The organism is Achromobacter sp. (genome assembly GCF_049647645.1).
Lineage (GTDB): Bacteria > Pseudomonadota > Gammaproteobacteria > Burkholderiales > Burkholderiaceae_B > Achromobacter.
The window spans coordinates 1-41178 of record NZ_JBARYB010000056.1 but is presented as its reverse complement, the minus strand read 5'-3'; the positions used below and the strand labels follow the sequence as shown (position 1 = coordinate 41178).

The 41178-nt window shown below is 65.5% G+C and carries 40 protein-coding genes; 26 read left to right on the top strand and 14 right to left on the bottom strand.

Annotated elements, in window-relative coordinates; genetic code table 11:
• Together WBB14_RS06825 and WBB14_RS06820 are read left to right on the top strand one after the other, a co-directional pair.
• Positions 1-591, top strand: a 591-nt coding sequence (locus WBB14_RS06825; RefSeq protein WP_424239163.1) for an electron transfer flavoprotein subunit beta/FixA family protein, incomplete at its 5' end; no start/stop codon positions are given.
• A gap of 2 nt (positions 592-593) precedes the next feature.
• Positions 594-1523, top strand: coding sequence for an electron transfer flavoprotein subunit alpha/FixB family protein (locus WBB14_RS06820; protein WP_424239162.1), 930 nt, complete (start codon positions 594-596; stop codon positions 1521-1523).
• An 87-nt stretch (positions 1524-1610) separates the two neighbouring features.
• On the opposite strand, the gene WBB14_RS06815 is transcribed toward WBB14_RS06820, so the two are convergent.
• On the bottom strand, positions 1611-2342 hold the full coding sequence (locus WBB14_RS06815; protein WP_424239161.1) for an enoyl-CoA hydratase/isomerase family protein: 732 nt from the start codon (positions 2340-2342) through the stop codon (positions 1611-1613).
• Positions 2343-2421: 79 nt separating this feature from the next.
• Between WBB14_RS06815 and WBB14_RS06810 the strand changes: the two genes are divergently transcribed.
• Positions 2422-3156 (top strand): IclR family transcriptional regulator, encoded by a 735-nt coding sequence (locus tag WBB14_RS06810; protein WP_424239160.1) that lies wholly within the window; start codon positions 2422-2424, stop codon positions 3154-3156.
• A gap of 8 nt (positions 3157-3164) precedes the next feature.
• On the opposite strand, the gene WBB14_RS06805 is transcribed toward WBB14_RS06810, so the two are convergent.
• The gene (locus WBB14_RS06805; RefSeq protein ID WP_424239159.1) at positions 3165-3968 is read right to left on the bottom strand and encodes an enoyl-CoA hydratase/isomerase family protein; all 804 of its coding nucleotides are present in this window, start codon (positions 3966-3968) and stop codon (positions 3165-3167) included.
• A gap of 20 nt (positions 3969-3988) precedes the next feature.
• Positions 3989-6118 carry an acetate--CoA ligase family protein gene (locus WBB14_RS06800; protein ID WP_424239158.1) on the bottom strand — a complete coding sequence of 710 codons (2130 nt, stop codon included), beginning with the start codon at positions 6116-6118 and terminating at the stop codon, positions 3989-3991.
• Between the two features lie 104 nt (positions 6119-6222).
• Between WBB14_RS06800 and WBB14_RS06795 the strand changes: the two genes are divergently transcribed.
• From WBB14_RS06795 to WBB14_RS06785, 3 genes are read left to right on the top strand one after another with little or no spacing between them, the layout of a single operon-like run.
• Entirely contained in the window at positions 6223-7188 is a 966-nt protein-coding gene (locus WBB14_RS06795; protein WP_207472073.1) for a Bug family tripartite tricarboxylate transporter substrate binding protein, read from the top strand.
• Between the two features lie 12 nt (positions 7189-7200).
• Positions 7201-8358, top strand: coding sequence for an acyl-CoA dehydrogenase family protein (locus WBB14_RS06790; RefSeq protein WP_424239157.1), 1158 nt, complete (start codon positions 7201-7203; stop codon positions 8356-8358).
• Between the two features lie 31 nt (positions 8359-8389).
• Positions 8390-9388: a tripartite tricarboxylate transporter substrate binding protein gene (locus tag WBB14_RS06785; RefSeq protein WP_424239156.1), complete on the top strand. Its 999-nt coding sequence runs from the start codon at positions 8390-8392 to the stop codon at positions 9386-9388.
• Between the two features lie 89 nt (positions 9389-9477).
• On the opposite strand, the gene WBB14_RS06780 is transcribed toward WBB14_RS06785, so the two are convergent.
• The 4 genes from WBB14_RS06780 to WBB14_RS06765 are packed head-to-tail and all read right to left on the bottom strand — an operon-like array spanning position 9478 to position 12568.
• Entirely contained in the window at positions 9478-10632 is a 1155-nt protein-coding gene (locus WBB14_RS06780; RefSeq protein ID WP_424239155.1) for a CaiB/BaiF CoA transferase family protein, read from the bottom strand.
• A 15-nt stretch (positions 10633-10647) separates the two neighbouring features.
• Complete coding sequence (locus WBB14_RS06775; protein WP_424239154.1) at positions 10648-11067, bottom strand: MaoC/PaaZ C-terminal domain-containing protein; 420 nt, start codon at positions 11065-11067, stop codon at positions 10648-10650.
• 10 nt (positions 11068-11077) lie between these two features.
• Positions 11078-11521 carry a MaoC family dehydratase N-terminal domain-containing protein gene (locus tag WBB14_RS06770; protein ID WP_424239153.1) on the bottom strand — a complete coding sequence of 148 codons (444 nt, stop codon included), beginning with the start codon at positions 11519-11521 and terminating at the stop codon, positions 11078-11080.
• Between the two features lie 42 nt (positions 11522-11563).
• Positions 11564-12568 carry a Bug family tripartite tricarboxylate transporter substrate binding protein gene (locus WBB14_RS06765; protein WP_424239152.1) on the bottom strand — a complete coding sequence of 335 codons (1005 nt, stop codon included), beginning with the start codon at positions 12566-12568 and terminating at the stop codon, positions 11564-11566.
• A 226-nt stretch (positions 12569-12794) separates the two neighbouring features.
• On the opposite strand from WBB14_RS06765, the gene fabG reads away from it, so the two are divergent.
• The 6 genes from fabG (at position 12795) to WBB14_RS06735 (ending at position 18906) form a co-directional block, all read left to right on the top strand.
• Positions 12795-13544, top strand: coding sequence for a 3-oxoacyl-ACP reductase FabG (fabG, locus tag WBB14_RS06760; protein WP_424239151.1), 750 nt, complete (start codon positions 12795-12797; stop codon positions 13542-13544).
• A complete protein-coding gene (locus WBB14_RS06755; protein WP_424239150.1) occupies positions 13537-14712 on the top strand; it encodes an acyl-CoA dehydrogenase family protein in 1176 nt (391 codons plus the stop codon). Before fabG ends, WBB14_RS06755 begins: the two co-directional genes overlap by 8 nt.
• Positions 14709-15209, top strand: a complete 501-nt coding sequence (locus WBB14_RS06750) for a MaoC family dehydratase (RefSeq protein WP_424239149.1) — start codon at positions 14709-14711, stop codon at positions 15207-15209. Before WBB14_RS06755 ends, WBB14_RS06750 begins: the two co-directional genes overlap by 4 nt.
• On the top strand, positions 15206-17338 hold the full coding sequence (locus tag WBB14_RS06745) for an acetate--CoA ligase family protein (protein ID WP_424239148.1): 2133 nt from the start codon (positions 15206-15208) through the stop codon (positions 17336-17338). Before WBB14_RS06750 ends, WBB14_RS06745 begins: the two co-directional genes overlap by 4 nt.
• Positions 17332-18102 (top strand): citryl-CoA lyase, encoded by a 771-nt coding sequence (locus WBB14_RS06740; protein WP_424239147.1) that lies wholly within the window; start codon positions 17332-17334, stop codon positions 18100-18102. The genes WBB14_RS06745 and WBB14_RS06740 overlap by 7 nt, the downstream gene beginning before the upstream one ends.
• 213 nt (positions 18103-18315) lie before the next feature.
• Positions 18316-18906 (top strand): Crp/Fnr family transcriptional regulator, encoded by a 591-nt coding sequence (locus WBB14_RS06735; RefSeq protein WP_424239146.1) that lies wholly within the window; start codon positions 18316-18318, stop codon positions 18904-18906.
• A gap of 28 nt (positions 18907-18934) precedes the next feature.
• On the opposite strand, the gene WBB14_RS06730 is transcribed toward WBB14_RS06735, so the two are convergent.
• The 5 genes from WBB14_RS06730 to WBB14_RS06710 are packed head-to-tail and all read right to left on the bottom strand — an operon-like array spanning position 18935 to position 23591.
• Positions 18935-19300: a hypothetical protein gene (locus WBB14_RS06730; protein ID WP_424239145.1), complete on the bottom strand. Its 366-nt coding sequence runs from the start codon at positions 19298-19300 to the stop codon at positions 18935-18937.
• A gap of 5 nt (positions 19301-19305) precedes the next feature.
• Positions 19306-20973, bottom strand: coding sequence for an ATP-dependent acyl-CoA ligase (locus tag WBB14_RS06725; RefSeq protein ID WP_424239144.1), 1668 nt, complete (start codon positions 20971-20973; stop codon positions 19306-19308).
• Between the two features lie 9 nt (positions 20974-20982).
• Positions 20983-21999 carry a tripartite tricarboxylate transporter substrate binding protein gene (locus WBB14_RS06720; protein ID WP_424239143.1) on the bottom strand — a complete coding sequence of 339 codons (1017 nt, stop codon included), beginning with the start codon at positions 21997-21999 and terminating at the stop codon, positions 20983-20985.
• A gap of 12 nt (positions 22000-22011) precedes the next feature.
• Positions 22012-22425 carry a Zn-ribbon domain-containing OB-fold protein gene (locus tag WBB14_RS06715; RefSeq protein ID WP_424239142.1) on the bottom strand — a complete coding sequence of 138 codons (414 nt, stop codon included), beginning with the start codon at positions 22423-22425 and terminating at the stop codon, positions 22012-22014.
• The gene (locus WBB14_RS06710) at positions 22422-23591 is read right to left on the bottom strand and encodes a thiolase domain-containing protein (RefSeq protein ID WP_424239141.1); all 1170 of its coding nucleotides are present in this window, start codon (positions 23589-23591) and stop codon (positions 22422-22424) included. The genes WBB14_RS06715 and WBB14_RS06710 overlap by 4 nt, the downstream gene beginning before the upstream one ends.
• 1055 nt (positions 23592-24646) lie before the next feature.
• Between WBB14_RS06710 and WBB14_RS06705 the strand changes: the two genes are divergently transcribed.
• From WBB14_RS06705 to WBB14_RS06670, 8 genes are all read left to right on the top strand, one after another.
• Complete coding sequence (locus tag WBB14_RS06705; protein ID WP_424239140.1) at positions 24647-26044, top strand: amidase family protein; 1398 nt, start codon at positions 24647-24649, stop codon at positions 26042-26044.
• Between the two features lie 43 nt (positions 26045-26087).
• On the top strand, positions 26088-27074 hold the full coding sequence (locus WBB14_RS06700) for a Bug family tripartite tricarboxylate transporter substrate binding protein (protein ID WP_424239139.1): 987 nt from the start codon (positions 26088-26090) through the stop codon (positions 27072-27074).
• 118 nt (positions 27075-27192) lie between these two features.
• The gene (locus WBB14_RS06695) at positions 27193-28488 is read left to right on the top strand and encodes an aspartate aminotransferase family protein (RefSeq protein WP_424239138.1); all 1296 of its coding nucleotides are present in this window, start codon (positions 27193-27195) and stop codon (positions 28486-28488) included.
• A 7-nt stretch (positions 28489-28495) separates the two neighbouring features.
• Entirely contained in the window at positions 28496-29908 is a 1413-nt protein-coding gene (locus WBB14_RS06690; protein ID WP_424239164.1) for an aldehyde dehydrogenase family protein, read from the top strand.
• A gap of 59 nt (positions 29909-29967) precedes the next feature.
• Positions 29968-31080: an ABC transporter ATP-binding protein gene (locus WBB14_RS06685; RefSeq protein ID WP_424239137.1), complete on the top strand. Its 1113-nt coding sequence runs from the start codon at positions 29968-29970 to the stop codon at positions 31078-31080.
• A gap of 31 nt (positions 31081-31111) precedes the next feature.
• Positions 31112-32149, top strand: coding sequence for an ABC transporter substrate-binding protein (locus tag WBB14_RS06680; protein ID WP_424239136.1), 1038 nt, complete (start codon positions 31112-31114; stop codon positions 32147-32149).
• 22 nt (positions 32150-32171) lie between these two features.
• Positions 32172-33422: an ABC transporter permease gene (locus WBB14_RS06675; protein ID WP_424239135.1), complete on the top strand. Its 1251-nt coding sequence runs from the start codon at positions 32172-32174 to the stop codon at positions 33420-33422.
• Positions 33423-33448: 26 nt separating this feature from the next.
• Positions 33449-34291, top strand: coding sequence for an ABC transporter permease (locus WBB14_RS06670; RefSeq protein ID WP_424239134.1), 843 nt, complete (start codon positions 33449-33451; stop codon positions 34289-34291).
• A gap of 12 nt (positions 34292-34303) precedes the next feature.
• On the opposite strand, the gene WBB14_RS06665 is transcribed toward WBB14_RS06670, so the two are convergent.
• Positions 34304-35257, bottom strand: coding sequence for a LysR family transcriptional regulator (locus tag WBB14_RS06665; RefSeq protein ID WP_424239133.1), 954 nt, complete (start codon positions 35255-35257; stop codon positions 34304-34306).
• Between the two features lie 700 nt (positions 35258-35957).
• Between WBB14_RS06665 and WBB14_RS06660 the strand changes: the two genes are divergently transcribed.
• The 6 genes from WBB14_RS06660 to pdxK all read left to right on the top strand — a co-directional run bounded on the left by WBB14_RS06660 (position 35958) and on the right by pdxK (position 40302).
• The gene (locus WBB14_RS06660; RefSeq protein WP_424239132.1) at positions 35958-36923 is read left to right on the top strand and encodes a Bug family tripartite tricarboxylate transporter substrate binding protein; all 966 of its coding nucleotides are present in this window, start codon (positions 35958-35960) and stop codon (positions 36921-36923) included.
• 2 nt (positions 36924-36925) lie between these two features.
• Positions 36926-37567 (top strand): glutathione S-transferase family protein, encoded by a 642-nt coding sequence (locus WBB14_RS06655; RefSeq protein ID WP_424239131.1) that lies wholly within the window; start codon positions 36926-36928, stop codon positions 37565-37567.
• A gap of 28 nt (positions 37568-37595) precedes the next feature.
• Positions 37596-38378 carry an aldolase gene (locus tag WBB14_RS06650; RefSeq protein WP_013395352.1) on the top strand — a complete coding sequence of 261 codons (783 nt, stop codon included), beginning with the start codon at positions 37596-37598 and terminating at the stop codon, positions 38376-38378.
• Positions 38379-38471: 93 nt separating this feature from the next.
• Positions 38472-39026, top strand: a complete 555-nt coding sequence (locus tag WBB14_RS06645; RefSeq protein ID WP_424239130.1) for a helix-turn-helix domain-containing protein — start codon at positions 38472-38474, stop codon at positions 39024-39026.
• A gap of 44 nt (positions 39027-39070) precedes the next feature.
• A complete protein-coding gene (locus WBB14_RS06640; protein ID WP_424239129.1) occupies positions 39071-39433 on the top strand; it encodes a cupin domain-containing protein in 363 nt (120 codons plus the stop codon).
• A 35-nt stretch (positions 39434-39468) separates the two neighbouring features.
• A complete protein-coding gene (gene pdxK, locus WBB14_RS06635) occupies positions 39469-40302 on the top strand; it encodes a pyridoxine/pyridoxal/pyridoxamine kinase (RefSeq protein WP_424239128.1) in 834 nt (277 codons plus the stop codon).
• Positions 40303-40325: 23 nt separating this feature from the next.
• Here pdxK and WBB14_RS06630 read toward each other — a convergent pair.
• Positions 40326-41178, bottom strand: an 853-nt coding sequence (locus WBB14_RS06630; RefSeq protein WP_424239127.1) for a phospholipase A, incomplete at its 5' end; no start/stop codon positions are given.

The window sequence follows — 41178 nt, the reverse complement described above, 5'->3', positions numbered from 1 at the left end:
GCGGTTGCTGAAGTCGTGGCGGTTTCTTGCGGCGTTGCGCAATGCCAGGAAACGCTGCGCACGGCCATGGCCATTGGCGCCGACCGCGGCGTGCTGGTGCAGACCGATGCCGAGCTTCAGCCGCTGGCCGTGGCCAAGCTGTTGAAGGCGCTGGTCGACAAGGAACAGCCGCAGCTGGTGATCCTGGGCAAGCAAGCCATCGACGACGACGCCAACCAGACCGGCCAGATGCTGGCCGCGCTGCTGGACTGGCCGCAAGCCACGTTCGCCAGCAAGGTCGAGCTGGCTGACGGCAAGGTTACGGTCACGCGCGAAGTCGACGGCGGGCTGGAAACGCTGACGCTCAAGCTGCCGGCCATCGTCACCACCGACCTGCGCCTGAACGAGCCGCGCTACGTCACGCTGCCCAACATCATGAAGGCCAAGAAGAAGCAACTGGACACCGTCACGCCTGAAGAGTTGGGCGTGGACGCCGCGCCGCGCCTGAAGACGCTGAAGGTCAGCGAGCCGCCCGCGCGCAAGGCCGGCATCAAGGTGGCCGATGTCGCGGCCCTGGTGGACAAACTCAAGAACGAAGCGAAGGTGGTCTGAACATGACGACGCTGGTTATTGCCGAACACGATAACGCCCAGCTCAAGGGCGCAACCCTGAACGCCGTCGCCGCCGCCGCCAAGATCGGAGGCGACGTGCACGTGCTGGTCGCCGGCGCCAATGCGCGCGCCGTGGCCGACCAGGCCGCCGCCGCCGCGGGCGTGGCCAAGGTCCTGCTGGCCGACGCGCCGCAACTGGCCGATGGCCTGGCCGAGAACGTTGCCGCCCAGGTGCTGGCGGTGGCCTCGGGCTACAGCCACATCCTGTTCCCGGCGACCGCCTCGGGCAAGAACGTGGCCCCGCGCGTGGCCGCCAAGCTGGACGTGGCGCAGATCTCCGACATCATCGGCGTGGAATCCGCCGACACCTTCCTGCGCCCGATCTATGCCGGCAACGCGATTGCCACGGTGCAGTCGGCCGATGCGGTCAAGGTCATCACCGTGCGCACCACCGGCTTTGACGCCGTGGCCGCGCAGGGCGGTTCCGCCGCGGTGGAAGACATCGCCGCCGTCGCCGATTCGGGCTTGTCCACCTTCGTGGGCCGCGAAGTCGCCAAGAGCGACCGTCCGGAACTGGCCGGCGCGCGCGTCGTCGTCTCCGGCGGCCGCGGCCTGGGCAGCGCCGAGAACTTCAAGATCCTGGATCCGCTGGCCGACAAGCTGGGCGCAGCGCTCGGCGCTTCGCGCGCCGCGGTGGACGCGGGCTACGCGCCTAACGACTGGCAAGTCGGTCAGACCGGCAAGATCGTGGCGCCGCAGTTGTACGTGGCGGTTGGTATCTCGGGTGCCATCCAGCACTTGGCCGGCATGAAGGATTCGAAGGTCATCGTGGCCATCAACAAGGATCCGGAAGCGCCGATCTTCGGCGTGGCCGATTATGGCCTGGTGGGCGATCTGTTCCAGGTTGTGCCTGAACTGGCCGGCGCACTGTAACCGCCGGAATCCCGGCGCATCCTGGTCCCGGTCGTTGATGGCGCCGCGGCGGCGGGGAGCCTTTCCCCGCGCCGCCCGGCCTCGCGTTCACTGCGTGCGGGCATCGCCGCCTTTGGCCAGGATGGCCGTCATGTCCTGTTCGTAGCGATAGCCGTCGCGCAGGCTCATGTCCTCTATCGTGTTGAGCGTGTGCTTGGCCAGCCGCGTCGCGGCCGGACGCTTCGAGGCGATGCTGGCTGCCAGCGCGCGCGCCGCGGGCAGCAGGTCTTCGGCCGCCACGCAGGCTTCCACGATGCCCAGGCGGTGCAACTCGGCGCCCGGGATGCGCTCGCCGGTAAGCATCATGCGCCGCGTGCGCGAATGCCCGAACAGCCGCATCGCGTGCCGTCCGCCGCCCATGGCGCCGACGTCGATCTCGGGCAGGCCCAGGAGCGCCTTTTCCGAGGCGACCAGGATGTCGCACGATGCGGCGATGGCCAGGCCGGCGCCCAGTGCGGGGCCGTTGATCGCGGCGATGACCGGCTTGGCGCATTCCCGTATGGAGTGGAAGCACTCGCGCGTGCGCCGCGAATGCATGGTCAGGCCGCCCAGGCCGGCCGTGTTCTCGGCGCGCTGCTTGAGGTCGGCGCCCGCGCAGAAGATCTTGCCCGCGCCGGTCAGCACCACGACATGCACCTCGTCGAGGTCCGAGAGCTGGTCCATGGCCGTGGTCAGCTCGTCATTGAGCTTGCGGCTGAGCGCGTTGACCGGAGGATTGTCCAGGGACAGCGTCGCAATGTGGTCCTGGATATGCAGCTGCAATTGGGAGAATTGGTCCATCGGGAATGATCCTGATTGGTTGCGCATTATGATATGAGGCGCCCGCGACTTCCCCGCAGGCAGGTTTAGGAAACTTCAAATGGCTACCCTGATTCCGGCAACGAGCCGTACGTTGGCCGCTTTCGAGATATTTGCGCGCGAACGGCGCGAGTTGTCCAACTCGGAGATGGCACGCCTGCTTTCCTTGCCCGACAGCAGTTGCTCGGATTTGCTGGGAACGATGCACGCGCTGGGCTATCTGATGCGCACGCCCCGCACGCGCCGCTTCTATCCCACTGCGCGACTGTATGAAATCGCGCGCCAGATCGCGGAAAACGATCCCTTGGCCAAGTCGGCCAAGGAAGCCGTGCAGCAGTTGGTGGAGAAAACCAACGAAAGCGCTTTTGTCGGCATGCTGGACCGCTCCGCCGTCAAGGTGGTGGCGGTGCTGCCCTGCCGGCGGCCGTTGCGCTACATCATGGAAGTCGGCGACCGCGCCGCGCTGCACGCCTCGGCCATAGGCAAGGCGCTGCTGGGCCAACTCGACACGGACGAATTGCAGGCCCAGGTCAAGCAGCTCAAGCTGGAGGCCGTGACGCCGCATACGATCACCAGCGCGAAGAAGTTGATGACCGAGGTAGCGCAGGGGCGCAAGCAGGGCTGGTATGCCTCCGAGGGAGAGGGGGTCGAGGGCGTGACGGCCCTGGCCGTCGCGGGCGTCCTGGGCGAACTGCCGGTGGGGCTGTCGCTGGCAGGCCCCTCCGACCGCGTCCATAAGCACCGCAAGGCCTACCTGCAGGCGCTGTTCGAGATACGCGACACCCTGTCGGGCTGAAGGCGTATTCATTGCTGCACGGGCCACTGGAAGGGCGGGCCCTTCTTGTCGAAGAAGCGTTGCAGGGCCATGGCATGGAAGTCGGCGCTCATCGCCACCCCCTGGCCGTCGCTTTCAAGCATGAGCATGGTTTGCAGGTCGCTGCGCAGGGATACGTTCAACGCGCGCTTGGTGATGCTCAGGGCGACCGGCGAAGCCTGGGCAAGGCAGCGCGCGATGGCGCGCGCACGCTCGGGCAGGGCCTCGGCTGGCATCGTTTCCAGCACCAGTCCCAGCTCCCTGGCTTCCGCGGCGCCGAACTCGCGCGCCGAAAACAGCAGCTCTTTTGCGCGCTGCACCCCGACCAGCCGCGGCAAGGTATAGAAGGTGCCGAAGTCGGCTACGGCGCCGAGGCGTCCGAACGCCATGCAGAAGCGAGCGTCGTCGGCCGCCAGCACCAGGTCGCCAGTCAGCGCCAGGCCCAGGCCCGCGCCATAGGCCACGCCCTGCACCGCGGAAATCACGGGCCGGTCGAAATCCAGCAGCGCCGAGACCAGATCGTGCAGGTCGACCAGCCTCTGGCGGCGGCCTTGCGCGGTCGCTTCACCGTCGGCGGCGCTGCTGCGCAGGGCCTTGAGGTCGCCGCCGGAGCAGAAGTTGCCGCCCGCGCCGGTCAGGATCAGGACCTTCAGATCGCGGTCATGGCGCAGTTCGTGCATCAGCCTGCGCAGCGAGGTGCGCATGGCAATGTCGATGGCGTTCTTGGATTCCGGCCGGTTCAGCGTGATGGTGCCCACGCCGTCCTCGATTTCATATAGCAGGCCTTCGTACATGATGGTTGGTCCTTGTAGGGCTAGAGTCGTTCAGGGGTAGGGGAGGTCAAGAGCAGGGCGTCAAGCACCCAGGCGCCTTCGCCGGCGGGGCCGACCCAGACGGGGTTGAATTCGGCTTCCAGGATGTCGGGGCGGCCCGACACGAAATCGGCAAGCTGGATGACCAGGCGCACCAATGCATCGGTGTCCATCGGCGGGAGATTGCGGAATTGGCCCAGGTAGGCGCCATGCCGCAGGTCCGCCAGCATGTCATGCACGTCGGCTGGCTGTATCGGCAAGACGCGGTGTGCGACGTCCTTGAGCAGCTCCACGAATATGCCGCCCAGCCCGATGGTGAGGACTCGGCCGTACATGGGATCGGTGCGCACCGCGATCAGCATTTCGCGCCCGGTGTCGTGCAGCATCTTCTCGACCAGCACGCCGTCGATGCGAGCGTCGGGACGCCGTGCCTGAACCTGATTCACCATCCGCGTGTGGGCCTCGGCCGCTTGTCCTGGCGTGCGCACGTCCAGCCATACGCCGCCCACTTCGGTCTTGTGCAGGATCTGGGCGCTGACGATCTTCAGCGCCACCGGAAATCCCAACGCCTGCGCGGCGGCGGTAGTTTCTTCCGGGGAGCGGCACAGGCTGCCTTGTGGCACAGCAATGCCTGCTTCGCGCAGCATGGCTTTGGCGGCTGCCTCGGTGCAGGCCACGGCCGCGCCTGATTCCTCTCCCGAGGCCGCGGACATGGCGGGCGCAGCGACCATCGCGCCAGGCAGCATGCGGCGTGGCGTCACTTTTCGTACCGCCGCCAATGCCGAACCTAGCGAAAGGAATGGCGCCAGCCCGTGTTCTTCAAGCCGCAGAAAGCCGCTGCCCAGGCGACGGCTCATCCACACCGCAATGATGGGCCGGGACGCGCCGGCGGCGGCATCGATGATGGCCTGCGCGATGCCGTCGGTGAGTTCCCCATAGTCGGCCGGAATCGGCACGATGACCGCGCCCACATTGGGGTCCTGAGCCACCGTGCGCAAGCACGACGACAACCCTTCGATGCTGTTGAGCGCTTCGGCGGTCACGTCCACCGGATTGGCGATGGCCGCATAACCGGGCAGGCTCGCGCGCAGATGTTCGGTTGTTTCAGGCGCAAATTGCGCCAGGCGCAATCCCTGGAGTCCGATCTGGTCGGCGGCCATGGCGGCCGCGCCGCCCGAGAAGGTCACCACGGCCAGTTCGTCGGAAGTCGGAACGCTGCCGCTTGCGGCAAGGCGCGCCAGCGCGACCAGCTCGTCCATGTCGTGGGCCTCGATCGCGCCGAACTGCGCGAACATGGCGCTATTGACCTCAGCCGTGCCGGCAATCGAGCCGGTATGGGACTGCGCGGCGCGCACGCCATACTCGGAGCGGCCGATCTTGAGAATGATGACGGGCTTGCCGTGCGAGCGCGCCAGATCGAGAGCGGCGGCCAGGCGCTTGCCGTCCTTGATGCCCTCGAGCAGTACGGCGATGACGCCGATCTCGGGGTCGCGGGCCAAGTGAGCGATGAAATCCGGCGCGCCCAGGTCGACTTCGTTGCCCGCGGACAGCCACAAGGCGGCGCCCGGACCGTACGACAATCCCTGGACGATATTGCGTCCGGCCCCGCCGCCTTGAGTGACGATGCCGATGGTCCCCACGTTCTTGTCGGTCTTGAAGGCAGGGGAGATCGTCATGCCCATGCGGTCGCGGAAGTTCGACAGGCCCGGGCAATTCGGTCCGTAGACGCGCAACCCGGTCGACTCGCACAACGCCGCGATTTGTTGCTCCAGCGCCCGTCCTTCAGGGCCGGCCTCGCCGAAGCCGGAGGACATGACGATGGCATAGGGAATTCCGCGTGCGGCGCAATCGCGCAGCGCATCCATCACATAGGCGGCGCGCAGGATGATCAGCGCCACGTCGATGTCGGCTTCCGGCAGGTCGGCAATCGATGGCCAGCAGCGGAACGGCCCGTCGCCGCGCATGGGCGGGTTCACGACGAAAAGTTCGCCCTCCATGCGCGAGTGCAAGGAGAGGTTCTCCAGCAGCCGGGCGCCTTCGCTGTTTGGCCTCTGCGATCCGAGCACCACGACCGCGTTGCGCGGTCGCACCAGCCTGGATAGATCGGGAAATCCACAATGCGACGCATGCATATTTACTCCGTAATTTCGTGGTAGTGTACGATCAGTCGTAATTAATTCTACAGCCTATCGAGGAAAATTACGATAATTCGTACTGATGAGGAGGGAGACCCGCCATGAAGCGATTTGCTGCCGCCGTATCCGTCTTGCTGTGCCTGGGCAGTGTGGCCACGCACGCGCAAAGTCCATCCACCTATCCCGCCAAGCCGGTGGCCCTGCTGGTCGGGTTCGGCGCCGGAGGCGGGACCGACCTGCTGGCCCGTTACTACGCCAAGTCCCTGGCCGACAAGCTGGGCCAACCCTTTGTGGTCGAGAACAAGACCGGGGCGGGAGGGGCGCTGGCGATCAATGCGGCCGTCAAGGCCCCTGCCGACGGCTACACCCTGTTGATGGGCACCACCGGCATCGCGGTGGACACCGCGCTGGGCAAGGCCAGCTACTCCTGGCAGCGCGATCTGGCGCCGGTCGCGATGCTGGGATATGCCAGCAATGTGCTGGTGGTGTCGCAAAAGTCCTCCATACACAGCGTGCAGGATCTGATCGCCGAGGCAGGGCGCCGCCACGTGACTTTCGGTTCGCCGGGCATCACCTCGTCGATGCACATGACGGGGGAATTGTTCAAGCAGATGGCCAAGGTGCGGATGACGCATGTGCCGTATCGTGCCGCGCCGCCCGCGGAACAGGCTTTGCTGGCGGGTGACGTCGACGTGCTGTTCGACAACATGGCGGGCGCCATGGCCTTTATCGAGGCGGGAAAGTTCCGTCCCATCGCCGTCAGCAGCGCGACGCGCAACGCCAGCCTGCCGGACGTTCCCACCATCGATGAGGCGGGGCTGAAGGGCTTTGAAACCACGGGCACCTTCTTCCTCATGGCGCCGGCGAAGACGCCGCCCGAGGTGATCGCCAGGCTGGCGTCCAGCGTCGAAGAGATATCGCGGGAACCGGAGACCCTGGCGTTCCTTGGGCGGCTTCAAATCACGGCGCTGCATGGCGGCAGCGAGGCGGTGTCCGCCTTCATGGAAGCCGAAGTGGCCAAGTGGACCAAGGTCGTGACGGCCCCTGATTTCGAGTCCGCCAAATAGGAGATCGATGCCATGGACTTTTTGCTGGATTCCACGCAGCAGGCCTTGAAGGACTCGCTCGCACGATATCTGGAGGCCGAGGTCGCGCCGCTGGTCGAACGATACGAAGCGGCCAAGGAAGTCGTGCCTCGTTCCGTCGTGCGTGCCATGCGCGACTATGGGCTGATCGGCGGGCTGCTGCCCGAAGCGGACGGGGGCTTCGGCCTGCTCATGACCACCTATGGCACGCTGATCGCCGAAGTGGCCCGCACCTGGCCGTCGTTACGCGGCATGCTCAGCGTCAGCAATCTGGCGGCGTCGGTGCTGGCGGGCGCGGGCAGCGCGGGCTTGCGGGAGAAATACCTGCCCGCCATCCTGGATGGACGGGCGATCTGCAGTTTTGCGTTGAGCGAACCCGGGATCGGCTCAGATGCCGCCAACGTGCAAACGCGGGTCGAGCGCATGCCGTCCGGCGGTTGGCGGATCAACGGCCGCAAGATCTACATTACCAACGGGCCGATCTGCGACCTGGGCATCGTCTTTGCGCGCAACGTGACCGGCGAGGGCGCCGGCGGCGTTTCGTGCCTGGTCTTCGAAAGCGGCATGCCGGGATTCTCCTGCAGCCCGATAGGGAAAATGGGCATGCATTGCTGCCCACTCGGCGAACTGCTGTTCGAGGATGTCGAGGTGCCGGCAGAGAACCTGATCGGAGAGCCGGGCCAGGCATTTTCGATCGCGAAGAAGTATCTCAACATCGGACGCTCTGTGGTGGCGTTCGGCGCACTCGGGATCGCCGAGTCTTCGCTGCAGGCAGCCCTGCGCTTTGCGCGCGAACGAGAGCAGTTCGGGCGGCCCATAGGCGGGTTCCAGTTGGTGCAGCAAATGGTCGCCGACATGATGACGCAGGTAGAAACCTCGCGACTGCTGGCCTACCGGTCGGCTGACGCGCTGGACCGCGGCCTGGCCGACAACGCCGTCCTGTGCGCGATGGCCAAGCGCCATGCCAGCGATGCGGCGCTGCGCGTGGCGGAGCTCGCACTGCAAGTCCACGGCGGGGCTGGCTACACCTCCCTGTTTCCCGTGGAGAGACATTACCGCGATGCCAGGCATCTGAGCATCGGCGAAGGAACCAACCAGATCATTGGATTGCTGATCGCGCAAAGCGCCCTCGGCATCTCCGCGCTTCGCTAAGCGTTTTTCGCTGTCTTCCCAAGGAAATGATATGTCCATGAATCGAGGCCGGCGCCGCGCCGCGTCTACCGTCCTATGCTCTCTGTTTGCCGGTTGGCTGTTCGCTGCTGGAGTGGCGCAGGCCGCGCCGGCTTATCCCGATAAGCCGGTACGGCTGATCGTGCCTTTCGCGGCCGGCGGATTTTCCGATGTGCTGACGCGGGTGGTCGGCGCCGCGTTGGCGCAGAAGTGGGGGCAGCCGGTGGTCGTGGAAAACCGCGCTGGCGCCAACGGTGTCATCGGCACCACCGCCGCGGCGCGCGCGGCGCCCGACGGCTACACCCTGCTGATTGCGCTGGATTCGCACGTCAGCAACAACTTCCTGGTGAAATCGCTGCCGTACGACACCATGAAGGACTTTGCTCCCATCGCCTTTCTGGGCACCGCGCCCATGGTGTTGATGGCCCACCCGGAGTTTGCAGCCAACAACGTCGCGGACGTGGTGCGGTTGGCCAAAGCCCAGCCGAACACGGTCAACTATGGCACCTTGGGATCGGGAAGCCAGATCCATATGGCCGCGCGCATGCTGGAGACGGCGGCCGATGTCCAGATGACGCCGGTTCCGTACAAGGGCGGCGGTCCGGCCGTCAGCGACCTGATGGCGGGGCATATCCAGTTGCTGTTCGCGTCGGTCACTTCGGCGCTGCCCGTCATACAGCAGCACCGCGCCAAGGCCCTGGCGGTGGTCTTTCCCAAGCGCCTGGCGGCTTTGCCGGATGTGCCCACCATGGCCGAGCAGGGCTACCCCTCGGTGGAGAAAGTGGGGTTCTGGTTCGGCGTCATGGCGCCCGCCGGCACGCCTGCATCCATCATCGAGAAGGTGCAGGCCGACCTCACGGAAGTCGTGGCGCAACCCGATGTGGCCAAGCGCCTGGGGGATATGGGGTTGCAGATGCAGCCCATGGGCCCGGCCGAGTTCGGAAACTTCGTGAAAGCGGAACTCGATCGTTGGGCTGACCTGGTCAAGCGCGAGAACCTGTCGCCGCAGTAGCGGACCAAGTCCGATAGAAAAGGGAGTGGCGGCGCCGCCACTCCCTTTTTTTAACCACGCTGCCTGGCTCGCCCCAGCGCCGCAGCGCGTCAAGCCGCCTCGGATGCGAGCCATACGGCCGCAGGCCCTTTGCCGGCCAGCAGCTCGAGGATGGCTTGGGTATGCTGGCCGGCCCGGGGGACCGCGCCCGGCTGCGCGCATGCACCGTCGAAACGAGGCGCAGGCGCCGCTTGCAGGCAGCCGTCGCGCTCGAAGTAGGTGGCGCGCGCCAGGTTATGGGGATCACGGGCTGCCTCGTCCGGGCTCAGCACGGGTATCACGCATGCGTCGCTGCCTTCGAAGACTGCCTGCCACTCGGCGCGGGAGCGGCCGGTGAACAGCGCCTGCAGGCGTTGCTTGCGTTCCGGCCAGCGGGCTTTGTCCCATTGCGGCACAAACCCGGCATCGCCAACCAGTCCCAGCCGTTCGAGCAGCAGATCATAGAATTGCGGTTCGATGCAGGCGACCGTGATGTAGCCGCCGTCGGCGCAGCCATAGGACGCATAAAAGGGCGCGGCATTGGGCAGGCTCTGGCCGTGGTCGTCGTTCACGATGCCCTTGCTCCGCGCCGCCAGCAAGAGTTGCATCGAATGCGCCGATCCGTCGCTGACCGCGGCGTCGACGACACAGCCCTGGCCGGTGCGGCGCGCCTGCAGCACGCCGCCCAGCAGCCCGACGGCCAGGTACAACGCGCCGCCGGCGATATCGCCCACCACGGAGAATGGCGTGGCGGGCGCAGCCGCGGAGGTTCCCGCGTGCCACAACGCGCCGGACAGGGCGATATAGTTGGCGTCATGCCCGGCGAGATGCGCCATGGGGCCGTGCTGGCCCCAGCCGGTCATGCGGCCGTAAACCAGCCGCGGATTGCGCGCCCGGCAGATGTCCGGTCCCAGTCCCAGGCGCTCGGCGACGCCGGGGCGCATGCCCTCGATGAACACGTCGGCGTGCTCGATCAGGCTCAATAAGGTGTCGCGGCCGCCGGGCGTCTTGACGTCGAGCGCGATCGCCCGCTTGCCGCGCTGGATGCAGTTTTCGTAGCCGATGCTGCCCGCCCGTCCGTCCGGCCGCTGGACCGAGATGACGTCCGCGCCCAGGTCGGCGAGGTGCATGGCGCAGAACGGGCCGGGTCCGATGCCCGCGAGTTCGACCACCCGCACGCCGCGCAGTACGCCATCCTTGCTTGATACGACATTGGTTTCTTGCATGTTGGTTTTGTCCGTTCAGTCCAGGTTGATGACGGCTTCGCCGACGATCTTGTTGACGCCGTGCTGATCGGCGCAGCTCAGCGTGACGCGCACGCGCTGTTCGCCGTCCTCCACCATCTTCGCGGCGACCTGCGCGCTGCACAACGGTTCTGCCCCCAGCTGCATGATGCCGGTGAAGCGCATCGTCAGGCGGCGGATGCGCTGCTGCGGCACCCAGTCGGTCAGCATGCGGCCGACATAGGCCGCCGACAGCATGCCGTGCGCGAAGACGTCAGTCGCGCCGGCGCTGCGGGCGTAGTCCAGGTCGATGTGCATCGGATGGTGGTCGGCCGAGGCGCCTGCATAGAGCGCCAGAGTCTTGCGCGAGATCGGCGCGATTCTCAGCGCGGGCAGGCTATCTCCGACGGAGATCGAGGCGTAGGCGGGAAGGTCCATGGGTTCTCCTTCAGTCGTTGCGCTGGACGACGATGGCGCGCAGGTCGGCAATGTGTTGGCCGTGCTGATTGGTCACGCGCGTATCCTTGACCAGGAAATCGAGCGCGCCGCCTTTCTTCTGGTAGACGTCGGCGATCGTCAGGTCGAAGGTCAGGGTATCTCCGGCGTACGCCATGGCGTGGTAGCTGAATTGCTGTTCGCCATGCAGGATCCGGCTTTCGTCCAGGCGGGTGAGACGGGCCGTGCCTATCGAATCGAACGCGTCGATCTCCAGGCAGAAAAGGAAGGTGGGTGGAACCGGCAGGCGCGGATGTCCGGCTGCCCACGCCGCCTCTTCATGCAGGTAGACCGGATTGGTCTCGCCTATCGCCTTGGCGAAGAAGCGCAGGCGGCCGCGCTCCACCAGGATGCTGCGCGTGCCCAGCGACTGGCCGATAAGATTCCTGTCGAGCAAGATGTTCTCCTTTGGTTTGAACGCAGAGCCGACATGACGCGTTCAGCTGGCCCTGGCGCCGGTGCGCTCGATGATGGCTTTCCACTTGATCCGCTCGCTGCGCACCAATTCGTCGAACTTCTCTCCCCCCAGGTTCAGCGGCGTGCCGCCCATGGTGGAAAGCGAGGTGATCACCGCTGGATCCTGCAGCGCGCGCGCCACCTCCTCCTGCCAGCGGTCGATCGTGGGCTTAGGCGTCCCGGCCGGGAAGAACAGGCCGATCCAGGACATCGACTCTGCCTTCGGATAGCCGGCCTCGGCGATGGTTGGAACGTCGGGCAGAAGGCTCAGCCGGGTGGCGCTGGTGACGGCCAGGGCGCGCAGCTTTCCGCTCTGGATGTGTCCCAGCGTGGTGGCGGGATAGTCGAACGAGGCATCGACCTGTCCCCCAAGCAAATCATTGATGGCTGGCGGGCTGCCGCGATAGGGCACGTTGACGTATTTGATTCCGGCCACGGTCTGGAACAGTTCGGCCTCCAGGTGGGTGGCGGTGCCGTTGCCGGCATTGGCCATCGTGATGGTGCCGGGGTGTTCGTTTGCATAGGCCACCAGTTCCTTGACCGTGCGATAGGGACGGCCGGCATTGACCACCAGCACGTTGGGCAGCGCGATGACGCCATGCACGGCGACAAAGTCCTTTTCTGGATTGAAGCTGATGGATTGGTACAAGTACTGATTGGTGGCCTGCGTGCCCTGCGTGCCCATCAACAGGGTGTAGCCGTCGGGCTTGGCCCGGGCGACGTGCTCGGCAGCAGGGTTGCCGCCTGCGCCCGGCCGGTTCTCGACCACCACGGGTTGGCCCAATCCTTTCGATACCTTGCTGGCTATCAGGCGGCTTACCTGGTCGGTGATGCCGCCGGCGGGTCCGGCGGAAACGATGGTCATCGCGCGGGCGGGATACGTGTCCGCAAACGCGGACGCCGACGCCATCGTCAGCCCCACCGAAAGTGCCAGCGCAAAGCGCCGGACTGGGTGGGGAAGTTGATGGCCGGGATTGTGGTTTTGCATGGGTGTCTCCTCCAGTCTCTTGAAAAAACGGTTGGAATGTACTCCGGCATTTCGTATAGTACTACGAGCAGGCGGAGTTTTGGCTTTTTTTAATGCCCTGTCCACAACGGCTTCAAGGGACTGAAAATGGCCTGCGCTCCGGCTCATATCCGCGCGGCGCGACGCACGCGGCGCGATCGTTGATGGCTCTTGGGCCACCTCTTTTTCCATTGAAGCTGGAGACTGTATGGATCTGAAACTGAAAGACCGCGTGGCAATCGTCACGGGTTCGGCGCGTGGGATCGGGGCGGAGACCGCCCGCTTTCTCGCCACGGAAGGCATGGCCGTCGTGATCAGCGATCTGGACCTGGACGCCGCGCAAGCGATGGCCGGGGCCATCGAATCCGAAGGCGGCAGGGCGATAGGGGTACGTTGCGACGTGCGCGAGCAGGAGCAGGTGCAAGCCATGGTGGCGGCTGGCTACGAGGCTTTCGGCCGCATCGACGTATTGGTCAACAACGCGGGCCTGGTGAAAGACCGCACGCTGCTCAAGATGGACGAGGCCGACTGGGACCTGGTGATCGACGTCACGCTCAAAGGCGCGTTCCATTGCTGCCGCGCGGCGCTCCCGCGCATGCACGAGAACGGGTGGGGACGCATCATCAACATCGCCTCGCGCGCGCTGTTCGGCAACCCCGGCCAGACCAACTATTCCAGCGCCAAGGCTGGCATCATAGGCATGACGCGGGCCTTGTCGCTGGAGCAGGCGCGCAAGGGCGTGACGGTGAACGCCATCGCACCGGGTTTCATCGAGACCGACTACATCAAGAGCCTGCCCAACTACAGCACGATCCTGGAGAACGTGCAGGCCAAGAACCAGGTTCCATTCGCGGGCCAGCCCTCGGATATCGCGGGCGCCGTGGCGTTCATGGCATCGGAACATGCTCGCTATATCACTGGCACCACGCTCTTCGTGACGGGAGGTCGCTATGGTTGAGCTGGATCCGGACGGCCTTTCGAGCGAGCACGGCCTGTTGCGCGACAACATCCGCCGATTCCTGAAAACGCGCGTCAACCCCATCATCAACCAGCACGAAGCGGCCAAGACCTTTCCCTTCGAAGTGCTGGGAGAACTGCGCGACTTTGGCTACCTTGGCGGCTATCTGCCTGAATCCTCGGGCGGACTGGGCATCGATTACCTGACCTGGGCCATCATGATGGAGGAGGCAGGCTACTGCTGGCTTTCGCTGCGGGCGCTGATAAATGGCCTGAACATCGTGGGTGGCATTCTCGACGCCTATGGCACCGAGGAGCAGAAGGAGCGGTTTCTTCAGCCGCTGTTGCGCAATGAACGACGCACCTACGTCTCGATCTCCGAGCCAGACGTGGGATCGAACGTGGCTGAAGTCAGGACGCGCGCCGACAAGCAGGGCGACCATTATGTGCTGAACGGCAGCAAGCTGTGGGTGACCAATGGCATGTTCGCTGACTTCGGCATCGTCGTGGCGCGCACGTTCAGCGATACCTGCCAGGGCGGCCTGTCGCTGTTCCTGGTGGAGAAGGTCCATACGCGTTTCGATGCGCGTCCGGTGGACACCATGTTCGTGCGCAGCACCGGGACCGCGGCCTACACCTTCGACAACGCCCAAGTGCCCGCGGCCAACCTGCTTGGCCAGGAAGGAGAAGGGCTGCGGCAGATTCTCATCGGGCTCAATTTCGGGCGTCTCAATGTGGCGATGGGGGCGGTGGGCGCGGCGCAATGCGCGCTGGACCTGTCCATCGACTACGCGCGCACCCGCAAGCAGTTCGGGCAGCCCATTGGGGCTTATCAACTGGTGCAGCGCCATATCGTCGAGATGACGATGAAGACGCAGGCGGCGCGAGCCTTGGGCTACCGCGCGGCGCGCGCCATGCAGGCGGGCCTGCCGGCGCGCGTCGAGGGATCGGTGGCCAAGTTGTACGCGACCGAGGCCGCCCATCAGGTCGCCAATCATGCCCTGCAGGTGCATGGCGGCATCGGCTATGCCACCGACTATCCGATAGAACGGATTTTCCGCGATACGCGCGGGGGAATGATCCCGGAAGGTACCACCGAGATCCAGACGCTCATCATCGGGCGGGAGATTCTTGGCATTTCGGCATTGAAAAATGGAGAACGCGCATGAATGATTCCAACCCCCTGCAAGATATCGCGCAGACGGCAATCTATTGGGAAGACCTGCCGGTCGGCACCCGCTACCGGACGTCTTCGCGCACCATTACCGAGGCCGACGTGGTGGCCTTCGCGGCGCTGACCGGCGATTCCAACCGTCTGCACGTCGACGCCGAGTACGCCAAAGGGACCTTGTTCGGGCAACGCATCGCGCACGGCATGCTGGTGGCTTCCTACATGGCGGGGCTGACCTCGCGTTCGATCCCGTATCAGTTGACCGAGGCTGCGGTGCTCGGCGTGCTGGAGAACCGCCTCAAGTATCCCAAGCCGACCTTGATAGGCGACACGCTGCACGTCGAGATCGAGGTGATGGAGCAAAAGCCGACCAGCCGTCCCGATCGCGGCCTGATCAGCTTCCTGCGCAAAGGCGTCAACCAGCGCGGTGAAACCGTCTGCGAGATGGACGCCGTTTGCCTGCTCAAGCGCCGGCCGTCGGAGCAGCAGGCATGAGCGGGCCCGACATCCGATTTCCGGACTTGTCGCGGCTGGTGCTGCCGCAGTCCATCGTGCTGGTGGGCGCGTCCGAAAAGCCGGGCAGCATCGGCCAACGCACCCTGGAGAACCTCATGGTTCATTCCGGCTGGCAGGGCCGGCTTTCCCTGGTGAACCCTGCCCGCCAGAGCATCGCGGGACGGCCTTGCGTGCCTTCGGTGCGCGATCTGGACCAGCCGCATGACGTGGCGATCCTGGCTGTGCGCGCGGAACTGGTGCTGGACACGCTGCGCCAATGCGGCGCGTGCGGGACGCGCTATGCGATTGTCTTCAGCTCGGGCTTTGGCGAAACGGGCGAGGAGGGCCGCGCGCTGGAAGCCGAGATGCGGAAAATTGTTGCCGATACGGGCATGCGCATCTACGGACCGAACAGTCCGGGCCTGACCAACGTCAATGGACGCCTGGGCATGAGCTTCTCGCCCGCATTTCGTACCGACCAGCGGCCCGGTCCGATAGGCGTGGCTTCGCAGGGAGGCGGCCTGGGACGCTCGTTCATCCAGGCGATGGACCGGGGCGTGGGTACAGGCCTGTGGTTTTCCGGGGGCAACGAGGCCGACCTGGAGGTCAGCGACTACATCCACTACATGGCGGAAGCGCCCGACATCGAGGTCATCGTCAGTGTTCTGGAGGGCGTGCGGGACGGGCCGCGCTTCATGGCTGCGGCCTTGCACGCCGCCCGGCGCGGCAAACCCATTGTTGCGCTAAAGGTCGGAAAGTCTGACTACGGCATCAAGGCGACGCAGTCTCACACCGCGGCAATATCGGGCTCGGCGGAGATCAACAGCGCCGTCTTCAAGGAGGTCGGCGTCATTGAGGTCGATGACGTCGACCAGTTGATCGATACGGCCTCCATGCTGGTGCGCGGTAAGCCCACCGGCCGCGAACGCATTGCCGTGTATTGCTTTTCGGGCGGAACGGCGGCGCTGGCTTCGGACCAGATAGGCCTGGGCGGTCTGGTTATGTCGGAATTCGCGCCGCAGACGCTGCGGACGCTGCGCACCATGCTGCCGGACTACGCCGCCATCGACAATCCGGTCGACGTGACCGCGGAGGTGCTGGTCGATCCAACGCTCACCTACTCGGCGTTGAAGGCGACAGCGGAGGATCCCAATACCGATCTGGTCGTCGTGCCCATTCCCGTGGAGTACGGGCAGACCACGACGCTGCTGGGCGAGAGCATGGCTCGGGTGCAGCGGGAAGTGAAGACGCCGATCGTGCCGATCTGGATGAGCGACAGGACCGGCGAAGGGCATAGGCACATGATAGAAGGCGGCTTGATGCCGATGCGTTCGGTGCGCAACGCCGTCAAGGCCATGCGGCGCTACATCGACTATGGAAATTGGAGGGCTGCGTTCGATGCCGCTTGGAATCCGCTGGGCCGGCCCCGTCCGGCGGCCGCGACGGCCACGTTGAGCGAGGTGGACGCCAAGGCCCTGCTGGGGCGGGCCGGCCTGCCGGTGCCGCGCGGAGAAGTCGCCCGCACGCCTGACGAGGCCGCGCGCGCGTTCGAGGCGTTGCAGTGCGACGGCGTGGCCATGAAGGTGATCAGCTCGACCATCACGCACAAGACCGACGTCGGCGGCGTGCAGCTGGGCGTGCGGTCGCCGGATGCGGCGCGCGCCGCGCATACGCGGATCTGCGAACAGGTGACCCAGGCGCACCCTGATCATGCCAATCAAGGCGTGCTGGTCGAAGCCATGCTGCCGGGGCGGTTCATCGAGGTCGTGGTGGGCATCCATCGGGATCCGGTATTCGGCCATGTCTGCACGTTCGGCTTGGGCGGCGTCAGCATCGAGCTGTTCAAGGACGTCAGCCGGCGGCTGCTGCCGCTGACGCCCCAGGCTGCGCAGGCCATGATCGCCGAAACCCGCTGCAGCCAGCTGCTGAATGGATATCGCGGCCAGGAACCGTATGACGTGGATGCGCTGGTCGAGGCCTTGGTGAAACTGAGCGATTTCGTCGCCGGGCATGCCGACAGGATCGAGGAACTGGAGATCAACCCCCTGGCCGTGAGGCCTCGCGGGCAGGGCGTGATGGCGCTGGATGCAGTGCTGAGTTTTGACGCAACGGAGAAGAAGACATGGTGAAGACGGATATAGGCTACACCACGGTGGATGCCATCGTGGTGCGCGGACGCGACCTGTCCAAAGAGATCATCGGCAAGTTCGATTTCATCGACATGATCTACCACACGACCTTTGCGCGCATGCCCAGCGCGCGCGAAAAGACCATGGTGACTGCCATCCTGGTCACCACGGCGGACCATGGCATCACGCCCAGTTCGCTGGCGGCGCGCCTGACCTACGCGGGCGCGCCCGAGGCCATGCAGGCCGCCGTCGCGGCGGGTTTGCTGGGCGCGGGCAGCGTGTTCCTGGGCACCATGCAGAACGCCGCCGAGATGCTGATCGAGGCGGGGCGAGAGTTGGGTCCGGACGCTGGCGACGAAGCGGTGCGCGACGTGGCGAGAGCGCTGATCCTGCGTTATAGGCAGGAGCGGCGGCCCTTGTACGGCGTGGGCCATCCCATCCACGTAAATGGCGACCCGCGGGTGGCGACGCTGCGCGAGCTGGCACGCGCCAATGATTATTACGGCGTGCATTGGCGCCTGATGGACGCGATCAGCGAGGTCCTGATCCAGGAGCAGGGCAAGAAGCTGCCCTTGAACGCGGTGGGCGCGATTGCCTCGATCGTCGCCGACATGGAACTCGATCCGATGGTGGCGCGGGGCCTGGCCCTGGTGGGCCGATCTGCAGGCTTGCTGGCGCATCTGGTCGAGGAGAAGACGCAGCCGATAGGCAGGGCAGCCTGGGAGCTTGTGCTGCAGGACGATCCGCGCAACGAAGTGCCTTGACGGGCCGGCCGCCTGGATCCGGAATCCTGCAGCGGGTCCAGGCGAGCCGCGGCAGGATTCTCTCCGGGAAAGCGATGATGTGGCCGATCCCGCCTTCGTGGAAAAACCCGTGTTGCGCGCTCTAGAATGAGCCTCGAGCAGGAGGAGGCGAGGATGTGGGATACCGCGTTGGATGGGCTTTCCGAAGCCCAGCGGCAGCATATCGGGGAATGCATGACGCAACGTGAACTGGCTCCCCGGACGGTGCTGCTGCGGCAGGGATCCAAGGCCGGATGCATCAGCGTGATCGTCAGCGGGCGGATGCGCAGCGTCCAGGTCGCCCGCGATGGCAGGGAATCCAGCAACGTTTTCGGCAGGAACGCCATGCTGGGCCTGATATCGACCATGCTCGACGAACCCGCCTTCGCGTCGCTGGAAACCCTGGACCGGACGGTGGTGGCGCAGCTTGATCGCGCCAACCTGCTGCGCCTGATGGAAACAATGCCGCGCCTATCGCTGAACATCGCCATGACCTTGGCGCGCTTTGGCGCCACCAGCGTGCAGCGCCGCTATCGCGCCGAAGAGCAGACGCCGCTGCAGCTCGCCCAGGTCCTGTGCGAACTTGCCACGCTCGACGGCGCGGGGCCGCGCGGCGAAATCCGTGGCCTGACCCAGCAGGACCTGGCCGCCATGGTGCATGCTTCGCGCAGCTGGGTGGCCATCAAGCTCGGCCATCTGGAAGCGCTGGGCCTGCTGGATTACCGGCGCGGCATCATCGTCATTCCGGATCTGGACGCGCTGGCCAGCTACAGCCGCGGACTATGATGGCCTGCGCGAGGCTGGGATGCTGGCGCTAGCGGGCGTAGACGATGCCGCCGGCAGGCCCCGCCGTGAACACTGGCGTGGCCGCCGTGAACGCGTAGACGATGCGGTGCTCGTCCAGCGCGTCGCACATGCGCATGGCGGGCGTGCCGGCGCGCGACAGCAGATCATCCAGCGTGCCTTGCAGGTCCTCGGTGTCGATCTCCAGGATGGTCATGTAACGCCAGGTCTGGGGATGTTGCCTGGCCTGCGCATGCGACCATGCGTATCGCTGGCCGGACACGAAGCCGGGCACGCGCATGACGTCCGGCATATGCGTGTTCATATACCAGTCGTCGAATTCGTCTTCCCGTCCTTCGACGGGGTTGGTGAAGATCACCAGTTTGTGCCTGGTCATGTTTCCTACCTCTCGATTGCGGCGGGGAGCGGCCGCTGGCTGTCCCACAGGTTTTCCAGATTGGATTCGGCGCGTGCGCGCAGTTTGTATTTTTCGACCTTGTTGGTCAGCGTCAGGGGCAGTTCGGCGACGAACTCGACAAAGCGCGGAACCATGAATTTGCTCATGTTTTCCTGGCAGTACCTGACCAGTTCATAGGCTGCCAGCGCCTGGCCGTCGCGCAGGATGATGGAGGCCGCGACCTCGTCTTCGGTGAACTCGGAGCGCACCGGATAGACTGCCGCCTGGCGTATGGCCGGGTGGGTCTGGAGGATGCTCTCCACTTCGTAGGCCGAGATGTTCTCGCCCCGGCGCCGGATCGCGTCTTTCTTGCGGTCGGTGAAATGCAGGTAGCCGTCGGCGTCGATGCGGCCGCGGTCGCCGGTATGGAACCAGCCATTGCGGTGCGCGGCGATCGTGGCCTCGGGCATCTTGTAATAGCCCAGCGGAGTCGCCCAGGGCTGTTCGACGCGCAACAGGATTTCGCCGGAGGCTCCGGCGGGGACATCGAAATCGTCGTCATCGACGACCCGCAGCCGGACGTTGTCGCGCGCAAGGCCCACGCTGAAGATCTTTTCAGCAGGCGCGTCCAGGGGGCTCCAGGTGGCGGCGCAGTAGTCGCTGAGCGCATAGCCATTGAGCACCTTGATGCCGAAGCGGCGTTCGAAATCGTGCACGAAGGGCGGCGGCGGCGCCAGCGAGCAGACCCGGACCTGGTGTTCCTGATCGCGCCCGTCGGGCGGTTGGGCATACAGGAAGTTGCCGACCGCGCCGATGGCGTTGAAGCGGGTGGCGCCGGCTGCGCGCACCTCATCCCAGAAGCGGCTGGCGGAGAAACGCCGGGCCAGCGCGATGGCGCTGCCCGCCATGAGCGCGGTGGTCATGCCCAGCAGCAGTGCATTGGCGTGGAACAGCGGCAGGAAAACATAGTCGACGTCGTCGGGCCGGAAATGGCGATAGCGTATGTTCTGTTCGCCCCAGAAGTGGGCGCAGGCATGCGTGATCATGATGGCCTTGGACGGGCCGGTGGTGCCTGACGTGTAGAGCAGGTAGGCGAGGTCGTCGAAGCGCACGGACGAATCAGGCGCTTCGTCGCAGGCCGCGTCGGCCGCAAAGGCATGGATCGAGGCGGCGGCCGCCAGCCGTTGCGCGGCCGCGCCAGCGTGGCCGACGATGAAAATGCGCTTCAGGCGCGGCAATTCGGCGATGATGTCGCAAAGCGACTCAGCCAGGCTGTCCGACACGACGATCGCCGAACAGTCGGCATGATCCAGGTAGTAGCGCAGCAGCTGGCCTTTCGCTGCGGTATTGATCGGTACCGACACGGCGCCCAGCTTGCCTAGCGCGGCATAGCAGAAGACCTGCGCGGCGCAGTTTTCCAGCATCACCGCGACATGGTCGCGATGGGCGATGCCCTGGGCTTGCAGCGCCTGTGCGATGCCGTTGCTGCGACGGTGCAGGTCCAGATAGGTATGGAGGCTGCCGTCCGCCATGTCGCGCAGGAAAATCTCGGAACCGTTGGCCGCCGCGCGCCTGGCGATGATGTGGCCTGTGGTCCAGTGCCGCATGTCGCCGAACGCGGCGTGGACGTCGATGGCGGAAGCGGGAGGGGTGACGCGCCGTGAGTACTCCATGATTCTGGTTCAGCCTTGTTTGGGTTTGATGAATCCCGCCTCGCGCAGCAGCGCCGACCAGCGCGCCTGTTCGGCGGCCGCTTCGGCGGGCCAGGCGTCGGGTCCCATGAAGGAAGGCTCCACGCCCTGTTCCCGGGCGAAGTCGCGGAACTCGGCGCTCCTGGTGACGGCGCGCATGCCATCGGCCAGCGCGGCGATGGCCGCCTGCGGCGTGCCGCTACGCACGAATGCGGCGTTCCAGGACACGAAGCCGAATCCCGTGGCGCCGGCTTCGGCCAGCGTGGGAATTTCCGGAACGGCCAGGGAGCGCGTCGGGCCGCTGACACCCAGCGCGTTGAGCCTGTCGGCGCGCACCATCGGAGCGACGCCGGCGATGGCTGCGGCAACTGCGTCCACGTGTCCGGCCGCGGCATCCGTGATGGCCTGGGATGTGCTGGTGTAGGGAACGATGTTGAAACGCACGCCGGTGGTTGATTTCAGCGCGGTCGCGACCGCCATGGCGGCGGAGCCGGAAACGGCGATATCCACGCTGCCGCCCTGGCGCCGGTTCAACTCGATCAGCTCGCGCAGGTTAGTGAATGGCGCATGCTTGCTGGCCGCAAACAGCCACATGGCGCTGGAGCAGCGCGCGACCGGTTGGAAGTCGCGCAGTGGCACATAGGGCGCAGAGTCCAGCATCTCGGTGTTGTAGAGAAACGGCGGGCCGGTGAACAGCACGGTGTGGCCGTCGGCGGGGGCCTGCAATACGGCCCGGGTGCCTACGACGCCGTCGGCGCCGGCCTTGTTCTCGACTATTACTGTGACCCCCCACAGGCCGGTCAGCTTGGCGGCGATGAAACGCGCCACCGCATCGGCCGCGGTGCCGGCCGTGTACGGCACCAACAGCGTGACGCGCTGCGCGGGAAAGCCGGTTTTCTCGGCGAGGGCGCCGCCGCCCAGCATCAGCGCCGGGATAGCGGCCAGCAGCGCGCGGCGGGTGCTGTTGGGCCGGTGCGCGGCGTCTTGGCCGATGGATTGGATTTTCATGCAGCGTCTCCTTCAGTCAGGCATGACGGTGAATACAGGGGCGCAGCGTCCCTCGGGAGCGGGCCGGAATGCGGCACGCACGTCCAAGCCGATGCGCAGGCGGTCGAGATCGCAGTCAACGATATTGGTGAGCAACAGCGGTCCTTCTGCCAATTGCACATAGGCGATGGCATACGGCTGCGTTGCGGCTCGCATGATGCTGAAGGAATACAGGGTGCCGCTGCCCTGCGCGTCGATCCAGTCGAGCGAGGCCGAGCCGCACAGCGGGCAGATGCCGCGCGGATACCAATGGCATTGCCGGCAGGCGCGGCAGCGCGGCAGCACGAAGCGGCCTTGCGCCGCGGCTTCCCAGAACGGCAGGGTTTCCGGGTTGGCCTGCGCATAGGGATCCTGCTCCAGGTTCTTGGCGTGGCTTTCCATGTTCATTCGCGCTCCAGTACGACGGTGGCATGCGAGTGGCCTATGCCGAAAACCAGGCCGGGGCCGGCGGCCAAGGCCAGATCGCAGTTGGGGACTTGTACGGCGGGATGGGCTTCGCCGCGTAGCTGGCGCACGGCTTCGATGGCCTTGGTGATGCCGCCGCGATTGGCCGGGTGGTTGTTGCAGAGTCCGCCGCCGTCGGTGTTCCACGGCAGCTTTCCGACACCCGATATCAGGTTGCCGTCGGCGACAAAGCGCCCGCCTGCGCCCTTTTCGCAGAAACCCAGGTCTTCGAGCTGCATGATCACCATGATGGTGAAGTTGTCGTACACCGACGCGTACTTGATGTCGCGCGGCGTAATTCCCGCCTCCGAAAATGCCGCCGGGCCCGAGCGTGCTGCGCCCGTGTGGAGCATGTCGGCGTGGTGGCCGCCGTTGTTGGTGCGTATGGTCTCGCCGCAGCCCAATACCCGGACGCGCGGACGGGAAAGGCTGCGCGCCACCTCGGGCGCGGCCAGCACCAGCGCGCCGCCGCCGTCGGTGATGACGCAGCAGTCCAGCCGGCGCAGCGGATCGGCAATCATTGGGGAGGCCAGCACGTCGTCGACGCTGTACACCTTGCGCAGCAGCGCGTGCGGGTTGTGCTGCGCGTGATGCGACGCCGCGACCTTGACCCAGGCCAGTTGTTCGGGAGTGGTGCCGTACTCATGCATGTGGCGGCGTGCGAAATTGCCGTAGATGCCTGCGACGGTCCAGCGGTAGGGAGTTTCCCAGGCCGCCGCCGGGCGGTCAGGCCCCAATTGGCGCGCTTCCGTGCCGGTTGCCTGGCCTGCGCTGCGCGGCTTGCCCGCGAGAGTGATGAGCGCCACGCGGCATTTCCCGCTGGCGATCGCCTGCGCGGCGTGGCCGATCAGCGCCAGATACGATCCGCCGCCGATTTCGGTGCCGTCGACGTGGCGCAGCCGCAGATTCATATGGTCCACAAGAATGGCTGGGCTCACGCCTGCGTCGCCGGCGCAGAAGTAGCCGTCCACGTCAGCCAGGCTCAGGCCGGCATCGGCCAGCGCGCCCAGCGCGCATTCGGCATGCAGTTGCGCCACGGAATGTTGGGGGGCGTAGCGCAGAGGGTGTTCGTACGCACCGACGATGTAGGCTTTGCCGTGTATGCTCAAGAGCGTCTCCGTTGGTTGTTGGTCCCGTGAGCTGGGGTGTCCGAGACGATCTTCGTGGTTTGGTCCATGACCTGTCTGTTAACTTCTTGACAAAGGTGCGACTGGACTCGCTCACCCCACGCCTCGCCTACTGGCTAGTATGTGGCGTTTGACTCAAACCTCTTTCACGGCGCTGCGACAGTCGCTCTACCGCGAATTGCTCGACGGTCCACTGCAGGACTCAGTAGCTACGCTGCCCCTGTGGGCCGTTGCCTAGAGGACTGATCGTTCGTGCATCACTTTGCCGCTTCGCGATGCCCTCGGGGCGCAAGGCGAGACCTGCCTATCTCACCCTCGCCTGAGGGCGGAGAGCCTGGCACGTTGGCGAGGCTGGTAGCCCAGCAGATGAGCTGGGTACGTTGGCAGGGGATCTCGATTCGACATACGGAGGCTGGGAGCTTGCTTCGGCACAGGTGAAGGCGGGCGCGGTCCGGGTTCTGGCGGTGACTTCGCGCTTGGCTCAACGCGGAGATTCAGCAACTCGGTGCTTGAAGGGCATCCCGAGTTGCGCGCTGACAGAGAGTGGGGCTATCGATTGCGGGTGTGCGGCCCGTCTTGCAATCCTTCCTTCAGTTTCCTTACTGAACGGTGAAAAGCACTTCGGCACTTGCGGATCATGACCTGGGATCACGATTTCCGACCGATAGCATCGCATCTCCGGCCGGCTGCTTTTGGCCGGGAGCCGTCCTTGATGACAGACCGCTCCCGACCCGAAGCGGACGTCTCGCCTAATCAACGCCAGCGTCAATTCTCAAAAAGAAAGTCGGCTGCGTAATCGCATAGCTTTGGGCTCAGCCACCGGCATATTCCCGTTCTTAGGTTGTCCTGAGTTTTTGGTACGCTGAATTCCCTGCGAAAGGGTGGCGAGCCTTCTCCTTTCGATAACTCAGCTTCTCCAATCACGGCTTTTGGAGCGAGCAGATTCCTTCGTAATATGACCCAACGGCTGGCGCAATGGGCGCTACCACGAATTGGGGGCGGTTTCTCGGAATCGGCCGCCAGATGGAAAGCGTGTAATGAATTATTGGGAGCTTGGCGCCACGGAGATCGCAGCGGGCGTTCGGTCGGGAGAGTTCAGCGCCGAAGAAGTGGCTCATGACGTGCTTGCGCGTTTGCAATCGGTGAACCCGGCGCTCAATGCGATCGTGGATTATCAGGCGGAGCGGGTGGTGGCGGCGGCGCGCGCGGTGGACGCTGAGCGGGCCGCGGGACACGATGCAGGGGTCTTGGCCGGCGTGCCGGTGACGATCAAGGTCGTGGCGGACGAGGCGGGCTTCGCGACCACGAACGGTTTGCGCCTGCAGCGCGATCAGGTCGCCACGGAAGACAACCCGCTGGTGTCGCATTTCAAGGCGGCGGGGGCGGTGTCCCTGGGCCGTACCAATACGCCCGCGTTCTCACTGCGCTGGTTCACGAGCAATAGCCTGTACGGTGCGACGCGCAATCCGCATCACGCGGCGTTGACGCCAGGCGGATCATCGGGAGGGGCCAGCGCGGCGGTGGCGGCGGGCCTGGGCGCTATCGGTCACGGGACCGATATCGCCGGTTCCGTGCGCTATCCCGCCTATGCCTGTGGCGTGCACGGCCTGCGGCCGACGCCGGGACGGATCAGCTACTTCAATGCGAGTTGGCCGGTGCGCGCCATCGGTCAGCAGTTCATGTCGGTGTCCGGTCCCATCGCGCGCAGCGTGGCCGATCTCCGGCTGGCGCTGGAGGTCATGGCGCAGGGCGACGCGCGCGATCCGGTTTGGGTACCGGCGCCCTTGCGCGGACCCGATGCGCCTCGCCATGCGGCACTGTGCACGCATCCGGCAGGCATGAACACGGACCCGCGCGTGGTGAGCGCGCTGGAAGAGGCCGCGCAGCGCCTGCGCGGCCGCGGCTGGAAAGTGAGCCGCGTGGACGACGTGCCTCCCTTGCGCGAGGCCGCTATTGAACACGTGTACCTGTGGATGGGCGACGGCTTTGACAGCCGTTGGGCCAAAGCTTTGAAGGAAGAGGACCCGGCGGCGCTGGCGGCCCTGGCGGGACAGCGCGAGCTGGTCGCCGGCATGGACGCCACCACCTTGTCGGACGCCCTGACACGGCGCATGACGATGTTGCGCGCGTGGCAGCTTTTCTTCGAGAACTACCCGGTGCTGCTGATGCCGGTGTCAGGAGAGCTGCCGTTTCCCGATGAGTTGGACATGCAGGGCGAGGCCGGCTACCGGCGCGTTTGGGAGGCGCAGATCCCGCTGATGGGAACGGCGTTCGTCGGCGTGCCAGGAGTGTCCGTCGCGACGGGCGTGGAGGACGGCGTCCCGGTGGGCGTGCAGGTGGTCGCCGGCCGTTTCCGCGAGGACCTGTGCCTGGATGCGGCCGCCGATATCGAGGCCGACGGATTCAGACCACGCGTCGTAGATCCGGCTTTCTAGCTATCGAAGTTTTTTTCGTAATCACAAAATCCAGGGGAAATAAATGATTCATGCAATGGGCCGCCTGGCCCTGGCCCTGGCGTTCGCCATCGCGAGCGCGAGCTTCTGTGCGGCGGCCGCCGACGCGACGTCATGGCCGAACAAGCCGATCCGCATTCTGGTGGGCTTCCCGCCGGGGAATTCGACCGACATCAGCGCGCGTCTGATGGCCAGTGACCTTGAGCGGGCGCTGGGTCAGCCCTTCGTGGTAGAAAACCGTCCCGGCGCGGGCGGCACCATTGCCATCGATCTGGTGGCGCGCTCGGGCAAGGAAGGCGAGACGGTGCTGTTTACGTCGACCGGTCCTTTTGCAATCGGGCCGCATATCTACAAGGAACTCAAGTCCAAGCCCCTGAGTGATTTCGCGCCGGTGGCCATGGTCGGCCGCGCGCCCCTGTTGCTGGTGGTGGCGGCCGATTCGCCCTACAAGACCCTGGCCGATGTCATCAATGCCGGCCAGGATCCGCAGACGCCGCTGAACTACGCCTCTATCGGCAACGGCACGACGAATCACCTGGCGATGGAACTGTTCAAGAGCCGCACGGGCACGCACTACTCGCACGTGCCGTACAAGGGCTCGGGCCCGGCGCTGACCGACCTGATCGGCGGGCGCGTGCAACTCATGTTCGACAGCCCCGCGCCGCTCCTGCCGCTGATCCGCGACGGCAAGCTGCGCGTCCTGGCGACTGGCGGCGCCGATGCGTACAAGGAAACGCCCGACGCGCCGACCATTGCCGCGACTTATCCGGGCTTCGAGGTAGGCACCTGGACGATGTTTGCGTTCCCCGCCGGCACGCCGGACGCCATCGTGCAGAAGTTGAACGCCGCAGTCATGCCATTGCTCAGCAATCCAGAGTTGGCCGAGAAGTCCAGGACCGCGGGCATCGAGCTTTTCGAGCCGCAATCCGTGGTACAGGCCAGCGAACGCTACGCGCAGGACTTCAAGCGCTGGGGCGAGGCGGTGAAAAACGCCAACCTGGACATCAACTGATCGACTTCCCATGGCGGCGAGCGCGCTGCCCGGTGCTGCGGCTGTTCCGCTCCTACTTGTCTGTCTCTACTTATTCATCATGGCACAACACACATCGAGCGGGTCTACGGGCGCCGCGTTGGACACGCATCTGATTCCGGGCTCCAGCCTGGTTGAACCGGTCATCGTGAGCGGCTCCGCTTGCGAAGTCGTGGACGAGGCCGGCACCACCTACCTCGACCTGGAGGCCGGCCCTGGCGTGAACTCCGTGGGCCATTGCCACCCCAAGGTGGTGAAGGCCATTCAGGATCAGGCAACCCGGCTGCTGCAAGGCCCGGGCCGCAATCACAGCCGCGTGACTTCCGAGCTCGCTGCCCGCATCACCCGCGAAAGCGATGGACGCCTGTCGCGGGTGTTCTTCACCAACAGCGGCGCGGAATCGAATGACGGCGCGATCAAGCTGGCCTTCAAGCACGCGGCCAATACCGGCAAGAAGGGCTACGGTGTCATTGCGATGGAACACAGCTTCCATGGCCGGACGTCGCTGGCCCTGAGCCTGACGGGCAACGCGGCGCGCAAAAACGGCTTTGGCCCCTACGCCGCCTTGCCGGGCGTCGTGCACGTGAGCGCGCCGTATTGCTATCGCTGCCCGTATTCCTCGCATAACAAGAACAATGATGGCGGCTGCGGCCTGAAATGCGCCGACGCGATCGAGGATGCGATCAAGGTGCGCATGCAGTCGGCGCCGGCCGTGCTGATCTCGGAGTCCATTCTTTGCGTCGGCGGCGTTCTCACCCCGCCCAAGCAGTACTGGCCGCGCGTGCAGGACATCTGCCGCAAGCACGGCATCACGCTCATCATCGACGAAGTCTTTGCCGGCTGGGGCCGCACGGGCAAGACCTTCGGCTATCAGCACTGGGACGTGCAGCCCGATATCGTGACTTTCGCCAAGGCCATCGGCGGCGGCGTGCCGATCGGCGGCTTCATGGCAACCGAGACCTTGGGAACGGCCTTCCAGGAGGGCGATCATTTCACGACCTTCGGTTCGAACAACCAGATTGGGATGGCGGCTGGGCACGCGGTACTGGACATCCTCGAGGAGGAAAGATTGGCGGACAACGCGGGCGTCTGCGGCGAGTACTTCCTGGAAGGATTCAAGCGCCTGGCCAGCAAGTACGACGTCATCGGCGACGTGCGCGGCATAGGCCTGATGATCGGCGTGGAACTGGTGAAGAACCGCGAAACGCGCGAGCCGTACCCCGAGCTGGTCAAGGCAATGCATGCGGCCCTGCGCGAGAGGAAGCTGCTGATATCGACCACGGGAACGTACGCCTCGACCCTGCGCATCACGCCGCCGCTGGTGATCACTCGCGAGCAGGTGGACCACGCGCTGCGTATTTTTGACGAAACCTTTGCGGCCCTGGGCCGCGTGTGAGGGCATGATGTCGAAGCTGTTGATAGCCGGACAATGGGTTGCCGGCGACCATTCCGAAGTCCTGACCGACTGCTATAGCGGCCAGCCGTATGGCGAGATGGCGGTCGCGTCGGCGCGCCAGGTGGACGAAGCCGTGGGCGCGGCCGCGGATGCCGCCCGCCGCATCCGCCTGTCGCCGGACGAGCGCTATCGCATTCTGATGCGAGCGGCTGAGCTGATGCAGGAGCGCAAGGACAAGCTGCTGGACACGCTGGTATCTGAGACAGGCTTTCCGCGCGGCGACGGCAAGAACGAGATACGCCGTTGCGTGCAGACCTTGCAGCTCTCGGCGGAAGAGGCTCGCCGGTTGGTGGGCGACATCGTGCCGATGGAAGCCACCCCGGGCCTGAAGAACCGGATGGGCTACACGGTGTTGGTGCCGCGCGGCGTGGTCTGCGCGATCACGCCTTACAACTCGCCCCTGAACGTGGTGGCCCACAAGGTGGCGCCGGCCCTGGCCGGCGGCAACGTCGTGGTGCTCAAGCCTTCGGAGCTCACGCCCCTGAGCGCCGTGGCGCTGTGCCAGATCCTGATCGACGCCGGCTTGCCGGCGGAGTGCATCAGCCTGCTGCATGGTCCGGGCGCGGCCATCGGGCGCGCCCTGCTGGATGACAGCCGCATCCAGTTCTATACCTTTACGGGGAGCACGCGGGTGGGCCGCGAGATCCAGCAGGCTGCCGGCCTGCGCGGCACCCAGCTGGAGCTGGGCAGCATCGCCAGCACCATCGTGCTGGCCGATGCGGATCAGTCGCTGGCGGTGGGCAAGATCGTGGCCGCGGGCTTTCGCAAAGCTGGGCAGGTCTGCACTTCGGTGCAGCGCGTGCTGATACAGCGCGCCATCTATGAAGCCTTTCTGGCAAAGCTTGTCGAGGCGACCCGCAAGGTGCCCTACGGCGATCCCCGCAAGCCGGAAACGGTCGTGGGCCCGATGATTACCGTGCAGCAGGCTGAACGCGCGGAGCAGTGGTTGGCCGAGGCCGTGCAGGGAGGCGCCCGCGTGCTGGTGGGCGGCAAGCGCGAGCGTGCCGTGTTCGCTCCGACCATCCTGGCGGATGCGCCGCCGGATGCGCGGGTGGTATGCGAAGAGGTGTTCGCCCCGATCATCGTGGCCATTCCCGTCGATACCGTCGAAGAGGCGTACGAGCGTGCCAACGACACGCCGTACGGCCTGGCCGCCGGCCTGTTCACGCGGGACCTCTCGGTGGCCATGCAGGCCGGACTGAATCTGCAGTTCGGCGGCGTCCATATCAATGAGACTTCCAGTTCGCGCGTAGATGTCATGCCGTTCGGCGGCGTGAAGGACAGCGGCTTTGGCCGGGAAGGTCCGCGCTACGCTGTGCGCGAGATGATGGAAGAGCGCCTGGTGACGATTGCCTTCTGATCGCGGCGCTGTGTGGGCGGACGTCCGGGTGGCGTCCGCCTTCTTTGAAAGGAGCACACATGTTGTCCGAAGCAGCGCGCGGCGTCAGCCATGTTGAATTCCGCGGCGTGTCCAAGACCTACGACGGCCGGAGCTATTCGGTTAGGGACCTGGACTTGACCGTCAGAAAGAATGAGTTCCTCACCTTCCTCGGCCCCTCGGGTTCGGGCAAGACCACCTCCCTGATGATGCTGGCGGGCTTTGAGACGCCTACATCGGGCGATATCCTCATCGCCGACAAGCCGGTGACGTACACGGCGCCCCACAAGCGCAATATCGGCGTCGTATTCCAGAACTACGCCTTGTTCCCCCACATGAGCGTGGCCGAGAACCTGGCATTTCCCCTGACCGTGCGCAAGTACGCGCGCAGCGACATAAAGGCCCGGGTAGACCGCGCCCTGGGGATGGTGCGCCTGGGCGCCTACGCCGATCGCCGCCCCGCTCAGCTCTCCGGCGGACAGCAGCAGCGCGTGGCGCTGGCGCGGGCCCTGATCTTCGATCCGGTTCTGGTGCTCATGGACGAGCCCTTGGGCGCGCTCGACAAATATCTGCGCGAGAAGCTGCAGTACGAGATCAAGCGAATTCACGCGGAACTTGGGGTGACCATCATCTACGTGACGCATGACCAGTCGGAAGCCCTGACCATGTCGGATCGCATCGCCGTTTTCGATGAGGGGCGCATCCAGCAACTGGCATCGCCCGCCGACCTTTATGAACGGCCCGCCAGCGCCTTCGTGGCCAGCTTCATCGGCGAAAACAACTTGATAGAGGGCACCGTGTTGGAGACAACAGCCGGTCTGTCGGCGCACCGCAGCGCCTGCGGCGCCACGCTGCGCGCGCGCCATGCCGGGGCGTTTGCGGCAGGCGGGGCGAGCGTCGTGTCGGTGCGGCCGGAGAAGATCAGCCTCATGCCGCAACCCGGCGCGTGCGACAACGAGCTGGAGGTGAAGCTCGAGCAGTACATGTACCACGGCGACCATCTGCGCGCCGTGTTCCGGTTGGCCGGCGGCGGAACCATGATGTGCAAGGTGCCCGACGCCACGCCGCTTGGCCAGACACGCCCCGGCGACGCGCTGCGGGTAGGCTGGAAATCCGATGATTGTTTTGCCTTTCCCGCTACGCGGGCATCCTGACGCATCACTCCAAGACCACAAGGGGAAAAAAATGAATGCAGGAAAGTACATCGCGGCGCTTGCGACCGCGCTGGCCCTGGGCGCGCAAGCGCAGGCGCAGGAGCTGAACATCACGGCCTGGGGCGGCAGCTCCCAAGCCGCGCAGAAAAAGGTTTTCTACGAACCCTTCTCGGCCAAGACCGGCATCAAGATCACCGAGGATTCCTGGTCGGGCGGCCTGGGCATTTTGCGCACCAAGGTGCAGGGCGGCAACGCCAACTGGGACGTGGTCCAGGTCGAGGCCGACGAGATGGTGCTGGGCTGCGACGAAGGCCTGTTCGAGCCGCTGGACTGGGCCCGCATTGGCAAGCGCGAAGATTACATTCCGGGCGCCGCCACCGATTGTGGCGTTGGCGCCGTGGTGTGGACCACCGGACTGGCTTATGACGGCAATCGCCTGAAGGAGGGCCCGCGTGGCTGGGCGGACTTCTGGGACCTGAAGAAATTCCCGGGCAAGCGCGCCATGCGCAAGGGACCGAAGTACACGCTGGAGTTCGCGCTGCTGGCCGATGGCGTGCCGCGCGATCAGGTCTACAAGGTGCTTGCCACCCCGCAGGGCGTGGACCGGGCCTTTCGCAAGCTGGACGAAATCAAGTCGAGCATCGTCTGGTGGAGCGCCGGCGCGCAAGGGCCGCAGCTGATCGCGGCGGGCGATGTCGCCATGGGCGCCATCTATGTCAGCCGCGCCATTTCGGCCAACCGCGCCGAGAAGACCAATTTCAAGGTGGTCTGGCCGGGCAGCATCTACGCCATTGATTATTACGTGGTGCTTAAGGGCAGCAAGCACAAGGAGGAGGCGACCCGCTATCTGGCCTACGCGACCTCGTCCGATATCCAGAAGGCGTATCCCGCGCTGGGCAACCAGGGCATCACCAATATCCGCGCCAACACCCTGGTCGATGCCGACGTGCTGAAGGATCTGCCCACCAATCCGGTCAACCAGTCGGCCGCCGTGGCGCTGGAGGCGGAGTTCTGGGTGGAGAACATCGAGAAGCTGACGCAGCGCTTCAACGCCTGGGCCTCGCAGTAGGGCCAGGCCCGAGGGGAACATCATGCAAACCGCCGCCGTCTTGCGGGGCGCGCCGGGCGTGGAGGAGCAGGCTTTGCGCCAAAGCCTGCGCCGCGCCGAGCGCCGCCGCCACTGGCTGGCCTTCGGGCTGGTCGCGCCGCTCCTGCTGTTTTTGTTGGTGAACTTCGTGCTGCCCATCTTCCTGATCCTGAAGATGAGCGTCGATGATCGCGAGTTCGCGCGCGCCGCGCCTGGCGTGGTGTCGGCGTTGGCGCATTGGGAGGCGGGCACGCCCGTGCCCGAGGCCGCCGCCCGCGCGTGGGTGGACGACTTGCGCGCTGCCCGGGGCACGCCGGCCTTGAACGTGATCGCCAATCGCCTCAACCAGGACGTCAGCGGTTATCGCAGCCTGGTCATGACCACGGCCCGGCGCCTCGCCCAGGCCCAGTCCGGCGAGGCCTCGCAGATCCTGGCAGGCATTTCGGATCAGTGGAGCAGTCCAGAGGTCTGGCAGGCCATTCAGCGGGCCAGCGGGCCGCTGTCGGGGATGTACCTGCTTGGCGCGCTGGACCTGCATCGCACGGGTGACGGCGCCATCGAGCGGGTGCCGCAGAGCGAGGCGGTGTTCCTGACCGTGTTTCAGCGCACCTTCGGCATCAGCTTCGTGGTTACGCTGTGTTGCCTGGTGCTGGGCTATCCGGTGGCGTACTTGCTGGCAGGCGCCCGGCCGCGTCTGGCCAGCGTAATGATGCTGGCGGTGCTGATTCCATTCTGGACGGCGCTGCTGGTGCGCACCTCCGCCTGGGTGGTGCTGCTGCAGCGCGACGGCGTGGTGAACAACCTGCTGCAGTGGCTGGGCCTGATCGACCATCCGCTGACGCTGGTGTTCAACCGCACAGGTACGTACATCGCGCTGGTGCACGTTCTGCTGCCTTTCATGATTCTGCCTATCTACAGCCTGATGACGGGGATACGCAAGGACACCGTGCGTGCCGCGGCTTCGCTGGGCGCGAGCCCGCTGGCGGCTTTCTGGCGGGTGTACTTCCCGCAGACTCTGCCGGGCGTGGTGAGCGGCTGCCTGCTTGTGTTCGTGACGGCTATCGGCTTTTACATCACGCCGGCGCTGATCGGCGGTGCGGGCGACCAGATGATCGGCTACTTCATCGCGCACTTCATTACCGAAACGGCCAATTGGTCCATGGGCGCGGCGCTGGGAGGCCTGTTGCTGTTCATCACCTGCATCGTGCTGGCCGCGCTGGCCTGGACCCGAACCCGTCAGCGCGCCGCGCGCTGACGCGGCGCGCGTATTGGAGATTTCACATGGATACGTTCCAGAGCACCAGTCCCCTGGATACCGGCTGCCGGCTGGGCCTGAGGGTGGCCTGCGCCGCCATTCTCCTGTTTCTCATCGTTCCAGTGCTGGTCATCATTCCGCTTTCGTTCAATGGCGGGTCTTTCCTGACGTTTCCGCTGGAGGGCGTGTCGCTGCGCTGGTATCGCCAGCTATTCGCCTCGGAAAACTGGATGACGGCGATACGCAACAGCTTCCTGATAGCGGTCATCACCACGGCGCTGGCCACTAGCCTGGGGACGATGGCGGCCATCGGCATGCAGCGCCTGCCGGGCAAGCTCAGGACGGCAATGCAGATGTTCATCACTTCGCCAGTCATCGTGCCCGTGGTGATCAGCGCGACCGGGCTGTATTTCCTTTATGCGCCCATCGGGCTGAACAACAGCCTGGCGGGGCTGGTGCTGTCGCACACGGTGCTGGCCGTTCCTTTCGTGGTGGTGACGGTTGCTGCCACGCTGGAGGGCTTCGACATGAACCTGATGCGAGCGGCGGCCAGTTCGGGAGCGCCGCCAGTGCTGGCCTTTCGCCGCATCATGCTGCCGCTCATCGCCCCGGGCGTGATATCGGGCGCGCTGTTCGCGTTCGCAGTGTCCTTCGATGACATCGTCATGGCGATCTTTCTCGCCGGCCCCAAGCAGCGCACGATTCCGCTGCAGATGTTCAATGGGGTGCGCGAGGAAATCAACCCGACGATCGCGGCGGCGGCCACGATATTGGTGATCCTGTCCGTACTTCTGCTCTCGGCGGTGGAATATCTGAAGCACCGCGCCAAGCGCATGAACGCCAGCGGAATGGAGGGCCAGCAGGCCTGATACGCCCCGGCGTCAGGCTTGTGGGCCGCCGCGAGCCAAATAGGACACCAGTAGCTCGACGGCCTTGGGCTGCCGCTCTTTCTGCTTGATGCAGACCTTGTATTCGCGGTGCGACCAGGGCTCGTCCAGCTCTACGATGGACAGGGGCTGGCGCGCGGCCATGCGCCGCGCGAAGCCCAGCGGCACCACGCCCACGCCCAGGCCTTCGGCGGCCATGTTGCAGACGGCCTCGAAGCCGGCCACGCGGATGCGCGCCTGCAGCGGCACGCCGATCTTGGCGGCCTCGGTGCGCAGTAACTGCTGCACAAAGCTGTTGGGTTCCTGCTCGATCACGGCATGTCCGGCCAGCTGTGAGAGACGCACGCTGCCGGCCTCCGCCAGCGGATGCTGGGGGTTGACCACGACTACCAGCAGATCGCGGTAGCGACAGGGGAAGACCTGCAGGCCGGGTTCCGTCACGGTGCCCAGCAGCACGCCGATATCGGCGGATTCTTCGGCTACCGCGCGCTGAATGCTGGGGCTGAGTCCGCCGACCAGATCGATGAAGATCTTGGGATACTGCTCCGAGAAGTTCTTGACGATGCCCGGGAAGAAGTCCGTCAGTGTGGATTCGCTGACCATGAGCCGGACCTGGCCGCGTTCGCCCTCGGCGTAGCTGCCCAGCTCGTCTTCCATCTCGGCCATGGCCCGCAGCAGGCGGCGCGCATGGCGCAGCAAGGCCTGGCCGGCCTCGGTGGGCACGACGCCTTGCCGCTGGCGCACAAGCAGGGGCGTGCGCAGCATGGCTTCGAGATCGTGGATGCGTTTGCTGACTGCCGAGGTGGCAATGAACTCGGCCTGAGCCGCGCGGGCGATGCCGCCGTGTTCAACGACGCCCACGAAGAGGCGCAAAGTCATCAGATCCAGGCGCGCCGCCAGGCTGCGTGAAGGGGCCGAGGCGGGTGTGTCGGCGGGACGGTCATTCATAGGATTTCGACAAGCTGCGACGCAGTGGGCCGGGGCCAGGGCAGGGCTTGATTGTATGAAGAATCGCGTCGCGGCCGGACGCTTACTGACGAGCGTTTTCCCTAGTATTTCCGCTAAGGCACACGAAAGGGCTCGTTTGTATCCCAAGGATGGGCCCCAGCGTTGCCCCGCCTTCGTCGCGTGCTGCCATACACTTAATGGTGCCCCCTCAATAGGTGGCTTTGCCGAAGGTGCACGGCCAATTGAGCGGGGCTGCTTTGCGATAACGTCCGCTCCTGGCCGGCAAGCGGCCACTGACCACAGGGCCCCCGGGGCCTTCCATACAAGGCACGGCTTTCTTCTCTTACAACTCCCAACTTATAGCCGAGTGCTCGAGACGCCCTTGTCTCTTCTCCAATGCCCGTACGGGCATGCCTCAAAGCTGCCGGCTTGGACTGTCGCCCCTATTTAATCGCGTTTATTGCAAAGTTCGCCTTTCTTCAGCCTGCAGGCCGTCCATCCGCAAAGAATAAGAGAAGATGCCCGCGAAATAGCAGGTGTTGCCCACCAAATCCAAAAGGCGAACTTCAACAAAAAAGGCGAACTTTATTCCTGCTGCTCAGGGTTTTCCCTGAATCTGTTTTCCTTGCGGAAAATCAATCTCCTATAGGACACTTCGTGTCATGATGGTGCCGATAGGCGGCGCCCGTAGGGGGATGACATGAAGATTTCGGGAATTGCCGGCGCGCTGGCGTTGGCGGCGGCCATGGCGGGCAATGGCGCCCAGGCGGCTTATCCGGACCGGCCGATTCGGCTGGTAGTGCCTTTCGGCGCGGGCGGGATCACGGACATCGTGGCGCGCCAGGTCGGCAAGGGCATGGGCGACGCGCTGGGGCAGGGTATCGTGATCGAGAACCGGCCGGGCGCAGGCGGGGTAATCGCGGCGCAGGTGGCGGCGACCGCGCCGGCCGACGGTTATACGATCTTCATGGGCACGGTGGGCACGCAGGTGGTCAACCCGCTGATCTACAGCAAGCTCAGCTATGACGCCGACAAGTTCGCGCCGGTGGGCATGGTGTCGGGATCGCCGTACTTGCTGGCGATCCGGGAAGGCGTGCCGGCGAAGACCTTCAGCGAGTTCGTGGCCTACGCCAAGGCCAACCCGGCCAAGTTGAATTTCGGTTCGGCCGGCAACGCGAGTTCGCCGCACCTGGGCTTGGAATTGTTGAAGCTGACGGCGGGCGTCGATATCGTGCATGTGCCGTTCAAGAGCGGCAGCGAAGCGGTGAACGCCGCCATCGGCGCGCAGGTCGACGTGGTGATGGACGCCAGTCCGGTGATCATGCCGCACGCTGCGTCCGGCAAGCTGCGCCCGCTGGCGGTGGCCGCCGACAAGCGGCTGCCTTCCGCGCCCGATGTGCCCGCCAGCAACGAGGTAGGTGACGCGGCCCTGCAGATCAGTTCGTGGAATGCGTTCTTCGCGCCCGCGGGCACGCCGCCTGAAGTGTTGGAAAAGCTGAACGCCGCGCTGCAAAAGACCTTGGCGTCGCCGGAACTGAAGGAGCGGCTTGCGTCCCAGGGGACGCAGCTGTACACGGGCAAGCCGGATGAGTACCAGCGCTTCATCGCCGGCGAGAAGGCCAAGTGGACCGAGATCGTGAAGCGCGCCAACATCAAGATGGATTGACGATGAACCAGACTCCGCATCCGCTGGCGGGCAAGCCGCTGGAACTGGCCGACACGCTGCGTTCGGGCAATGCCTGGAAGATCCGGCTGGCCTGCGGCTATATGGGGCTGCCGATCACGCGGCGCACCTTCGACATCGTGCAGGGCGACCTGGAGACGGAGGCGTTCGCGCGCATCAATCCATGGCGCCAGGTGCCGGCCCTGCTGACGCCGGAGGGTGAGTGGCTGGCCGAGTCGCAGGCCATCCTCTGGTACCTGGGGCTGGGCACGCCGTGGCTGCCCGCCGGCCGCCTGGAGCAGTCGCAAGTCAGCAGCTGGCTCAGCTTCGAGCAGACCCAGCACATGCATGCCTTTGCGCAGCCTCGGCTGCTGATCCACTTGCGCCGCACGGCGCAGGTGGACGATCCAGCCATGCGGGCCTGGCGCGAGATCGGCATGAAGGCGGCGGCGCTGATGGACGCGCATCTGGCGGGCCGCAGCTATCTGGTGGGATCCGCGCCGACCATCGCGGATATCGCGCTGTTCCCGTACACGAGCATGGCGGCCGAGGGCGGTTACGACCTGTCCGGCTTTCCCCATATCGACGCCTGGCTGGCGCGCATGCGCGCCTTGCCCGGCTTTACGCCGCTGATCGCAGCGGCATGACGCAGACACAAACTTAGGAGTGAGGACAATGGCCGATACGATGCATCTGGGCAAGGATGAACTGATCGCGCGGGCGAAAGCCGAAATGCAGCGCCAGTTCGAGACGCCGGAATGGAGCCTGCGCGAACGCCTGGCCCTGACCTGCCGCATCCTGTTCGACGGCGGGCATGATTCCGGCCTGGCCGGGCAGATCACGGCGCGCGCGCCGGAGCCGAACCGGTACTTCACCCAGCGCCTGGGGCTGGGCTTTGACGAGATCACCGCCAGCAACCTGCTGCTGGTGGACGAGGACCTGCGCGTGCAGGAAGGCGGCGGCATGCCGAATCCGGCCAACCGTTTCCACTCCTGGGTCTACCGCGCGCGTCCGGACGTGAACTGCATCATCCACACGCATCCGCTGCATGTCGCGTCGCTGTCGATGCTGGAGGTGCCGCTGGAAGTCTCGCACATGGACAACTGCACGCTGTATGACGACGTGGCCTTTCTGAAGGATTGGCCTGGCGTGCCGGTGGGCAACGAGGAAGGCGAGATCATTTCGGCGGCGCTGGGTTCCAAGCGCGCCATCCTGCTGTCGCACCATGGCATGCTGATCGCGGCGGGCTCGGTGGAAGAGGCTTGCGTGCTGGCCCTGCAGTTCGAGCGCGCCGCCCGCATGCAGCTGCTGGCCATGGCCGCCGGCAAGATCCAGCCCATTCCGCCGGCGCTGGGCCGCGAGGCGCATGACTGGATCCTGACGCCCAAGCGCTCGCAGGTCGGGTTCTCGTACTATGCGCGGCGCGCGCTGCGGGCGCATCCCGACGTGCTGGCCTGATGGCGGCTGCTGGCGGAGCCGGCTCGACGGCAGGGCCGGATTAGGGCATGCTTACCGGTCGCATTCCGCGACCGTATTTCCGCAACCCCGCCGATGATAGACCTGCCGCACCGTCTGCGCGCCCTGCGCCGCCAGCAAACCCTGTCCCTGGAACAGCTGGCGCAGCGCACCGGATTGACCAAGAGCTACCTCTCCAAACTGGAGCGGGGCCTGAGCGAGCCCTCCATTTCCACCGTGCTGCGGCTGGCGGAAGCCTATGGCCTGGGCGTGTCGGAACTGGTGGGCACGGACGATGCCGCGCAGGAGGAAGTGATCAGCGTGGTGCGGGTGGCGGACCGCGAGGCCTTGCAGCGCCGGGGGCTGGGCAGCGAATACCACTACGAATCGCTGGCCGGCCGCCGCAAGGTCAAGGCGATGGAGCCTTTCGTGGTGCATCCGCCGCGCGATTTCCCCGATGCGACCGCGGTGTTTCCGCACCCCGGCGAGGAATTCCTGCTGGTGCTCAAGGGCGCCATCGAGGTCCACGTGGGCGAACGCCAGTTCCGCCTGGAGACCGGGGATTCCGTCTATTTCGATTCCGAACTGCCGCACCGCATGCGCACCGTCAGCCGGGCCATGGCCGAAGTGCTGGTGGTGGCCGCGCACTGAGCGCGCCGCCGTGATCGTCACCTTATCCGCATACAGGAACTGCCATGAAGCATGATCAATCGCGGCTCGTCCGCATCGACGCCGGCCCCATGAAGAATCCGGTGCCCGGCAAGCCGCGCCGTCCGATCTCGGGCGACGCGGCGTTCCGCACCGTGACCGCTTTCGAAGGCAATGGCGGCAAGGCAGAGGCCGGCGTCTGGGAAAGCACGGCTGGCGTGTTCCAGTCCAACACCACCGGTTACATCGAGTTCGGCTACATCGTCGAAGGTGCGGCGCGCCTGGTCGATCCGGACGGCACCGTGCACGAACTGACGCTGGGCGAAGCCTTCGTCATGCCCGAGGGCTATACCGGCCGCTGGGAAGTGGACCAGTTCGTCAAGAAAATCTATTTCATCACCCGCATGTAGCGCCGCGTGCACCGCGGCAGCCAGGAGCCAGCCCCATGAGCGCAATTCCCGCCGTTACCGCGCAGGTGGATATCGTTTCCGTCCAATCCCAGGTCGTGTATGGCTGCGTCGGCAATAACGCCGCCATGCCGGTCTTCCGCAAGGCGGGCCTGCGCGCGATCGCGGTGCCCACCGTCATTCTCAGCAACACGCCGCACTATCCGACCTTGCACGGCGGCGCGGTGCCGCTGGACTGGTTCGAAGGGCTGTTGCAGGGCCTGGACGAACGCGGCGTCAGCAGGACGGCGCGCGCGGTGGTGTGCGGCTACCTGGGCCAGCCGGGGCAGGCCGGGCTGCTTGCTGATTGGCTAGCGGCGCTGCGCGCCTCGCGGTCGGACGTGAAGGTCCATATCGATCCCGTCATGGGCGACCGCAACGACGGCCTGTACGTGAACGAAGGACTGGTCGAGCAATACCGCGACCTGCTGGTGCCGCTGGCCAACGGCATGACGCCGAACCACTTCGAGCTGGAGTTGCTGGCGGGGCGCGCCTTGTCATCGATCGACGAAGTGGTGGCCGCGGCGCGCGAACTGATTGCGCGCGGTCCGGACTGGATCGTGGTGACCAGCGCTGCGCCCATGGCCGCGGCGGCCGGCACCTTGCAGCTGGCGGTGGTGACGCGGGATCAGGCCACCGTGGTGACGCATCCGGAGATCGCGATACCGCCCTCGGTGCATGGCACCGGCGACGTGTTCATGGCCAGCGTGACGGCGCGGCTGCTGACTGGACTGAACCTGATCGAGGCGGTGCGTTCGGCCGCCGCCCAGGTCACGGTGGCGCTGGAGCGCACCCGCGAACTGGGCTGGGAAGAACTGGCGATGGAAGGCTAGGGCGCCCTGACGGATAGGCGGGTTTAAGGCACCAGCGACAGGCCGACGCGGAACTGCGATTCGTTGCGCTGGTTGTAGCCCAGCAGCGTTTCGCCGTAGCCGTTGAAGTACTGCAGATGCAGGTAGCCGTTCATGTTCAGCCAGGTGCGCTGCAGCGGCCAGGCGAAATCCAGCTGGGTGGTGCGGCGCTTCTGGTCGCCCTGGCGGTACATGGCCGAGACGACGGCGCCGTTGTCCTGGGCCCAGCGCAATTGCCAGTCGACGCGGCCGGCGTAGTCGGCGTAATCGCTGTTCTCGCTGGCGACGCCGAAATAGGCTTTGACACGCGGCGCGAAGGTGAGCGTGCTGCCGCCGTCGAAGCGGTAGTGGAAGCGCGGTTCGATATAGCCGTCGTTCAACGAGCGCGAATCCGCGCCGTCCTTGCCGTTGGAATTATGCTCCACGCCGGTGTTCATGCCGAAGCGCCAGTTCTGGCTGGCGGACTGCCAGATATTGTCGGACAGCCAGAAGGCGCTGGGATTGAAGGTGGTATCGATGAAGGGCATGGAATCGCCCTGCAGGTCCCACAGCGATGTCTGCGTGTACGCCAGGTAGAAGTTCTCGTCCCAGGTCGCCGGGCGGTCGCCCGCGGGGCTGAAGAGGCGGTACTTGGCGCTGATCTGGAAGCGGGCGGTGGTCTGCCCGCGCGTGCCGATGTCGAAGTACACCGGCTTGTATTCGGAAACCGAGCTGCGGAAGCGGTCGAAGGCGTTCTGCTGCTGCACGGTAGGCACTGCGGAAGCGTCGGGCGAGGGGCCGCCTTCGGGCGAAGCGCCGACCGCGGCCACGGCGGCGGCGGGCACGGGCTCGCCACTGCTTGCGTCCACTACCGGGCCG

What these genes read in the sequence shown, in the direction of transcription:
- WBB14_RS06690 (WP_424239164.1), top strand. Translation starts at nt 28,496, where the DNA reads ATGTCGAAGCTGTTGATAGCCGGACAATGGGTTGCCGGCGACCATTCC.
- WBB14_RS06685 (WP_424239137.1), top strand. Translation starts at nt 29,968, where the DNA reads ATGTTGTCCGAAGCAGCGCGCGGCGTCAGCCATGTTGAATTCCGCGGC.
- WBB14_RS06675 (WP_424239135.1), top strand. Translation starts at nt 32,172, where the DNA reads ATGCAAACCGCCGCCGTCTTGCGGGGCGCGCCGGGCGTGGAGGAGCAG.
- WBB14_RS06815 (WP_424239161.1), bottom strand. Translation starts at nt 2,342, where the DNA reads ATGGACCAATTCTCCCAATTGCAGCTGCATATCCAGGACCACATTGCG.
- WBB14_RS06670 (WP_424239134.1), top strand. Translation starts at nt 33,449, where the DNA reads ATGGATACGTTCCAGAGCACCAGTCCCCTGGATACCGGCTGCCGGCTG.
- WBB14_RS06705 (WP_424239140.1), top strand. Translation starts at nt 24,647, where the DNA reads ATGAATTATTGGGAGCTTGGCGCCACGGAGATCGCAGCGGGCGTTCGG.
- WBB14_RS06780 (WP_424239155.1), bottom strand. Translation starts at nt 10,632, where the DNA reads ATGCAAGAAACCAATGTCGTATCAAGCAAGGATGGCGTACTGCGCGGC.
- WBB14_RS06775 (WP_424239154.1), bottom strand. Translation starts at nt 11,067, where the DNA reads ATGGACCTTCCCGCCTACGCCTCGATCTCCGTCGGAGATAGCCTGCCC.
- WBB14_RS06755 (WP_424239150.1), top strand. Translation starts at nt 13,537, where the DNA reads ATGGTTGAGCTGGATCCGGACGGCCTTTCGAGCGAGCACGGCCTGTTG.
- WBB14_RS06805 (WP_424239159.1), bottom strand. Translation starts at nt 3,968, where the DNA reads ATGTACGAAGGCCTGCTATATGAAATCGAGGACGGCGTGGGCACCATC.
- WBB14_RS06700 (WP_424239139.1), top strand. Translation starts at nt 26,088, where the DNA reads ATGATTCATGCAATGGGCCGCCTGGCCCTGGCCCTGGCGTTCGCCATC.
- WBB14_RS06765 (WP_424239152.1), bottom strand. Translation starts at nt 12,568, where the DNA reads ATGCAAAACCACAATCCCGGCCATCAACTTCCCCACCCAGTCCGGCGC.
- WBB14_RS06795 (WP_207472073.1), top strand. Translation starts at nt 6,223, where the DNA reads ATGAAGCGATTTGCTGCCGCCGTATCCGTCTTGCTGTGCCTGGGCAGT.
- WBB14_RS06660 (WP_424239132.1), top strand. Translation starts at nt 35,958, where the DNA reads ATGAAGATTTCGGGAATTGCCGGCGCGCTGGCGTTGGCGGCGGCCATG.
- WBB14_RS06655 (WP_424239131.1), top strand. Translation starts at nt 36,926, where the DNA reads ATGAACCAGACTCCGCATCCGCTGGCGGGCAAGCCGCTGGAACTGGCC.
- WBB14_RS06800 (WP_424239158.1), bottom strand. Translation starts at nt 6,118, where the DNA reads ATGCATGCGTCGCATTGTGGATTTCCCGATCTATCCAGGCTGGTGCGA.
- WBB14_RS06680 (WP_424239136.1), top strand. Translation starts at nt 31,112, where the DNA reads ATGAATGCAGGAAAGTACATCGCGGCGCTTGCGACCGCGCTGGCCCTG.
- WBB14_RS06810 (WP_424239160.1), top strand. Translation starts at nt 2,422, where the DNA reads ATGGCTACCCTGATTCCGGCAACGAGCCGTACGTTGGCCGCTTTCGAG.
- WBB14_RS06720 (WP_424239143.1), bottom strand. Translation starts at nt 21,999, where the DNA reads ATGAAAATCCAATCCATCGGCCAAGACGCCGCGCACCGGCCCAACAGC.
- WBB14_RS06640 (WP_424239129.1), top strand. Translation starts at nt 39,071, where the DNA reads ATGAAGCATGATCAATCGCGGCTCGTCCGCATCGACGCCGGCCCCATG.
- WBB14_RS06785 (WP_424239156.1), top strand. Translation starts at nt 8,390, where the DNA reads ATGTCCATGAATCGAGGCCGGCGCCGCGCCGCGTCTACCGTCCTATGC.
- pdxK (WP_424239128.1), top strand. Translation starts at nt 39,469, where the DNA reads ATGAGCGCAATTCCCGCCGTTACCGCGCAGGTGGATATCGTTTCCGTC.
- WBB14_RS06745 (WP_424239148.1), top strand. Translation starts at nt 15,206, where the DNA reads ATGAGCGGGCCCGACATCCGATTTCCGGACTTGTCGCGGCTGGTGCTG.
- WBB14_RS06645 (WP_424239130.1), top strand. Translation starts at nt 38,472, where the DNA reads ATGATAGACCTGCCGCACCGTCTGCGCGCCCTGCGCCGCCAGCAAACC.
- WBB14_RS06790 (WP_424239157.1), top strand. Translation starts at nt 7,201, where the DNA reads ATGGACTTTTTGCTGGATTCCACGCAGCAGGCCTTGAAGGACTCGCTC.
- WBB14_RS06750 (WP_424239149.1), top strand. Translation starts at nt 14,709, where the DNA reads ATGAATGATTCCAACCCCCTGCAAGATATCGCGCAGACGGCAATCTAT.
- WBB14_RS06725 (WP_424239144.1), bottom strand. Translation starts at nt 20,973, where the DNA reads ATGGAGTACTCACGGCGCGTCACCCCTCCCGCTTCCGCCATCGACGTC.
- WBB14_RS06730 (WP_424239145.1), bottom strand. Translation starts at nt 19,300, where the DNA reads ATGACCAGGCACAAACTGGTGATCTTCACCAACCCCGTCGAAGGACGG.
- fabG (WP_424239151.1), top strand. Translation starts at nt 12,795, where the DNA reads ATGGATCTGAAACTGAAAGACCGCGTGGCAATCGTCACGGGTTCGGCG.
- WBB14_RS06735 (WP_424239146.1), top strand. Translation starts at nt 18,316, where the DNA reads ATGACGCAACGTGAACTGGCTCCCCGGACGGTGCTGCTGCGGCAGGGA.
- WBB14_RS06665 (WP_424239133.1), bottom strand. Translation starts at nt 35,257, where the DNA reads ATGAATGACCGTCCCGCCGACACACCCGCCTCGGCCCCTTCACGCAGC.
- WBB14_RS06715 (WP_424239142.1), bottom strand. Translation starts at nt 22,425, where the DNA reads ATGAACATGGAAAGCCACGCCAAGAACCTGGAGCAGGATCCCTATGCG.
- WBB14_RS06820 (WP_424239162.1), top strand. Translation starts at nt 594, where the DNA reads ATGACGACGCTGGTTATTGCCGAACACGATAACGCCCAGCTCAAGGGC.
- WBB14_RS06650 (WP_013395352.1), top strand. Translation starts at nt 37,596, where the DNA reads ATGGCCGATACGATGCATCTGGGCAAGGATGAACTGATCGCGCGGGCG.
- WBB14_RS06740 (WP_424239147.1), top strand. Translation starts at nt 17,332, where the DNA reads ATGGTGAAGACGGATATAGGCTACACCACGGTGGATGCCATCGTGGTG.